A 56,132-nucleotide genomic window follows, 5' to 3' on the forward strand; every position below is an offset into this window, starting at 1 on the left:
GGAGAAACCAAGGTCGAAACTTTCACCGTGAGCACGCTGGACGGTACGCAGCACACGATTACCGTGACCATCCACGGTGTGAACGATGCTGCGGTATTCGCACCTGGCGGCAGGCAGGGCTATGTTCAGGAGGACGCTCGCTTCAGTTCGGAGGGCCGTGTCAGCGTGGCGGACGGGGATCAGGGAGAAGCCATTATCGTGGCGCAGACTGCCATGCCCGGCTTGTATGGGCAGTTCAGCATCGATGCCGCCGGTTTCTGGCGCTACGAGCTGAACAATGCCGATCCGGTCGTGCAGGCGCTCGGCACGGGCGATACCCGGCTCGAGACCTTCACTGTCACGACCCTTGACGGGAGTTCGACCACGGTGACGGTTGTGGTGCAGGGGTTGGACGAACCCGTGGTCCCGGCCGCCCGGCCACCGGTGGAGCCGCCGCCGGTGCTGGTGACCCCGCCGCAGCCTGCGCCAGCCCCGATACCGGCTCCGGCCATTCCCGATCCGGTTGCGCCGCCAGCGCCGCCGACCCCGTTCAACGCCACAGTGCTGCCGGCGAACAACCTGTCCGCGCCTTCGCCCGTTGCGCCGCCGCTGGTCGCCGCCGTGCAGAGCCGCGAGCTGGATCTGTTGCTGCAGGCACGTGGCGATTATTACGAACTCTATACCCAGCGTGGCGGTTTCCAGATGCTGGTGATCGAGGCGCCCCAGCCGCGCCTGAGCCTGTATCACGGCATTGCGGATCAATACGCCGAAACGGAGACCCAGACCAGCTTCTCGGTGCCCTACGATGCGTTCGCCCACACCGATCCGAACGAGCGCATCCTGCTCAGCGCCACGTTGGCCAATGGTCAACGGCTCCCCGCTTGGGTGCGCTTCGACCCACGCAGCGGCAAGTTCGAACTGGTCGCCCCGGCCGGTTACCGGGGCGAGCTGAACATCAAGGTGGTGGCCCGCGATAGCCAGGGACGTGAGGCCAGTGCTCTGTTCCGCTTCAATGTGGGCGATCACCGGGCAGCCGCAGCGGGTAGCCGCGGCGGACTCTCGGATCAACTGCGCCAGGCCGCTGCCCTGCGTTCAGCGGAGGCTCAGGTACGGGCAATGTCCACAGGCCAGGTGCCCTCCGACGTCCGGGCCGGGGCCAAGGTGGACTAGCGATGGAGCGGTCTCCGCTTGCTGCCCTGCTCGAGCTGGGCCGTCAGGCCCGCCAGGCCGAGTCGCTCAGCGAGCTGCAGTTCCTGCTGGTCAACGACAGTCACGCCCTGGCGCCTTACCGGCAGGCGGCGTTCTGGACCGCCGACAAGGGCGTGCGGGCCCTGTCCGGCGTGGTGCAGGTCGAGGCCAACGTGCCTTACGCCCTCTGGCTCGACGCGCTCGGTCGACAGCTGATCCAGGAGCCCGAGGCCCGCGTTGTCGAGCGGGCGGCGCTGCCGGATGCGCTGGCCCGCGAGTGGGATGAATGGTTGCCGTCCGAAGCGCTCTGGCTGCCGTTGGGCGGGGACGCCGGCGTGCTGCTGGCGCGTGATCTGCCCTGGCGCGACCCTGAGCTGGCTCTGCTCACCGAGTGGGCCGGTATCTGGCACCACGCCTGGCAAGCCCGCCAGATGTCCCGGCGGGGCTGGGCCTTCTGGCGGCGCGATGCGCAGAAGACCCCCCGTGGCTGGCGCCCGTGGCGCTGGGCAATCGCCCTCGGCGTGCTTGCGCTCGTTCCTGTCCGCCTGACGGTGCTGGCCCCCGGTGAGCTGGTGCCGGCCAACCCGGCGGTCATCCGGGCGCCGCTCGAGGGCGTGATCGATACCTTTCACGTGCAGCCCAACGAGGCGGTCCACCAGGGCCAGCCGCTGTTCGGCTTCGATGAGGCGCTGATCCAGAACCGTCTTGATGTGGCGCAACAGGCGTTGGCCACGGCCGAGACCGAATACCGCCAGGCGGCGCAGCAGGCGCTTTCCGACCCACGTGCGAAGGCGCAACTGGCAGTGCTCACCGGAAAGATCGAGGAGAAGCGTGCCGAGGTCGCCTACGGAACCGAGCAGTTGCAGCGGGCCCGCGTGCTCGCCCCCCGCGATGGCATCGCCTTGTTCGACGACCCATCCGAGTGGATCGGTCGGCCAGTCACCGTCGGCGAGCGCATCATGCGCATTGCCGCGCCGCAGGATGTGGAGGTCGAAGCCTGGGTCTCGCTGGCCGATGCCATCCCGCTGGCCGACGGCAGCCGGGTCGCCTTGCACCTTAACGCCAGCCCGCTGGCGCCGGTCGATGCGACGTTGCGTTATTTCGCCCACGATGCGGTGGAGCGGCCCGACGGAACCTACGCCTACCGCGTCCGCGCCCGGCTGGCTTCGCCCACCGAGCACAGGGTAGGACTCAAGGGCACCGCCAAGTTCAGCGGGCGCTGGGTGCCGCTTGGCTATTGGGCGCTGCGCAGGCCGCTGGCCAGCCTGCGCGCGGCGACCGGATGGTGAGCATGAATTGGCCCCTGCTGCGCGAGGAGCTGGCCCTGATGCCCGGCCCGGCCTTGGCCGACGGCCAGCCAAGCTGGACGTTGCACGACCCGGCCCGCAACCGTTTCTTCAACATCGACTGGCCCACCTTCGAGGTCCTGCGTCGCTGGTCGTTCGCCGATGCCCAGGCGATCGTCGAGAGCGTGCGCCAGGAATCGACCCTCGCGCTCGAGCCCGAGGACGTCGAGCGGGTGACGCGCTTCCTTGGCGAGAACCAGCTGCTCCAGGCTCGTCCCGGCAATGCCCGGAAACTGGCAGAGCGCCTGGGGCAGATGCAGGGCAGCCGTTTCAAGTGGCTGCTGCACCATTACCTGTTCTTCCGCGTGCCCCTGGTGCGTCCCGATGCCTGGCTGGGGCGCTGGCAGGGGGTGGCCGGGCGCTTCTACAGCCGTGGCTTTGCCCTGCTGACGCTGGGTGCGCTGCTGCTGGGCCTGGGCCAGGTGGCACGGCAGTGGGACAGTTTCACCGCGTCGTTGGTCGACACCTTCACTTGGCAAGGACTGGCCGCCTACGGGGTGGCCGTATTCCTGGTCAAGCTGCTGCACGAGCTCGGCCATGCCTTCACCGCGAAGCGCCTGGGCTGCCGGGTGCCGACCATGGGCGTGGCTTTCCTGGTCCTCTGGCCGATGGCCTACACCGACACCAACGACACCTGGCGTCTGACCAGCCGCTGGCAGCGTTTGCGAGTGGCCGCCGCCGGCATCGTTACCGAGCTGGGTGTGGCCGCCTGGGCGACCCTGGCCTGGGGCCTGCTGCCGGACGGGGAGCTGCGCTCGGCGGCCTTCGTGCTGGCCACCACCAGTTGGGTCGCCACCCTGGCGATCAACGCCAGCCCCTTCATGCGCTTCGATGGCTATTTCATCCTCGCCGACTGGCTGGACATGCCCAACCTGCACGAGCGCAGTTTCGCCCTGGCGCGCTGGAAGTTGCGGGAATGGTTGTTCGATCTGGGCGAAGAGCGCCCCGAGCACTTCGTGCCGGCCAAGGAGCGGGCGCTGGTCGCCTTCGCCTGGGTGACCTGGGCGTATCGCCTGGTGGTCTTCCTCGGCATCGCGGTGCTGGTCTATCACTTCGCGGTCAAGGCTATCGGCATCCTGCTGTTCATGGTTGAAATCGGCTGGTTCATCCTGATGCCGATCCGTCACGAACTGCGCGCCTGGAAGGAGCGCTGGCCCGCCATTCGCGGCCGGCGGCGCAGCCGTATCAGTCTGGTCGTGGCCCTGCTGCTGGTGGCGCTGGTGCTGTTGCCCTGGCCCGGCCGGGTTACCGTCAGCGGCCTGTTGCGGCCGATAGCGGTCTGGCCGGTGCATGCGCCGGGGCCAGCCTATCTCGATGCGCTGCCTCATGCCGAGGGGGATGTCATCGAAGCGGGCGAAGTCCTTGTCCGCTTGGCAGCGCCGGACGTCCAGGTGCGTCGTGATGCGGCTGCGGCCCAGGTGGAGCGCCTGCGCTGGCTGGCGGCGTCCGCGGGTTTCGATAGCGAATCCCGCGCCCGCCTGCAAAGCGCCCAGGAAGAGCTCGCTACCGCCGAAACCGCGCTCGCTGGCCTGGACCAAGAACTGGCGCGCTACCAGCCCAAGGCCCCGTTCGCCGGATACCTGTATGACCTCGACCCCGATCTGCAGGCCGGGCAATGGCTCGGTTCGAAAGAGCGCATCGCGCTCCTGGTCGGCCGGGAGGGGTATATGGTGGAAACCTTCCTCGACGAAGAAGCGGTCAAGCGCGTCGCCCTGGGCGATACGGCGGCCTTCGTCAGCGACGGCGGAGAGGGCGGGCGCCTCGATCTGGTGGTTCGCCACATCGACGCGGATGCTACGCGGGTACTCGCCAACGGCATGCTCTCGGCACAGGCCGGCGGCCACATCCTCGTGCGGGAACGCCGGGGCCAACGGGTTCCCGAGCGAGGCGTCTACCGCGTCGTGCTGGCGGTAGCGCCACCCCTGGAGAGACTGGCCGGCCGCTCCTGGCGGGGAACCGTCGTCATCCACGGCGGCTGGGAAGCACCGGCCTGGCGATACCTGCGCAATGCCTTTGCGGTGTTGTTGCGCGAGGCGAGTCTTTGAAGTGTGGTGCTGCCGGAAAACGGGCAAGAAAAAACCCCAACCGGAGACGGTTGGGGTTTCGTTTTTGGTGGTGGGGTGGAACCCTGCGCCAAACCTATGTAACTCAGCGCCTTAGAACCGCTGCTAACTCCTGCGGAAAGGTGCGGAATCCAGCCCCTACTGCCGACAATCCTACCAGTTCTGCCTCGGCCTGGTCACCAACCGTGCGCATCAGACAGAACGCCAGTTCGATTCCCGTTTGCGGAATTGAACCCGCGTCCGCATCGACTCACCCGACCTTCGATCAGGCGGTAACGAACCGCTCCCGAAATGCTCGCCGGCCCTGGTCGTAAGGCACAGGGTTGGTGGCGTGCGGGATCGGCGCGCTTCTGTCGCCGATGAGGTAGTTGATCCGGTAGGTGCAGTTGCCGGATGGGTGCAGCATGCCGCCAATCACCCGTTCGGGATTCAGCACCCGCTCCTGGATCAGACGATCCAGCACCTTCTGGACCTGCGGCCCGAGACCGACGAACACGGCGTCCTTCAGCTCCTCGACCTCCGCAGCGAAGTTCTCCAGCAGGTACTTCCTCAGCAAGGGGTGCTTGGTCATGTCCGGTGAGCCACGGTAGTCGTCGTCCTTGACGAACACCGGATAGCGCAGCAGCGAGGTTGTCTGCACCAAGTGGCGCGAGGTGGAGAACAGGTCGGCCGAATCGGTCAGGCCAAGCCACTTGTGGAAGCCCCAATGGTTGAGCTGGTTGATGAGGTTGCTTCGCAACGGCTCGCCACTGAACGCGCCGACGCTCTTGGCAGCCTGAATCGCCTCCATGCTGGACTTGCCGGCCTGAAGCGCGCGCCGCGCCTCGTTGTTGGCATTGACCATCTGGGTGGGGCCCGGAGTGATCCCGACCAGAACGATCCGCGCACTCGGATTGATGTACTCGAACGGTGCGTAATAGATCTTCACGTCGCCACTTGCATCCATTAGGAGGCGCGGATCGCGCACCACCGGAGGCGTCGCCCCACAGAGAATCGGCGCGTACTTTTCGATGAAGTCTGTTTTCATTGTTTGATGTGTCCTGGTCTACGGCTGGTCCGACAGCCTGCTGAAATTAGTCCGAAGCCCACAGCCGATCGTCATCCTGAGTCGCGGCCCAGAAGTCATCGAACAGCGCCAGCTTGGCTTCGTCCTTGGTCGCGTAGGTCTTGGTGCTGAACCGGCTGCCGATCCGGTAGCCCCACCGCTTGAACTTGTTCATGTGGACGCCGAGGTTGTGCCCATCGACGTTCAGGAAGCTGTTCCCCTTGGCGGACACCCGCCACTTGCGCTGCAGCCATCGGGTTCGACGTGCTGCTCGGTTGCGCAACTTGGCCTCACGCCGTTTCGGCCCCTCGTAGTCGCCGCTCATCTTCTCGGCGCAGACGCACCCGACGTCGAAGTTCTCGTCCAGATCCGGGTGCTCCATGATGTGGACGTAGCGGATCTTCTCGTTGCCGCACATCTGGCAGGTCGCGTAATCGGTTTCGTCCGCCGACTCGCCGTCGGCCCGCAGGTCGACCACGTCCACGCAGTGCCATCCTTTGTGGGGCACCCCCGACTGGTCCCATTGATTTCCGTTCATGCCAGTTCACTCCATCTCAGAATCCCGGGTACTTCCGCCAGATCCGCTGATTCAGCTCTTCGTTGTCGCTGTATTCGCCGATCGCCCAATCCTTGAAGGCGTAGAGGTCTTCAGCCAATTCGGTGATGACGTCGCGCAGTTCCAGCGGCTCCAGCCACTCGGCAGGGATCGCCTTCACGCCGTGCATCGCGCCCAGCAGGTTGCCGACGATGGCTCCGGTCGAGTCGGAGTCACCATCGTGGTTCACGGCCAGGATCACGCCATGTTTGAAATTGCGGGCGACCAGCGCGCAATAGATGGAGATCGCCAGGGCCTCCTCGGCGATCCAGCCCTGGCCCAGCCGGGCAATGGCTTCTTCATGTGGCAAACCCGAATCGGCTAACTCCTCAGCCATCTCGATCGCACGCAACGTCTCTTCGTGGCGGGGCTCGGCTCGCAGGAGGCGTTTGGCGGCGGCCAATGCCTCGCGCAGTGACGCGCCATCGGTCAGTGCCAGGACCAGCACCGCCAGCACACCACCGGTCAGGGCTCCGGTCGGGTGCCCATGGGTCAGCGCAGCCAACTCGGTACCCAGCCGGAAGGCGTCTTGGGGAGATTCGTACTGCCGCAGGCGCCAGGCGAACAGACCGACCGGCGCAACCCGCATGACGCCGCCGCAGCCCTTGCTGTCGTTGCGGGCCAGCTCCCCGAGCGAGTTCATCGCCCGCAGGGCCGATAGGCAGGTGTTGCCCGGTGCGCGACGGCTGTGCAGCTGACGCTGCTGAAACAGCCAGCCAGGCTCATCGGTGCCGAAGTCGATGTCGCATATCGGGCGTTCGCCTTGGCTTTGCAGCCAGCGCAAATAGGCGTGCGCCGTTACCCCGGAATAGGTCGTGATGCCTTTGAAGCAGCCGCGCACCCAGCCTCGGATTAACCCCTCGGCGGTGAACAAGGTCATCTGCGTGTCGTCGGTGATCGTCCCCATGCCGCCATAAGCTGGTGCGTACTCGGTGATTCCCTTCGGGCCGAAGCGACGCAGAATCTCGGTCCGCTTCATGAACTCAACCGGTGCGCCCAGCGCATCGCCGACTGCACCACCGAGTAGGCAGCCCAGAAACCGCCCCTGGACCGTGCGCTTTTGCTGGCGCTTGCTGCGCCAGGCCGGAGGTGCCGGTGTCTCGAATTCTTCCGCCGCGCCCGTATCGGCAACAGGCTCCTCGTCCTCGTTGCTGGACAAGGTGTAGTAGACGCCCAGCTCTGCGACGACGCGAGCGGCGGGCCGGGCGAGGAGGTCCAGCTGCTTACGCCACTCGGGCATATCGGAGCCATCCCAACGGATACCCAGGCCTTTCTCCCAGTAGGACAGGTAGGCCTCGCCCCGGTCGGCAGCGTAGTAGTTGCCGTTGCCCGCAGAGCAGTCGAGCGCGTACTCCCAGTTGTTCTCGCGCATGCAGACACCGTGCTCAGGGTGAGGCACTTGCCCGAGCCCGATCAGGTACTCCGCGCTCTTGGCGTCCAACGGGCGAAACGCGGCCACCCGCAAGCGTCCATCGTCCCGGGCGGTGATGGCAGCGATCAGAGCATCGCCACGTTGGATGGTGACCAGTTTGCCGCCGAGTTCCACGGGCCCGACCTCGAGCCACCAGTGGTCACCGGCAGCGGAGATGACGTCGCGGGCATCGTCGGGCGCCAGTAGCTCGGCAAGCCGATCCATCGCGGGTTCGAGCTGCTGCCATTCGGCCTGCCCATCCCGGCTACGCTGTTGCAGGCCGTGCAGCATCGCGGCCAACGGCAGGTCTCCGTTGTCGAGCAAGGCCGACTTCAGATCGGCCGCTGGGATGGGGTACGGGATGTCCGGCAACCCGTACCGCGCCAGCGTCTCTGGCTTGAGGTGAAGCTCTGCGAAATTCTGCATGGCGCCCGTACCGATCCTTTTATCGCTGCGCCGCTTGTGGTTATCACAATACGACGCACACACAAATCAAAATAGAGTCATGGACAGATTCTAGGACAGACCATATACTTTCCGCAATAACCCGTACAAGCATTCGCTAACCCGAACGAGCCAGCCAGGATGTCGAACGAACAGCTTGCAGATCTAACCCAGCCACAACGCGACCGGCTCGCGTTCGTGGAGTTGCGCGTGCGCTTCATCGGGGAGATACGCCGCCAGGACTTGGTCACGCGGTTTGGCATCCAGTCCGCCGCCGCATCCAGGGACTTGGCGCTGTACAAGGAGTTGGCACCGGGCAACATCGACTACGACCCTAAGGGCAAGTCTTACGTCCTTGGGGCGAACTTCCGGCCCATCTTCGACTTTCCCCCAGAGCGGGTGCTGTCGTGGCTGACCCAGGGCTTTGGCGATGGCGAGCCCATGCAGCTCAAGGCCCCATTCACGAATGCTGTGCTGGCCAGCGAGAGCCCGTCACGGCTCACGCATCCGGATCTGGATGTGCTGGCGAGCGTGACCCGGGCGATCCATCAGGAATGTCCGCTTGGCATCGAGTACCACTCCATCTCCAGTGGTCGCACCGAACGGGACATCGTCCCGTTCGCGCTGATCGACAACGGCCTGCGCTGGCACGTCCGCGCCTTCGACCGGAAGTCCCAGGAGTTCCGGGACTTCGTCATCACCCGGATCAAGCGCCCGGTCCTTATGAAAGATGCAGATGTGCAGCCCCATGAGCGCAGTGATCAGGACATCCAATGGACCCGGATTGTTGAGTTGGAGATCGTTCCGCACCCGGATCAACCCCGGCCGGAGATCACCGAGATGGATTACGGCATGCGAGATGGCGTGCTGCGGATGAAGCTGCGTGCCGCCACGGCTGGATACATCTTGCGGCAGTGGAGTGTGGACTGCTCTCCGGACCACAGTCTGCGCGGTTATGAATTCAGGCTCTGGCTGAAAGATCACCTGGCGCTGTACGGCGTCAAGAACGCTGTGTTGGCGCCGGGGTACCGCTCGCCCGACCAAAACAAGGGAGAGCAATAACGTGGCCTACGACCCAAAACGCGCGCTGGAACTTCTCCGCATCGGCTCCGGACGCGCCGATGCCACTTTCCGCGACGGCCAAGAAGATGCCATTCGTCACATCGTCGAAGGCAAAGGCCGCTTGCTGGTCGTGCAGAAGACCGGGTGGGGCAAGAGCTTTGTCTACTTCATCGCGACCAAGTTGCTGCGGGAAGCTGGAGCCGGCCCGGCGTTATTGATCTCGCCGCTGCTGGCGCTGATGCGAAACCAGATCGCAGCGGCAGAGCGGATGGGGGTTCGCGCCGCCACGATCAACTCCGATAACCAGGATGAGTGGAAAGCGGTTGAAGCCAAGCTCCGCCGGAATGAAGTCGACATTCTGCTGATAGCGCCAGAAAAGCTGGGGAATGACTGGTTTAACACTGAGGTACTCGCGGGAATTGCTGGGCAGATTTCGCTGATGGTTATCGATGAGGCCCATTGCATCTCCGATTGGGGGCACGACTTCCGTCCTCACTACCGATTGCTGGAGCGTATAGCCAGAACACTGCCGGCCAATCTGCGCCTGCTGGCAACAACGGCAACTGCAAACAACCGGGTTATGGAAGACCTTGTGGCTGTGCTAGGCCCGAATATGAAAGTACTGCGCGGTGACTTGAATCGGGGTTCCCTCACGTTGCAAACGATGCGCTTACCCAGTCAAGCTGTCCGCATGGCATGGATCGCGCAGCAGCTCAACTCGCTCCCAGGTCACGGCATCATTTACACCCTGACTATCCGCGACGCCAATCAACTGGCGGATTGGCTCAAGGCCAAGGGCTTTGCCGTAGAAGCCTACACAGGCAAGACGGGGGATCGACGTGAGGAGCTGGAGCAAGCGCTGCAAGAAAATCAGGTTAAGGCCCTTGTGGCGACAACCGCTCTGGGCATGGGCTACGACAAACCGGACCTCGCGTTCGTCATCCATTTTCAGATGCCTGGTTCAGTTGTCGCCTATTACCAGCAAGTTGGGCGAGCAGGCAGGGCTTTGAGATCTGCATATGGCGTGCTCTTGAGCGGCGATGAAGAAGAGGGAATTACGGATTGGTTTATCCGTAGTGCCTTCCCAACGCGCCAAGAGGTTGACGATGTCCTGGGGGCACTAAATGAAGCACCGGAAGGACTCTCGATACCTGAACTCATGACCTGCGTAAACATGAGCAAAGGGCGTATCGAAAAGACAATTACAGCACTCTCCCTCGAGTCGCCAGCACCGATTGCCAAGCAAAACACAAAATGGCAGCTCACTGCAGCCGAGCTTGGAGAAGGTTTTTGGGCAAGAGCAGACCGGCTCACCAAATTGAGACGTGCTGAACTCCAGCAAATGCAGGAGTACGTCGCTCGGCCTTTCGGGCAGCACATGGGCTTTCTGATTGATGCGCTTGATGGTGATTCCAGCACTGTGAGCCCACCTTCTTTGCCTGCGCTGTCAGAAGCAGTAGATGAATTGTTGATTCGGGAAGCCGAGGAATTCCTGTGTCGCACAAGCCTGCCTATCGAACCTCGCAAGAAATGGCCTGCGGGAGGGATGCCGCAGTACGGTATTCACACCGCGTCCACCATCCCGTATCAAGCACAACCCGGCAAAGCCCTCTGCGTCTGGGGCGATGCCGGTTGGGGTGGCTTGGTTCGACAGGGCAAATACCACGACGGCCACTTTTCCGATGACCTCGTTGCTGCGTGCGTGAAGATGATTCAAGAGTGGAATCCGCAGCCGAGCCCGACCTGGGTGACCTGCGTTCCTTCGCTTCGGCATCCCGAATTGGTACCGAATTTCGCGCAACGCTTGGCTGCTGCGCTGGGTCTGCCGTTTCATATGGTCATCGCAAAAACAGACGCAAGGCCCGAACAGAAAACGATGGCAAACAGTACACAGCAGGCGCGAAACATTGATGGTTCGCTCGCACTCAACGGCCAGCCCATTCCTCCCGGCCCGGTCCTCCTGGTTGATGACATGGTCGACTCGCGCTGGACGCTGACGGTGTCTGCATGGCTGCTGCGCAAAAGCGGTAGCGGTGCGGTTTGGCCGATGGCCCTTTCACATACGGGGCACGACGAATGACGCCAGTCCTTTCACCCAACACCCAGGCGATCCTGCTGCTGACTGCGCCGCTCATTGCCGGACGAGGCACTGGGTCATCGGATCTGCTCTCGCCTGGTGAATACAAACGTCTCGCGCGTCATTTGCGCGAGATCCAGCGTCAGCCTGCGGATCTCCTATCGCCGGATGCAGCTGAGATCCTGCGTGCGTGCCAACCGGTGATTGACGAGAGCCGCCTGCAGAAATTGCTGGGGCGCGGATTCCTGCTGAGCCAAGTGATCGAGCGCTGGCAGGCACGTGCCATCTGGGTAGTTAGCCGTGCCGATGCAGAGTACCCGCGCCGTCTGAAGGCCCGCCTGCGCGAAGACGCCCCGGCAGTGCTCTACGGCTGTGGCGACATGGCTTTGCTCGAAACCGGCGGGCTTGCCGTCGTTGGATCGCGCCATGTGGATGACGCCCTCATCGACTACACCATGGCAGTTGGCCGGCTTGCTGCTCGGGCAGGTAGAACGCTTGTCTCCGGGGGCGCCAAGGGCATAGATCAGGCCGCCATGCGTGGCGCGCTCGAGGGTGGTGGAAAAGTTTGTGGCGTGCTGGCGGACAGTCTGGAAAAGACCACCATGAATCGCGAGCACCGCAACCTGCTGCTCGATGGGCAACTGGTGCTGATTTCGCCCTACGACCCGAGTGCCGGGTTCAATGTGGGCAACGCCATGCAGCGGAACAAGCTTATTTATGCATTGGCGGACACCTCACTGGTGGTCAGTTCCGACCTCAACAAAGGTGGCACTTGGGCGGGCGCAGTCGAACAGCTCGACAAACTCAAGTTCGTCCCTGTCTTCATTCGATCGACGGGCGAGTCTTCCGCCGGATTGGATGGATTACGAAAGAAAGGCGCACTTGCCTGGCCGAACCCGCAAGATGTGGATTCCTTCGAGGACGTATTCAACGTGGCGATACCCACGCCGACGGCATCCCCACAGGTTGGTTTTGCGCTGTTTTCGAACGAAGAGCCATCGTCTGCTGATGCCAAGCCGACGGCGCCGCTGCCACCCGACGCCGCGCCATTGCCTCAGGCCGCGAGCGAGCCATCGGCGCCGGTCGACGTTGTTTCCGATGCACAGCCACCCGCTGCGGCATTGGAAGAACCGCCGCCAGTCACACCAGAGGCTGTGGCGCCGAAAGAAGAGGCCAAGGAATCGCCGCAGCAGGAATCGACCCCTGCCGAGGTGCTCTTCGCTGCCGTACGCGAAGCGATTCAGCAACTCCTGAGTACGCCGAAGAAGGACGCCGAAGTAGCGGCTGCGCTGGACGTTTCCAACGCGCAGGCCAAGGCATGGTTGCAGCGTCTGGTCGACGAAGGCGTATTGGAAAAACAGAAGAAGCCTGCGGGCTACATCGTCAAGCAAAAGCGGCTGTTCGAGTAACTGATGAAGACCAAACAAGAACACAAGCCGCAGTGCGACGGCATCGATATAGAAGGGCCATGCGTTTGAGCGACCGACAAATCACACTCAGCCAGCTTGAAAGCCACCTCTGGGAATCCGCCAACATCCTGCGCGGCCCTGTGGATGCGGCTGACTTTAAGACCTACATCTTCCCGCTGCTGTTCTTCAAGCGCATCTGCGACGTCTGGGACGAGGAGTACCAGGAGATTGTTGATGAGACCGGCGACGAGCAACTGGCCTGGTTTCCGGAGTCGCACCGCTTCCAGATCCCGGAAGACTGCCACTGGAACGACGTTCGCACCAAGGCCAGCAATGTCGGGACAGCCCTTCAGCGCGCGATGCGCGAGATTGAGAAAGCCAACCCCGACACCCTGTACGGCGTGTTCGGCGATGCCCAGTGGTCGAACAAGGACCGGCTGTCTGATGCCTTGCTCAAGGACCTGATCGAGCACTTCTCCAAGCTGCCGTTCGGCAACAAGAACGTCAATTCGGATCTGCTTGGCGACGCCTACGAATACCTGATCAAGAAGTTCGCCGACGCCACCAACAAGAAGGCCGGCGAGTTCTACACCCCGCGCAGCGTCGTGCGGCTGATGATCGATATGCTCGATCCAAAAGAAGCCGAGACCATCTACGACCCGGCCTGCGGTACCGGCGGCATGTTGCTGGCCGCCGTGCAGCACGTGAAGGAACAGCATGGCGACGTGAAGCGGCTGTGGGGCAAGCTGTACGGACAAGAGAAGAACCTCACCACCTCGTCCATCGCGCGGATGAACCTGTTCCTCCACGGCATCGAGGACTTCCAGGTGGTGCGCGGCGACACGCTGCGCAACCCGGCCTTCTTCGAGGTCGACCGACTGGCCACCTTCGACTGCGTCATCGCCAATCCGCCGTTCTCGCTGGAAAAGTGGGGCGAGGACCTGTGGCTGAACGATCCCTTCGGCCGCAACTTTGCTGGCCTACCGCCCTCATCCAGCGGTGACTTCGCGTGGGTGCAACACATGGTCAAGTCGATGGCCGACGTCAGCGGCCGGATGGCCGTGGTGCTGCCCCAGGGCGCCCTGTTTCGCAAAGGTGTGGAAGGCAACATCCGCCAGAAGCTACTGGAAATGGATCTGGTCGAGGCCGTGATCGGGTTGGCGCCCAACCTTTTCTACGGCACCGGCCTGGCCGCGTGCATCCTGGTCTTGCGCAAGCGCAAGCCGGCCAAGCACAAGAAGAAGGTGCTGATCGCCGATGCGTCGCGCCTGTTCCGTCGTGGGCGGGCGCAGAACTATCTGGAACCCGAGCACGCCGCCGAGATCCTCGGCTGGTATCGCGGCTTTGCTGACGTGCAGGACGCAGTCCGCGTGGTTAGTCTCGACGAGATCAAGGCCGAAGACTGGACGCTGAACATTTCGCGCTATGTCCTGCCGCCATTGCAAGAAGACATCCCACTGCTGCCCGATGCAATCGCGGCATTCAAGGACGCGCTCACCCGCTGCCGTGAAGCCGAAGAGCGGCTTGCGCAGGTCATGACTGAAGGGGGATGGCTGCAATGAGTCACCCAAGCAAACGCATCAGCCAACAAGAACTCGAAAGCTATCTCTGGGGCGCAGCCGTGCTGCTTCGCGGCCTCATCGACGCCGGCGACTACAAGCAGTTCATCTTCCCGCTGCTGTTCTACAAGCGGGTCTCGGATGTCTGGGACGAGGAATACCAGGCAGCGCTGGCCAACTCAGGCGGTGACCTCTCTTACGCGCAGTTCGCGGAGAACCACCGCTTCCAGATTCCCGAGGGCGCGCACTGGAACGATATACGCCAGACCCCGAAGAACGTCGGTGCCGCCATCCAGAAGGCCATGCGCGCAATCGAAACCGCCAACCCGGATCTGCTCGACGGCATCTTCGGCGATGCACCGTGGACCAACCGCGAGCGTCTGCCCGACGAAACGCTGAAAAACCTGATCGAGCACTTCTCGACGCAGACGCTCTCGGTGGCCAACGTCCCCGAGGACGAGCTGGGCAACGCCTACGAGTACCTGATCAAGAAGTTCGCGGACGACTCAGGCCACACGGCGGCCGAGTTCTACACCAACCGCACCGTCGTCCACCTGATGACGCAACTGCTCAGCCCGCAGGCGGGCGAGTCGATCTACGACCCCACTTGCGGTACCGGCGGCATGCTGATCTCGGCGCTGGACGAAGTGAAGCGCTCGGGTGGCGAATACCGCACGCTCAAGCTTTACGGGCAAGAGCGCAACCTCATCACCTCATCCATCGCCCGCATGAACCTGTTCCTGCACGGCGTGGAGGACTTCGAAATCATCCGGGGCGACACCCTGGCCGAACCCAAGCACATCGAAGGCGACCGCTTGCGTCAGTTCGATGTGATCCTGGCCAACCCGCCGTACTCCATCAAGCAGTGGAATCGCGAGGCCTGGAGCAGTGACAAGTGGGGCCGCAACTCCCTGGGTACACCGCCGCAGGGCCGCGCCGACTACGCCTTCCAGCAGCACATCCTGACCAGCCTCACCGCCAAGGGGCGTAGTGCCGTGCTCTGGCCCCACGGTGTGCTGTTCCGTAATGAAGAACAGGCCATGCGCGCCAAGATGGTCGAGCAGGACTGGGTCGAGGCCGTCATCGGCTTGGGCCCCAACCTGTTCTACAACTCCCCGATGGAGTCGTGCATCGTCATCTGCAACCGCAAGAAAGCCGCCGCTCGCAAGGGCAAGGTGATCTTCATCGACGCGGTGAACGAGGTCACCCGGGAACGGGCGCAGAGCTTTCTCAAGCCCGAGCACCAGCAGCGCATCCTGACCGCCTACAAGACCTTTGCGGACGTGCCCGGTTTCGCCAAGGTCGCCACTCTGGCCGAAATCGGCGCCAATGCCGGCAACCTGTCGATCCCGCTGTACGTGAAGCGCATTGCCGCCGCCATCGCCACCGACAGCAATGGTGAGGCGGTATCGCTGCGCTCTGCCTGGGAGCAATGGCAAACCGATGGCCGCGCGTTCTGGCAACAGATGGACGCGCTGGTGGAAACGCTGGATGGACTGATTACGGAGGACATCGAGCGTGTCTGACAAGAACAATAAAGCCCTGAAGCCCGGCTGGCGTCGGGTGAAATTCGGCGAGGTGGTGCGCCTCTCGAAAGCGCGCAGCCAAGATCCGCTGGCCGACGGCATTGAACGCTACGTCGGCCTGGAGCATCTCGAACCCGGTGACTTGCGCATCCGCAATTGGGGCAACGTCGCTGACGGCGTGACCTTCACCAGCGTGTTTCAACCTGGGCAGGTGCTGTTCGGCAAGCGCCGCGCATACCAGCGCAAGGTGGCTGTGGCGGATTTCTCTGGGGTGTGCTCCGGTGACATCTATGTGCTGGAGACCAAGGATGCGCAGGTCTTGCTGCCGGAGTTGCTGCCATTCATTTGCCAGACCGACGCCTTCTTCGATCACGCCGTGGGCACGTCGGCAGGCTCCTTGAGTCCCCGCACAAACTGGACAAGTTTGGCAGACTTTGAGTTTCCCCTTGCGCCTATAAACGAACAGAAACGGCTTGTTGATCTGCTTCGAGCAGTCGAGCGAACCAGTGAGTTACATCAGGAGGTTGGCGGATGTTCCGACCAGCTTGTTCGCGCATTACTTGCTGACGTACTGAGTCGGGAATGGCCAGTTGTCGACCTTGGCTCAGTCGTTCAGTGGACCCAGTACGGCCTCTCAATCAACGCCGGATCGGACGGTCAGTATCCGATGCTTCGAATGATGAATATTGAAGATGGGCTCTGCGTCGAAAATGACATCAAGTATGTAGACCTCAGCGAGAAAGACTTCGAAGCCTATCGGCTGGTCGACGGCGATGTGCTTTTCAACCGGACAAACAGCTATGAGCTGGTTGGCCGAACAGGGGTCTACGAGCTCGAGGGCGACCACGTCTTTGCCTCGTACCTTGTGCGGATCAAGACTGTCCCTGAAAAGCTGGAACCGAAGTTCCTCACGCTTTACCTGAACTCTGATTTCGGGCGTCGACAAGTTCTTGCATATGCGACGAAAGCGGTAAGCCAGGCGAACGTGAACGCCAGTAACTTACTCCGTGTTCGTCTGCCTTTACCGCCCTTGGAGGTGCAGAAGCAGCTGCTGGAGGAGATTGCGTGCGCGAAGTCCGCGGAAAGAGCAGCGATGGTGCGCCGCTCTTCCGCAGAGGAGATGAAGAAGCAGCTGCTGGCAGAAATTACGGGGGACGCAGAGTGAGCTCTTTCAACGAATCAAATACCGTCGAAGCCTACGTCCGCGATCTGCTCGCAGGTCCTATCAAGGCGGTCCCGGCCAACACCGTCCAGGAACCGCTCGCCAGCTATGGTCCTAGCCCAAAAGGCGTCGGCTGGCGTTACGCCGCCCCGGCTGAGGTGCCGCGCCAGATCCAGGAAGTGCTGGTCGAGCCCTGGCTGCGCGATGCGCTGATTCGCTTGAACCCCGAGATTGCAGCTCAGTCCGACCGCGCTGATGAAGTGCTCTACAAGCTGCGCGCCATTGTGCTGTCGGTCCGCTCGGATGGTCTGATCCGCGCCAACGAGGAAATGACCGCGTGGATGCGCGGTGAGCGCTCGATGCCCTTCGGCCCCAACAACGAGCATGTGCCGGTGCGGCTGATCGACCTGGATGATCTGGCGCAGAACCAGTACATCGTCACCCAGCAGTACACCTACCGTGCTGGCCCCACCGAACGCCGGGCTGATCTGGTGCTGCTGGTGAATGGCCTGCCGCTGGTACTGATCGAGGCCAAGACCCCGGTCAAAAAATGCATCAGCTGGGTCGACGCGGCGGTGCAGGTGCACGACGACTACGAGAAGTTCGTACCCGAGCTGTTCGTCTGCAACGTGTTCTCGGTGGCCACCGAGGGCAAGGCCTACCACTACGGGTCCATCGGGCTGCCGGTCAAGGACTGGGGGCCGTGGCATCTGGATGGTGATGGCGACGATGGCCAGCACCACCCGCTGAAGTCGCTCAAGCTGTCCGCTGAGAGCATGCTGCGCCCGCATGTGGTGCTGGACATCCTCGGCAGCTTCACCCTGTTCGCCACCAACAAGAAAAAGCAGCGCATCAAGATCATTTGCCGCTACCAGCAGTACGAGGCGGCCAACAAGATCGTTGAGCGTGTGCTGGCGGGCTACCCCAGGAAGGGCTTGATCTGGCATTTCCAGGGCTCGGGCAAGTCGCTGCTGATGGTGTTTGCCGCGCAGAAGCTGCGCATGCACGCCGGCCTGAAGAATCCCACGGTGCTGATCGTGGTGGACCGGATCGATCTGGATACCCAGATCACCGGCACCTTCACCGGGGCGGACATCCCCAATCTGGAAAAGGCGGACAGCCGCGAGAAGCTGCAGCAGCTGCTGGCGCAAGACGTGCGCAAGATCATCATCACCACGATCTTCAAGTTCGGCGAGGCCACCGGCAGCCTGAACGACCGCAGCAACATCATTGCCCTGGTGGACGAAGCCCACCGCACCCAAGAAGGCGACCTGGGCCGCAAGATGCGCGAGGCCTTGCCTAACGCGTTTCTGTTCGGCCTGACCGGTACGCCGATCAACCGTGCCGACCGCAACACCTTCTACGCCTTTGGTGCAGACGAGGACGAGAAAGGCTACATGAGCCGCTACGGCTTCGAGGAGTCGATCCGCGACGGTGCCACACTGAAACTGCACTTCGAACCGCGCTTGATCGATCTGCACATCGACAAGGCGGCTCTGGATGCCGCGTACAAAGACCTGACCGGCGGCCTCTCGGATCTCGACAAAGACAACCTCGCGAAGACCGCCGCCAAAATGGCCGTGCTGGTCAAGACGCCTGAGCGCATCCGGAAGGTGTGCGAGGACATCGTCGAGCATTTCCAGACCAAGGTGGAGCCCAATGGCTTCAAGGGCCAAATCGTCACCTTCGACCGGGAGTCCTGCCTGCTATTCAAGGCAGAGCTGGACAAGCTGCTGCCGCCCGAGGCCACTGACATCGTCATGTCGGTGCAGGCGGCGGACAAGAAGGAGCACCCAGAGTACGCAGCCTATGACCGTTCACGCGACGAGGAAGAACGGCTGCTCGATCGCTTCCGCGACCCGGCCGACCCTCTGAAGCTGATCATCGTCACGGCCAAGCTGCTGACCGGCTTCGACGCGCCCATCCTGCAGGCCATGTACCTGGACAAGCCGCTGCGTGACCACACGCTGCTCCAGGCCATCTGCCGGGTGAACCGCACTTACTCCGAGCAGAAGACCCACGGCCTGATCGTGGACTACCTCGGCATCTTCGATGACGTGGCAGCGGCGCTGGAATTCGACGACCAGAGCGTCAAGCAGGTGGTCAGCAACATCCAGGAGTTGAAGGACAAGCTGCCTGAGGCGATGCAGAAATGCCTGGCCTTCTTTGCTGGCTGCGACCGCAGCTTGCAAGGCTACGAGGGCCTGATCGCTGCGCAGCAGTGTCTGCCCAATAACGAGGTGCGAGACAACTTTGCCGCCGAGTACAGCGTGCTCAACAAGATCTGGGAGGCGCTGTCACCGGACACTGTTCTGGGCCCCTTCGAGAAGGACTACAAGTGGTTGTCCCAGGTGTACCAGTCGGTGCAGCCGTCCAGTGGCCACGGCAAGCTTATCTGGCATTCGCTGGGCGCTAAGACCATTGAGCTTATTCACCAGAACGTGCATGTCGACGCGGTGCGGGATGACCTCGACACCTTGGTGCTGGACGCTGATCTGCTGGAAGCGGTGCTGTCGAACCCAGACCCGAAGAAGGCCAAGGAGATCGAGATCAAGCTCAAGCGCCGGCTGCGCGGGCATGGCGGCAACCCCAAGTTCAAGAAACTGTCGGAACGACTCGATGCGCTGAAGGACCGCTTCGAATCCGGACAGATCAACAGCGTCGAGTTTCTGAAGCAGTTGCTGGAGATCGCCAAGGAGACGCTGCAAGCCGAGAAGGAGGTCCCGCCCGAAGAGGACGAGGATCGCGGAAAGGCGGCGCTGACCGAGCTGTTCAACGAGGTGAAAACCGCCGAGACGCCCATCATGGTCGAACGCGTTGTGGCGGACATCGACGAGATCGTGCGCCTCGTCCGGTTCCCGGGCTGGCAAGGCACGCAGGCCGGCGAGCGTGAGGTCAAGAAGGCCCTGCGCAAAGCCCTCTTCAAATACAAGCTGCATGCGGATGAAGAGCTGTTCGAGAAGGCCTACAGCTACATCCGGCAGTATTACTAAAGGGGGCGGGGGATGACCACTCAGACGATAGATAGTGCACCGCATGCCACCTGGTTCGTTGGCGCGAGCTATGGCGGTACAGATGATCAGATGCCGCGATTTCTTGCAGAAGGAATTTGGGAGAACGGATACGACGACAAGCTCCTCGATGTGGTGCGTTCCATGCGCCCGGGAGAGCGGATCGCGATCAAATCGTCTTACACGCGAAAGCACGGTCTGCCCTTCGATAGCCGAGGCCGAGCGGTTTCGGTTATGGGCATCAAGGCGGTCGGCACGATCACCGAAAACCTGAACGATGGGAAGCGGGTGAAGGTGGACTGGACCAAGGTCGAGCCGGTCCGGGAGTGGTACTTCTACACTCACCGAGCAACGATCTGGCGTGTGCTGCCCGGCGAATGGATGAACGATGCGCTGATTGCATTTGCGTTTGACGGCAAGCCGCAGGATATCGATCGCTTTCGCAACGAGCCATTTTGGCGGGAGCGTTACGGCACGACTTCGCCAGAAAAGCAGCGCTTCGAGTGGACGGACTTCTACGAGGCAGTGGCCGAAAAGCTGCTGGCCCACGCAGACGACCGAACTCCGCTGATTGAGGGCATCCACGAGATCGCGTCCCGCGTGCCAGGGCTGACCTATCTGCAGGATAAATTTCCCGATGGAACCAGTGGTCCGCTGCGCGACATTTGCCCGTTCACCACGATGGGCACCTTTAACCGGTCCATGACCGATTCCAACCGCAAGACCATCGCGGGTGAACTTGCCAAGCTGCTGGGTGTGACGGTGCCGGTCCCACCTTCATTCGAAGGCATCCCCGTTCTCAATAACCAACGCTCCTGGTTTTTCGCCTATGCCGACAAGCGTGGTGCGGGTGACATCGACGCACTATGGAAGGTATTCGTTGCCGCGAGCAAGATGGTCAATGGCGATCAGTTGAACACTCGCGATGCCTTCATCCGTGCTTATGACGAGGCAACCCAAGTGTGGGGTGTCGCATGGAACCTTTCGACAGGTCTCTATTGGGCGCATCCGTGGGAGTTCTTGACCCTTGATAGCCAGTCGCGCCACTACATCAACAAGCGGCTCGGCCTGAATGTCGCCATCAGTGGCCAGCAAGGTCCCTGTGATGGACGCGAGTATTTGAAACTGCTGGACGATTTGCGGTCGCGCTTTGGCGAAGACGGCTATCCGGTCCACAGTTTCCCAGACCTGTCGCTTGCGTCCTGGATGTACAAAGACCCGGTTGACGAGCCTGTGCCGGCTGGCGATATCGGTACCAATGCCGGAGCAGAACAGGAAACTGAAGGTGAAGTTCGCGAAGCCTTTCAGGTGGCAGCGCCAATCGTTCCCTACTCGGTGGAGGACATCCTCAAGGACGGCTGTTTCCTGGAGCGGGCCGAGATTGACCGCTTGCTCGATCGTCTGCGCACGAAAAAGAACCTCATCCTTCAGGGGCCTCCGGGCACGGGCAAGACCTGGCTAGCCAAACGGCTCGCGTTCGCGCTAATGGGGCAGAAGGACGACAGCAAGGTCCGTGCAGTGCAGTTCCACCCCAACCTGTCCTACGAGGACTTTGTTCGAGGGTGGCGCCCCACTGGCGAAGGCAAGTTGTCGCTGGCGGACGGTGTCTTCATGGAAGCTATCAAGGCCGCATCGAAGGACCCTTCGTCGAAGTTTGTCGTGGTGATCGAGGAGATCAACCGTGGAAACCCGGCGCAGATCTTCGGCGAGTTGCTGACGCTGCTTGAGGCCGGCAAGCGGACACCCAACGAAGCGCTGGAACTCTGCTATCCGGATGCGGACGGCAAACGACGTCCCGTCCATATTCCCGAGAATCTCTATGTGGTCGGCACCATGAATATCGCCGACCGATCACTTGCACTGGTCGATCTGGCATTGCGTCGCCGCTTTGCTTTCGTTGGGCTGGAGCCAAGATTGGGACAGGTTTGGCGGGATTGGGTGGTCAAGGAGTGTGCTGTCGATCCGGGCTTGGTCGCGGATATCGAACGCCGTATCGCCGAGCTGAACGACCAGATCGCAGCGGATGCGCGCCTTGGCAAGCAATTTCGAATTGGTCACAGCTATGTGACCCCTGCACATCGACTGGAAGCCGGAGACACGAAGAAGTGGTTCCAGCAGGTCGTGGAGACGGAGATCGGCCCGTTGCTCGATGAATACTGGTTCGACGCGCCCGACGAAGCACAAAAGGCGATTGCACGGCTGACGCAGGGCTGGTGATGACCGCCGTCGCAGAACAGGTGAAAAGTGCATCCATGAGCGCTGAGGGGTTCATCGGACGCATTCCGGTGCGCAACCTCTGGCTGCTGATGCTCTACGCCTCAGACCTGTTCCGCACTCGCGGCATCGGCAAGATCGGCTTGGAAGACAGCCTGGACGATCTACCGGATCTGGTCGCGGAGATCCTTGCCCACGCGGTTGAGGTGCGACAGCGTCGCCGCTTGAGTCTTGGATATCGATCTCGTGACGCAGTAATCAATCGCGTGCGTGGCCGGATCGACGTCTTGACCACCGAACGCCATCAATTGATGGATAGAGGCCTGGTGGCGTGCCGGTTCGACGAGCTCACCATCGACACCCCACGCAATCGTTTCGTCCGAGCAGCCTTGGAGTCCATCTCCAGGATCGTTCAGAGGAAGGACGTTGCCCATCGGTGCCGCGCACTTGCGGGTGGCATGAAGGCAATGGGTGTATCAGGGGACGCACCGACCCGCGCCCAAATGAGCACCGATCGTTTCGGCCGTAACGATGCGGACGACCGGTTCATGGTGGCAGCCGCAAAGCTGGCGTTCGACCTAGTGCTACCTACGGAGGCGTCGGGGGCGAATGTGCTCTCTCTGCCGGACCGAGAAGCGACTTGGGTACGCCGTTTGTTCGAGCGAGCGGTGGGCGGCTTCTACGAAGTCGTATTGAGTCCGAAGGGCTGGCGGGTGCTATGCGGCGGGACGATGGGCTGGCAGATCGAGCAGAAGTCGGCGGGCATCGACAAGATCCTGCCGACGATGCGAACTGATGTCGTGCTCGACCACCCGTCAACCGGGCAGAGGATCGTCATCGATACCAAGTTCACCTCGATTGTCACGAGCGGTTGGTACCGTGAGGAAACCCTCCGCAGCGGATACGTGTACCAGATCTACGCCTATCTGCGCTCCCAGGTTGGGTGCGGCGATGCGCTTGCAGATCACGCGAGTGGATTGTTGTTGCATCCCGCGATCGGCCAGATGGTCGACGAGACGGCTGTCATCCAAGGGCATCGCATTCGTTTTGCCACCGTGGATTTGACTGCGTCGACGGCGGATATTCGATCGCAACTGCTGCGATTCTTTGACCCGACCCAGTCAGTGACAGGCCAGTGAAGAGCATGGATCGAATCGACATCGACGCATGGGAAGACATCAGCGCTGAAGGTTGGAGCTCCCTCCTTCTGGGCAACGGCGCCAGTATCGCCATCCACAAGGAGTTCGCATACCCAACACTCCATGGCATCGCTGATGCAAAAGGACTGCTCGCCACCACTGCCCCAATATTCGCCAAGCTCGGGACAACCGATTTCGAGCATGTTCTGCTCGCGTGCTGGTATGCCGAGCACGTCAACGGGGCATTGGGTACGCCGTCGGCCGCCATCTCCGCAGCCTATGAGGAGGTCCGTACAGCGCTGATCGAAGCTGTGCACAGCGTGCATCCGGTGCATGCCGATGTTGCCGCCGACCTACAACGGGTCGGTGCGTTTGCGAGCGCGTTTCCCACGGTCGTCAGCCTGAACTACGACCTTACCTTGTACTGGGCCATGCTGCTGTTCAACGCGGCGAATGGTAGTTGGTTCAAGGACGCATTCCACGACGGGGAGTTCCAGACGGATTGGGAATATCTGCGGCGACCCTATGGGCACGCTGCAGGAGCAACATTGGTTTTCTACCCTCACGGCAGTCTTGCTGTTGCTCGTGACTACCTTGGTGATGAGACGAAGCTCGCTGTAGGCGCGGGAGCCGCAGGTGACTTGCTTGGCACCATAACCCGGAGGTGGGCGTCCGGGCACTATGTGCCCGTGTTTGTTAGCGAGGGAACCAGCAAGCAGAAAGTCGCAGCGATTCGTCGGAGCCACTACCTGACGAACGTTTATGAAGAGGTTCTGCCCAGCCTCGGAGAGAGTCTGGTCGTGTATGGCTGGAGCTTTGACGAAAGGGATCAGCACATCCTCGATGCCATCTCGGCGAATCCGCCGAAGCGAATGGCTGCCTCGGTGTTCACGGGGCAACCAGATGGAGATCAGCAAGCGTTCTGCCACCAGGTCCTCAAGGCCGTTGGCCGGTCTTTGCCGACAACCGCTGTAACGTTCTTCGATTCACAGAGCCCAGGGTGCTGGAACAATCCATAACGAAGTAGATTCGTTGTGGTCGGCCTCTGGAACTCGACGCTGATCTACGCGTCGGCGATCAGTAGGGTGAGCTCAGCCTCGCGTCGCGTAACGAGGCCCGGCAGTACCCTGCCTCCACCGTACACCCAGCGTCGCAGCTCTTGTCCTGCCGTAAGCCAGTCTCGCTGGTTGATTCGTCGACGCAGCGTAGATGTCTGCAGCCGACCGGCACCAAGGTTGAAGGTGAAGTCGACGATAGCCGCGAGCCGGCCCTCGGGCTCGGTGGCCAGCACCGGGCAGTAGCGCAGCGTGGCGGCGAGAGCCGTGCGCAGATCCTGACGCAAGTAGGTCTCGCCCTCTTCCTCGTCGATCGGTGGATGGTCCGGTTTGCATAGACGCCCGTAGCCGATCGTCCAGTAGCCGGCCGGGCAGATATAGGGATGGGCCCGGCGCAGAGGATCTGACCGCGGAATACGATGGAATCCCTCGAAGCGCTTCGCCAGGGCGATGGCTGCTTGGGGAATCTGGCTCATGGCCTCACCCGATCAAACACGCGCCCGAGGAACCAGAAGTTCAGCACGCCGGCCCATAACGCCTGGTCGGCATCGGTCCAGGTGTGGACGATAGCGACGCCCCAGTCGGCACCGCCCTCAATAGCAGCAACAAAGGCGGCCGTCTTGGCAGCGCAGTACAGCGCCATGAACCAGTAGGTGATCACCGGACGCACGCTGCTCGACAGAGCATCGGCCCAGCGAACGCCGGTTTTCTCGCCCTGCGTGCGGACGGCTTCGCGTAGCGTTTCGATTGCGCCAACGTTCCACGCTGCATCGGCACCGGCACCGATTTCGTCCATGCGTTGAGCGCCGCGCAGTTTCTCGAACTCGAGCGCCTTGTCTTGCATCGCCAGTTCGTGGCCGCGTTCGCCCTTGCGGTCGAGCCACTTGAGGAGTTCGGGTGCCAGGCGGAAAGCGCCGCCGAGCAAACCACCAAGTAGTGTCTCGATCATTGGGCACCTCCGAACACCTTGAGCTTGATGAGCGCGCCTGCCACCAGTGCCAGCAGGAATCCGGTGGTGACCATCTTGATGACGGTCTGCCATGCGGTGTGTTTGGCGGTGTTGAAGGCATCGAGCAGTCCGCGCAGTTCGCGGATGTCGTGAGCAGCATCGTCGCCATCCAGGCCAACATCGGCCAGGGCGCGCTTGGCACCGCGTTCAGCGGCGCGTTCCAGCAGGTCGTCGAAGTCCTCCTTGCGCAGGAGGAGCATGTTGTCGACCAGGACAGGTTGTTGTGGGTCGGTCATGGGCAGGCTCCAAAAATGCGAAACCCGCCACGAGGGCGGGTTTCTGGGATTTGATGGAAAGGGTTCAGATGGCGATGCCAGGGCTCCAGCCAGTGGCCTTGTAGGCCGCGAGCACGGCCTCGTCCTCGATGAAGCACAGCCAGCCGATCTTGGGGACGTGGTACTCCCAGGCGCCGGCAATCCTCGCGGCGATCTGGTCGGTTTTGCCGCTCCAGACGCCGGTGGCACCAGCGGGAATCAGGTAACGGTCGCCGTTGACTGGGCTGGCGGGCGGTGTGGCCAGATCGCGGTCTTTGACCGACAGGCTGACGACGGCGCCCAGCCGCTTCAGGTTGGCGTCCATGCCGGCACCCCAGCCGCTTTCGCCGAGCGTCCAGCCGTAGTTGAGTCCCAGGTTCGGGTCAGTGATTGCGGGCATCAGATGCCTCCGTAGTATTTGTCGTAGGAAAGTCCATAGCCGGCGCGTTCGAAGGCGATCGAGTGCTTCTGCAGGCTGATCACGCCGGAGCGGTTGGATTCGAGTTCGATGCGCAGCGCAGCATTGGGTCGGCCAAGACCGGAATCAGCGGTGTCGTCGGCCAGGGTGTAGGTCTGGCTGGTGCCGGTCAGACCGCTGTAGGTGCGCCGCAGGCTGCCCGCTTCCCCGTAGATGCGCAGCGTGTAGGTCACGCCAGCCTCCGGGCCGATGTTGCCGTTGGTCTGGGACACCAGGCTCACCGTCTGGCTCAGCCGGTCCCTGTGCGCCCAGGAGATGACCAGGTCACCCTTGGCGACCGCAGGGTAGGCCACGTTGTTGATCTTGACGTTGCCCGGCGGGTACGGGCGATTCTGGCGGCGGTTCATCGCGAGGGAGTCGGTGGGAGCCGATGCCAGCGCCAGTGTGCCTTTGCCGGTCACGGTGAGCAGGCGCGCATTGACCGTTTCGCCAGTAGCGTATTCGGTCGGGTCGACGCCTTGCGCGCCATCGGCAAACCAGATCCGGCTGCCGGCAGTGTGACTGACCGGCACGGTATCCATGACGCCACGGGTCAGCGTCAGGCTTTGAGTGGTCGTGTTGATCGCGGTGACCAGGACGACTTCGTCGTTGATGTAGGCATAGGTCCCGGTGGCGACCAGATCGATGTCGAGTTCGCCGCTGTAGGTGGCCGTGCTGGTGACCTGTTGCGCGAGGCTGGAAGCCAACACCGCCGTGGGGCAGAACTCGCCTTGGCCGCGCTGGTTGTAAGTCGATGCCGAACTCGTCTTGCTATACAGGTCGTAGTTCATGGCGCCCGGCACTGGGCGCCCGCCCAAGGTCTGCAGGAAGCAGTCGGTGGCATCGAGGTAGGCCAGATCCGCTGCCGACAATGCGCGGGCGATGTCCCAGTACGGGGCCTCGACCAGACGCCGAGGCGTGGTCGCTGTCGGCGCGGGAACCGGATCGGTCCATCCCGTGGGCTGCGAGGCGGTGTAGGCTGCCGAGGGCAGTCCGAACACATCCTCGACCGCGTCGATGCTGATGGCGCCGTTGATGAGTGAGCCACCATCGACGCCTGCAATCCGCATCACCAGACCGGCGATCCCGAGCGCTGGCCACTCCAGCTTGAACACATCACCCGGATAGAGATTCCAGGCTGCACGGTTCACCTTCAAGCGGACCTTGGCAAGCGGCGTGGAGACGACGGCCAGATCGCGCATGGCGACCCGGGCAGCGAGATTGTCCGAGGTAATGCCGGGGTAGCGCCGTGTCTGCGATACCACGGCGCCCTGCGCCTGGATATTGGCCAGGTCCTGGACCGCGACGCTGGTCTCCTTGAAGGTGTCGGGCTTGGTGTAGATGAGCACGATCTCGTTGGTCGTCTCACCCCAGGCCGCCCGCTGAAAGCTCTCCAGTTCGATGATGTTGTCCGGGTTCAGGATGGGGAGCGTCGCGACGGCGTAGTCTGCGCGCACCAGCTTCAGGACGAAGCGCCCGGTCGACGGCGAGGTCGTGAGCACGCCGCCGATGTGATCCATGATCTCCTTGATGAACTGCTCGATCTTGCTCTGCTGCAGCCAGATCATGTTCAGGCCGAACCCTTCGGTGTAGAGCACATCAGCCGTCGCACGAAACGAGGCGTCGTCGATGCTGGCCGTCGGATAACCCATTCCCCAGGCGGCATTCGTCAGGCACTCGTAGACGATGTGCGCAGGGTTGGCGGCTCCGCTGATTTCCGCCTTTGCCGAATACCAGTCGCGGAAGCAGCGCTTCACGCGCACTGCCCAGGGCTTCATGTAGGGGTTGTTCGCGGCGATGTACACCTGCCGCAGAATCAAGCTCAAAATCCCGCGATAGGCAGGCTGTGGCGAGCCGATCTTCGAGACGAGGTAGTCATTCGGTGTCTGCGCCGTCTGACCGAAGGCGGCATCGATGGCCCCGGAGACACCGCCTTCGCGCTTCTCGCCACCGAACAGCTCCGGCATGTTGACCGTGATCCGTCCACTGGCCGTGAGATTGCCGCTCCAGGCCTGGCGCTCGCCGACCTGGATCTCGGTGATGGCATCGACCGGCCCGTGGCAGATGGCGAGGTGCATCCCCAGGTAGTAGCGGTAGCCGACCGTCTGCGATTTGCTGCTACCGCCCATCGTTCACCTCGGAGGCGATGCGTTCTCGGGCGGCGGCGACTACGTCTTCGGCCATGCTGTCCCCGGTTGCCAGCAACATGGGCGCTGGCAGCCCCTGGTCGATGAACAGACCCCAGTCGAGCTGGTGGCGCGCGAACCACTCCCGCGCGCCACGATTGCAATAGCCCAGGCGACGCATGTCGCCATGGGTCACCAGAATGTCGGTCATTTCTTTCCACCCTTGGATCTGATCGGTGTGGTGCGCAGATCGCCGTACCACACCACGTTGGCGCTCTTCACCAGCACACTGCCGAACACGACAGGCACGGGACGGCCTTCATCGGCGGTCGGCGCATCGAAGTCTTTGAGTTCTGCGGCCTGGGGCTGGGGTGTCTTGGGTTGCAACGCGTACTGAATCAGTACGCTCACGATCAGAACGGCAATGGCAGCCCACATGGGAGTCCCTCGGAGAAGTGCTTTTAGTAAATCGGGCTGCCGCCGAAGGGGTTCTTCGTCGGGATGAATGGGAACCCACCGAAATTGACGCTGTTGCTGAACTTGCCATCGCAAGTGTTCAGCGTGTGATCGCAGCCCGGGTAGAGAACGACAAGCGCGCCAACATTGAGTCCTGGCGGGGCTGTCGAGAGCGTGATGCTGTCTGATGTATGGGCAGTGATCATTCGCTTTTCGGTAATGCCGTTCGCAGACCAGGTAGCAAAGCCACCAGCGAAATGGCCGGCTGGGAAAGCCGCTGCGGCTGCAATGCTGATGGCCGATCCGCTCAGCGCACCCACGGAACCCTGTACCCGATGAACGATCGGACTTGCCTGACAGGAACCGCTATAGAGCACATGAGGGCAGTTCCTTTGGTAAAGCCGACGCAGCCCAGTGCGCTGTAAGCTCGTGTAGACCGGCTCGCAGTTGAGTTCGACTTCCGATTCACGCCATTCCACATTCAGCACACGCCCCATCCAAACCACGGCCGTTTCGCTGTCCGTGCGGTGCTGGCGGTACACCGTCAGCAAAGTCACTTCCGATGGCGGGGCTGCAATGAAATGACCGACCACCTCCACATCGCGGGCCAGTGTGATTCGCAGCCCCGATCGACCGATCTCGCTGGTCTGCTCGATACTTCCCCGTTTGAGCAGCACGGCACTATAGGAAAAGGAGTTGTAGACAAGGTCCCGAGGCCCGCTGGTATAGCGCCACGCACTGGAGCCACGTCGGAACTCATAGAGCTCTACCGGGCTGGCGGCATCCGTCGACATCTCTCGATCTGCGTAGGTCATAAGTCATCTCTAAGGCTGCGAAGCGGTAGCACCACCTCGGCCAATTCGTCGGTGACGTGAGCGATTTCCACGTTGTCCGTATCCAGACGTACCAGCTGCATGAACGAGATCTGCTGGAACTGCTCGGGTAGCAAGGTTGCTCCGATGGGGTTGTCGATAGCGATTAGCTCACTCGATTCATTGAGCTCGGATGCAGCGGTAATGCGGCGATAAAACCGACCACCGGAAGTCGTGACGATCATCAAGTCACGTCGTCCGATCGCTGCTACCGGACCTTCGGCGTAGCTCCGGTTTTCGACAGTGAGAAATGCGTCGGTGCCACCTGTCGGTGCAATGACCTTGAGGTCGCACTGGAAGCTGGGAAGCCAGAACGGTTTGAGCTTGCCGGCCCTTGTTGCCAGCCATGACCGGAAATCCGCGATGGCCGTCCGGCCGACAAGTAACCAGCGGTGGGACCGCCGTGTACGAGCATGGCCTGTCAGGTCATCCACCGCTCGGCGACCGGTGAGATAGTCGAGGTCGCGCCACTTGCGTCCGAACTCGCCCTGTAGATCTTCCCTCCAGTTCGGCGGTGTGAGCAGAACCGGATAGCCGAGGTAGTCCGGAGACTCCGACGATGCGGTGATCGGCCACTCATCCTCCAACTGAAACTGAGGGCGAGTGATGGCAATGGCATCCGTTACATAGGTCAAACCAAGATCGTTTTGCACGCGTGCGGATCGAACGGGGACGATCTTCGTTCCAGCCGGCCAATCGCCAGAAATAGGATCATTGAGCATGATCGAGCTGGTGCCCACGGCAGTAATCTCTGCAAACTCGGACTGAAGACCATTGACCAAGCCGACGATCCCACCCACCACGAAATCTCTGTTCGTCGTCGGAACGACAAGGCTTGTCGCGCCAGGTGCGATGTCATCGGTGGCAATCCACGCATCAGTCCAGACAGGCAGGCCGTAGACTCGCGCTTGCCAGGAAACCAGTCGATTCTCCATGTGAGCGCGCGCCCGGTCCGAACCCACCAATACGCGGTATTCGAAGTGGCGCCGGGGCGCTTCACGCAGGCGAACCCGCTGCTCAGCGCCCGCGTGCGATTCCATCACATCGGTCAACCACTCCAGTCTCTCAACGACAGGCTCTGTCCAATCTGGCCCAAGTACCCAACCGACGATTCGACGCCCAAGCGCGCGCAGCGTTGGATCGTCGCGTTCGAAGTCAAACTGGAATGCCGCATTGACGACAGGCGGACCGTTTGGCGTAACGGACAGGATGTAAATGCGTGATTCCAGAGGGCCGAACGAGGTCGGAGGAGATGCCGGCCCGGACAACGTCATGCCCTCGGCGTTGGTGGCATGAATCGCGGCGAGCGCATTGGGCTCGAACCAGGCATTCCACACTTCTACTTCTCGCGTCTGCACCGACATCGTGTTGCCGAGATCGATCCGGCTCGGCCGCACATGGACTCGGTAGTAGTAGTCCTCAGTAAAGCTGCGTGCGATCCGCCCCGTAAGCGACCGTGGATAGCTTTCCACCGGTGCGAGATTGGTTAGTGGGCCATATAGTCCGACACTGATTTCTGAGGCGCGCCGATGCTCGTAGAGCGCATCGCCCAACTGGTCCAATGCAACGACATTGAGGTGATCCCTCGTCCATTGCAGGAATGCCGAGGGAGTGAATCCAACCAGTGCGGGCATGGCTATGGTCCGTCATAGAGCACAGCAACACCGAGCAGGCCGGTGCTGTAGTTCCCGTCGCTGTATGCGGCCTGCTTGCCGTCGGGATACGCAGCGTTCTTGACGTGCCAAGGGAACAGCTTCCAACGGTCAGCGCCTAGCTCGATCACATCACCCGGGTTGTAATTGGTCAGCCGGACGAAGCGCAGATGACCGACATGCCCGATGCTCATGTAGTGACCATCCGTGTTTTGCAGGAACAGCTGGAACGGCGTCAGGACCGTCTGGCCATTGAACACGTTCGGGTTGTACTTCTGGATAGGTGAGAGGATGGTTGGGCAATGTACGCCGATCGTCGCGGTGCCAGTGGGTGGTTCCCAAACATATCCACGCAATTCACAGTGCAGATTGCTGGCGGCGTTCTCCTGGTAATACCCGTTCCACGAGTCACGCATGTTCGGACTCCAGAACAGTGCGCACTCCCTGGGGCTGCTCGGGTAATACGGCTGCTGCGAGCCATCGATCACCGAGCACACAGAGCCATCGGCTGATGCCGGTGTGTGCTGGGCGTGAAACCAGCCACCACCGGCCCAGTTGCCGTATTTCTCGATCGTGCCGAAGCCGATGTGCTGATGGGTGGTGACGGCGAAGTTGATCGTGCACCAGACCGTATCGGGGTTATCGAAGGCGCAAAGGTGATACGTTGCCGACGTTGGCCATGAAGTGTTGTAGATCCTGGAGTGGCGGACACACAGGTCGGGCGCGACAAAGTTGCCATTCCTCGCACTGTCGATGCGTACCTCGGAGCTGCTCGAAGCAGTGAGGCGAATGTAGGTATCGCCCTTGCTCAGCACATTCCCGTTCGAAGTCCACCCATTGGCCACCGCAAAGTCAGTGATGACCACTACCAGGTCGGCAGCGGATGTGATGACGCCGGTCTGATAGGCCATCAGGCAATCCTCATGGTGAAGAAGTCGCTCAGTCCATTGCGGATCACATCCTGGAGGACAACGTGGGAATCGGCACCAATTGCCACTGTGTTCTCGACCGCGTTGCCGAATCCAGTGATGAAATGGATGCCATCGAGCACGCCATACGTGTTCGATGTGTCGTACAAGGTGACCGGCAGCAAGGGGTATGCACCGTTGGTGTCACGGAATGTCGTGGTCTTCGAGTACGGCCAGGCCAGCGGCTGAATCCACGATCCATCGTTCTTGCGCAATTTCAGCGTCGATCGATTGCCCTTGTAGGGCAGGTTCACAGCGCTGTCCGAATAGCGTGTTCCCGACGCGGAAGGTAGCGGCGCACCGATTAGCAGCGGATAGGGGTATTGCTGTGGTGTGCCGAAGGGCAGCATCTTGCCCGCGTAGCAAGATAGGTAGGCTGTATCGACTTTCGCCGAGACGATGACGCGCTGGCCGTTGGCGCTGAACCAGTAAGGGATGGGCTGATTCCAGAGCGGGATTGCCAGCGCGGTCAGCGCCCCAGGCTGATCATCGAACTGGGCCGCGCCGACGAAGCCCGTGCAGCCGGTGACGGCGATGTTGTAGTAATCGTTGGTCGGGCGATCGTACAGCTGGAGGTTGATGTAGCAGGGATCGAAACCGGTCATACCCGGCGCCTTGAACCACACCGCCGGCCGGCGCGCGTGGTTGAAGTCCTGATAAATCTGCCATTCGGGCAGCAGCACCTGCCTGATGACGGTGCTGCTCGTATTGCCACCGTTCGCTGAAACGAAGATTCGCCAATAGGACTTCGCCCCCGGCGAAACTCCATCGATGGCGAACTCCTTCGTCTCGTTGTTGGCCCAGGTAATGCCGGTGAAATCCTTCCGGTTGGTCCAAGTGATCCCGTCATCCGACCACTGCAGCGTGAAGTCCCTGGGAGACTGGTTCGCGGTAGCGCTGCCGAGTAGGGTCAGCCGCGCGATATCGAACGGTTGAACCATCTTCCAGCTCAACCAGCAGTTTGCGTATTGCCCAACGGCCGTTGCCCAGCCGTTCGCGTGGGCGTGGTACGGGCCCTTGAATGCTGTCCACGGTTCCCAGTTGACCACGAAGGAGCTGGCGTCGATCTCGGAGACGCCTGTGTGACGTAGGATTTCCCAGTTCTCCGCAGCGCCGAGCCCGCTACTCAAGAAATTCACGAGTCTGCTGAACAGATCCACGTGGTTGGTGGCTGTTCCGATTTCAAATGCCATGTCGGTTCTCTTATCGCAGCACCTGCCGCACCGCGCCCGCGTTGCGCTGCAGGATGTTGAGGATGGTTTTTTCGCCCGAGGACGAGTTGAGGTAATCGGCGGCCATCGCCGGGTCGATGACGTTGACGATGCGCACCGCTTGTCCTTGTGCCTGCTGGGGCGGTGCTTCCGGCACCAGACCACCGGCGGCAAAGGCCAGGGTGTGGCCGGAAACACGCGGCCCGGACGACAGGCCGTTGATGGAGTGCAGGAAATCCACGCCGACCCGTTTCACCGTAGCGGCATTCATGACGAATTCACCGGCGGACAGGCGCGCCGGGATCGAATCCGAGGTCGAAGTGCCAGGGCCAGTCACCAACCCACCCGAGGCGAACTTCTTCGTATTGCCGAGCAGCCCCATCACCGCCGCGACCATGGCAACCATCGCCGCTATCGCAAGCGCTGGCCCCACATAGGGGATGGAGGCTTGTGATGCCGCCGCACCGGCGCCCGCCTTGGCGGCGTCCATCGAAACCAAGGCGGTGGTTTCCGCCGATTTCTGTGCGACGGTCGTGGCGCTGGCCGCCGCGTCTACAGCCTGTTCCTGCTGCACGAAGCCCAGCTTGATCGCCAGCATCCGCGCCTGCATGGCGATCCACTGCTGGAAAGGCTGAATGACGATCTGCTGCAAGAAGGCATCCGCCACTTGCTGGAAGATAGTGGCGAGAGCGCTGCGCCAAGCCTGCGCACCGGTGATCATCCCGTTGAGCGCACCGCCGAAACTTTCACCAATGCGGTTCCACAGCGGCGCCATTTCGTCGACGACCAGCTTGGTGCGTTCCAGTTCGTTGCGCCACGCCTGCACCCGGACGATCGCATCCGGCCCGATGGCTTGTGCCGCCTGCTGCATGGTCGGTAGAAGCCGTTCCATCTCGGCTGCCGATTGCTGCTGTAGGGCGACGATCTGCTGACGGGCCTGGGCCTCGGTCAGCAATCCCGCCTGCTGCTGGGTCTGAATGGCTTCTTGCGCATTGCGCAGTCGCTCGGTCACCAGCCGCCACTCGACTTCCAGCGCCGCCAGGTTGGCTTGCGCCGCTTTCACATCGATCAGCCGATCGATCAGTGACACGCCGTCGGCATCGCTCTCGGCCAACAGCCGGGCCTTCAGATCGCGGTAACCGCGCTCGATTGCGGCTCGACGGTCGGCGGCACTGGATTGCCCGGTGATTTGCGCCAGTTCCTCGCGGGCCTGGGTCAGCGCATCGGCCAATTCGCGCTCGGCATCGGCGGCCTTGCGTGCGTTCGCGACTTCAACATCGGCTCGTTTGTTGTTGAGCACGATGAGATCAGCCTCGATCTTCGCTACCTCGGCTTTGGCCTTGAGTCGCGCGCCCTCGTCAGATCCCGATGTAGCGATACGCTGTTGCTCCGCCAGCAAGGATCGCGTGCGGGCGATCTCGGCATCGATCTCGCGGGTTTCCAATGCGCTCTTGGCGGCGTAGTAGTCCGCCAACGAGATCAAGCGCCCATCGAGCGCCTCGTCGAGGTCGCGTGATTGCCGATCCAGCGCATCTTTGAGCAGCTTCAGTTCGGCATCGGCCAGTGCCTTGGCTAGCGCCAACCGGGCAGCCCCATTGTCTCCGGAGGCCCTTCCTGGAGTGCGCAGACGATCGATCAGAGTGGGATCGGCAACGATTGCCGGCGCACGCACTTCGATCGGCTTCGGGTCGAACAGGCTGTCGCGGAAGCTCGCCAATTCGTCCAGGCGCTGAACCAGGCTGCCCTTGAGTTCCGTGATGATGGCTTTCGCGCCGGACACGTTGCCAGACAGCGCCTCGACGGCGGCCGCCATGCCTGCCCCAATGGCTTCGCCCAGCGCCACGAAGGCCTTGCCGACGGTGGCGGCACCCAGCGCCAGGGTCTTCAGGACCAGGACCACGCCGTCCAGGATGGCGCGCAGCGAACCGCCCTGTTTGGCCGACTCCACCATCCCATTGGCCATCTCGTTCATGGCCGGCAGGAAGGCTTCGATGACCCGGTTACCGATGCTGGAGATCGCCAGTCGCACCTTGGCGAGCGAGTCGTTGAACACCTCGGCCTGCGCGGCGGTGTCGCCGCCAATCTGCACGCCCAGCGCCTGCAGTTCGGCAGTCAACGCTTCGACGCCATCCCGCCCCTGATTGAGGAAGGGAATGAGGTCGGCGCCCGACTTGCCGAAGAGATCCACCGCAAGCGCCGTCTTTTCGGCACCGTCGGGCATCACCTTGAAGCGGTCGGTCAGATCGAGCAGGACCTGATCCGTCGCGCGCAGCGTCCCATCCTGGTTCTGGATGGCGACGCCAATCGCAGCGAAACTACGTGCCGCCTCGTCCGATCCGGTCGCGGCATCCAGCATGCGGGTGGCGAGCTTGCGCAGGCCACCTTCGAACTTCTCTCCCGAGACGCCGGCGAGATCCGCGACCGGGATCAGGGTCGACAGCGATTCGACGGTGATCCCCGCCCGCTGCGACAGCTTGGACAGGGAGTCCGCCGAGTCCAGCGAGGCCTTGACCATCGCACCGAGTCCGGCCGCTGAGACAGCCAGACCCAGGGTTCCCAGCAGTCCGTTGATGGATCGCGCTGCGTTGCCCAGGTCACCCAGGTTGCGCTTGATGGAATCGAAGGCGCCACGGGTCTGGTCGACGGCAGTGATCAGGAGTTGGGCGCGATTGTTGGCCATCAGGATTTCGTCAATTCTTTTTGGATTGCGCTTGCCAAACGCGGCAGGGAGCGCTGCACGGCACCGGTCAGGTCCAGTCGCCGATTGAGCTTGACGGACTTGACCAGCACGGCGATCGGGATCTCCTGGCCGCGTTTGATCTGTTTGGCTCCGGTGCGCCCACGCTCGGCCCGCTTGAAGCGGTTGAGTTGGGACGCGTTTTCACGGATGTTCTCGGCCATCAAGATGACCTTGCCGTTCTTCTCGACGAAAAAGGCGTTGCCTGATCGCAGCAGACCATCGATGACGGCTTTGAAACGCTTCGGTCCAATTCGCCCCGGAAGCAGTGGAATCAGCAGATTGCCGGAGACCGTCCCGCCTTTTTCGTGCAGCCCGAGCCAAGGGATCTTGCTGCCGATCAGTAAGGCCGGCAGACGATCGGTCTTCTTGTCCAGCACCTTGGCCTGCATCGAGGAGACGAAGCTGTTGCGCTTGACGTTGAAGGCGCCGCGCATCTGTGTGCGCGCGGCGTCGCGGACTTCCCGCCCACCCGATTGCATGCCGCGCTTCAGCGCCGCGCGAATCGCATCACGGCGCTCGGTGGACCAGGCATTGAATTGCCGGGCATCGAACAGCCCGGCAGTCGTCAGATCAATCCGCACGGTCCAACTCCCGCTGTAATCGTTCGATGGATCGCTTGTCTCCCTGGCAGGCCACAGCAGTCAGGCCAAGAAGCAGGCTCGCGTGCTCGCGATCCCGTTGTGTTTCGGCATCGAGAAACGCTGTCAGCTGGGCCAGCGTGTAGTCCAGGACATCCGGCAGTCGGTGTCCGGCATGGATCAAACGGTGGATGGCGTGAGCCCAGCCAAGGGGCCGCTCATTTGCGCGTTGATCCGGGCGGCGGCGTGCTGGATCGCCGGCACCACCCGCTGCACGAAAAAATCCGCATTCACCTCGAACAAGGTGGTGGCCAGACGTATGGCATCGTCCATCGCCAATGCCGCGACCCAGTCCTGGGGCTGGCGCGAGGCCACGGCGATTGCCGTAATCAGCGCTTCGCCGTGGTCGGCCAGCAGCTCGAGCCAGTCCGGCTCGCCGTCGACCAGTCGGTGAGCGAAGGGTCGAACCGCAGCGAGCAGCGCCGGGATTTCGCCGACGCGGATCGGTGTGATCGCCAATTCGACGCCCGCTATCTGCATGGATTGCGGGGTGGGAGGAAATGCATCGAAGTCGCTCATCACTCACCTCACAGCAGCACGATGCGGCCGAACTGGCCCAGGTCCCCGGTCGCGGGTTTCAGCGTGTCGGCCAGTACCTGGCCCGACAGCTCGAACTTGAGCAGCTCGTCGGTGATGACCGAGAGCTCCTTGGCCGGATTGATCGCCACGCGGTAGAGATCGATCACGACTTCGCGGTTGCCATCCGCCGTGTTCAGACCCTCGAAGCGAACCCAGCGCTCGGGCAGCGGCTGGGTGAACATCGCCGTGCTCTGTGCTGCGCCGTAGGCGTAGTCCACCTTGAACGGCTCCACGTAGGGGCCGCCGGTGGTCTTGTCGTTGATCGCCAGCGAACCGTGCTTGGCATTGAGGGTGTACTGAGCTGCCGGCAGTGTCTTGGGCGTGGCCGTGGAATCCTTGACCACGACCGTCGACACATTCTGCTTGGCCAGCAGGTAGAGGCTGCCCAGGGTGACGGGATTGGGCAGCGCTTCGGCGGTGACCGTGCCGCTGACCTGGTCGGTGGTCGTGCCGTACAACGCCAAACCCAGGTTGACCGCGATCAGCTCTTCCAGCGTGCAGGCGAACTCGCCCTTCTTGGTCTTGATCAGCTGCAGGTCGGTCAGACGCTGGCCGCTGGTCGACTCCTGGTGCTCCAGGGTCTCTACCGACAGGGAGACCTTGAGTTCGGGCACATTGCCCACGTAGTTCAAGCCCTGGGGCTTGCCGGTGATGTCGCGGGCGCCGATGTAGACGCGCCCTTGTCCAGAAAAGTAAGGCATGGTCAGTCTCCCTTGCGTGTGATGGGTTGCGATTTGCCGGTCGACTCTTGGAGTCCATCAGCGGCTTTGGCGACGCCAGCTCCGATCAGCCAACGTCCCGTGGCTTCGTCGATGTCCAGCACATCACCAGGCGCCAAGCTGGTGCCGGCATGGGTATGGGGTTTCAGTAGTTCGATGTTCATCGTTGGGTTATCCAGTTCGGGTCAGGTCAAGTGCGTGGGTGCGGTAGCGGATCTCGTAGCGGGATGGCAACGCCACGGCTCCGGCGTCAGCGTCCTCCGGGTCCCACTCGCAATCGACTTCGCGGACGGCCAAAGCAAGGCCACCGAGATTGGTGTCGCTCATCAGCGCTGTGTGGGCAGCGACCACCGCCAGATCGGCTTGGTCGAAGGCATCGTCCCCACGGGCCACGGCTACCAAACGGACCATCAGCAATCGGTCGACGAGGTTGTTGGCATGCGCCGTGATGCTGTCGCCTTCGGCAAATACCAGCAGTGCGGGGCTGGCCTCTCGCGTCACCGGCACGGTCGGAAACCGTAGAACCGGGACAGGCGCCACCGCAGAAATCAGGCGTGCGACGACCTCCCGCAAGATGCGCTCGCGGATGGAGTTCATGAACGGGAGTCCTCAGAGTCGAGAAAGTGAAGCGCGCTTTTCGCTGCCGTCGCCGATGCTGCGGATATCGCGGACGCGGTAATCGCTGCCACCGATGGCGACGGTGTCGCCTGCTGCCAGGCTCGGCAACGCCGAGGCTGGAAAACGCATGGTGTAGTCGGTGGACAGGGCCAGCCCATCGAGTACGGTTTCGTCTGGCGAGCGGAAGTCGACAGCGACGGTTTGACCATCGACTTCCGCATCCACCAGCAAGCCAGATCGTGCAGCGGCGTCGTAGAAATCCTCGATGCGCAGCATCACACCGTCAGCTTCACGAGCACACCGGGGCGGTGGCACATGGGTAGCGGGTTGGACTGGGTATGCAGATCGGTACCCCGATCGAACTTGCGCGGCTCCTGCTTGGCATAGAGCGTCTGCCCGATGGTGTTGACCGTCTCGTTGAAGTCGGCCGGCGCGAAGTAAGTGCCAAAGGTATCCACCGTGCCCAGAGGGAAGGCATGCGCCTCGCCAGCCGCGATGAAGCGACGGGTGGTGCCAGACGGATCGGTCGCCTGTCCGCGATACTCCTCGAAGGTGATGCCGGCGTAGGTGAAGCCACGGCGCACGTCGTTGATCAGGATCGCGCCCTGCTGCCAGTTTTCGAAGGCCTTCTCGACCTTGGCATGACCGGTCAGCGCGGTGAAGAACTCGGGCGAGCACAGGCAGTGCACGCCGCTCATGAACTCGCCCTTGAGGTTGTCCTCGATCGCGGCCAGGGTCGCGAGGCATTTCGACTTCACATTGGTGCCGGCGTTGCCGAGGTCAAAGGCGATGGTCTGCGGCGTGATGTCGAACTCGTCGAACAGGTCGTACAGCACAGAGCCGTCGGCATCGAGAATGACACCCTTGAGCGCACCCATGCGCAGGTGTTCCAGCGTGATCGCATGCTTGTTGCGCATGGTCTCCAGGTGGCGTGCGATGACGCCTGCGACGGCTTCCGTTTCGGTCTCCGAGCCAAAGGCGCGGATGCCCTGAACTTCCTCGGGCAGGACGACATCGTCGTGCGGGATATGCGGGATCACGAACGAGCGCAGGGTGCGCTTTCCTCTTACACCGACCGTGCCCGGCGCGCCCGGCGGCAGCGTGGGTAGCAGGTTCAACACGCCGTTCATCTCCTCGACGATGACCTGCCGCTGGCGCACCGGCTTGGCCGGCATCAGGCCCAGGTCCTCGATGCGGCCGTAGCGGTTGGGAAGAATGTTGATGGCCGCCGTGAGCGCTGCCATCGAGAACGCGGGATTGGAAAAGGGGTTCTGCATGGTGTGTCTCCTAGATCAGGCAGCGATTCGGACGAGGACACCACGCGCTTCGAGCTGAGCGATCGCGGTGGTCTTCTCGGTGGGGGTGATGGCGACCGGCCACACCAAGGCATGGCTGGCGACGATGGCGTGGCGGGTGATCAGCAGCGCGTCCTCGCGGTCGATCAGGGTCGCGTCCACATCGGCGGCGAGCACGCCAACCGCGTTCTCGGTGCCGTCGGTAGCAGCTGGGTCGAGCGCTTTCAGCTTGCCGGTCGTGCTGTCGCGGCCGACGACGGCACCGAGCAGCAGGTTCTGACCGGCAGCGACCGTGGCAAGGTCGCGTGAATAGAGGTTCGGTGCCTCGTACTTGAGGAGATCACCGAGGTTGTTGGTTTCCGAAATGGCAGGCATGGCTTACTCCTTCGTGGCGAGTTTTTTGACGGCGGCAACAACCAGGCTGCTCTCCGGTCGCATGGTGGTTCCCGCATCGGCGGTGATGCGCGAGGCAATCTCAGGTTGTTCGGCGCGAGCCTCGAGCAGTGCGCGGCGGACCTGAGCCTCGGTCATCCCGGAGGCAAGGAACTCCGCCGTGCGCTGCGGTGTACCGGCGATCAGACAGATCTCGGCAATGGCTTGTGCCTCGATACGGCCGTTGGTGGTCGCACCGGTGATCGATGCGGCCAAGGGCGGTGCTGCGGGCTCTTGCGCTGGTGTATCTGCCGGGTCCGGCGTGATCTCCGTATCGGGGTCGTCCAGAGGGCGCTGCTGTTCTTGGTTGGTCATGGTTTGCTCCAAATGAGAGTGTTGATGGCTGAAAACTTGATGGCTGGCGTTCCGTGCCACGGGCGAGGCGCGGGCTTGTGGGCGGCGCTTCGCGGTATTGGCACTGGGTGTCGCCAGTCGGCGTTGGGCATCCAACGCGTTGGAGAACTCGACCAAGACCTGGTCGAAACTCATCACGGCGTCGGCCAGTCCTGTGGCGACCGCCGCATCCCCGAAGATCAAGCCTGCTTCCGTCGCCTGCACGGCATCGCTGTCCAGACCGCGCATCCGCGCGACTTGGTCGACGAAGATCCCGTACAGCCGATCGACCTCCGACTGCAGGGTGCTGGCCGCTTGTGGCGACAGCGGTGCATGGGGAGAAAAATCGTTCTTGTGGTGACCGGCATAGATCGCCGTGTAGGCAACCCCGTCCTTGGCATCCTTGACGGACTGGTCAACGTGGAGGGCAATGACACCGATGGAGCCCACCCCAGCGGTTTGGGACAGGGTCAGCCGCGATGCAGCGGCCGCGATGGCGTAAGCCGCCGAGTACGCCGAGTCGTTGGCGTGCGCCCAGACCGGCTTGATGTCGTTGGCGGCGCGAATCCGTTCGGCCAGCTCGAACACGCCACCGGCCTCACCGCCGGGGGAGTCGAGATCGAGCAGGATGCCGTTGACCTGTGGGTCCGCGAGCGCCGCGTCGAGCCGTGCAGCGATCTCGCCATAGGAGGTCAGGCCAGAGGCCGCCTCCAGCCCCATTGCCCGCCGCACCAGCGTGCCGTGTACCGGGATGATCGCGATACCGAGCTGCCCAGCCGAGGCGCTGGCCTTTGGGGCGGGAAGCGGGATGGCGGTATCGATGTCCGGCAGCCCGATGCGCGGACCGAGGACGGACAGAATCACGTCCAATTTCGAACGCGCAATGAGGAGCGGCGTCCCGTAGAGACGGGACGCCAGGTGTACGAGCTGCATGTCAGTTGTCCTGGAGTTCTTGCGCCGGAGCCGGGGTGGCCGTCGCGATGGGCGCTTTGTCGTGGCGCGGGTCGGAATCGAAAACCAAGCCGAGCTCGTCGGCTCGTTGGTTGTCGGTGGCGATCTCGCGGTCGATGTCTTCGGCGTCGTAGCCGAAGGCCGAAATGGCTTCGGAGCGTGAAAGCAGTCCGGCGCGAATCGCGGTGAGCATCGCGTCGAACTCCTTCTTCGGATCGACCCACTGCCAGCCCTGCGGAATCCACTTCACGGCCAGGTAGTCACGCTTGCGATCGCTGAAGCCGGGCAGATCGAGTGTGCCTTCGAGCGCGGCTTGTTCCATCCATGCCCGCCAGATTGGTCGGCAGAGCTGGTGAACGATCACGCCATGCTGGATCGCCTCACAGCGGCGACGAAACTCCAGCAGGCCTGCACGAATCGAGGAGTAATTCACCTGCGTGAGATCCCCGGTGAGCATCTCGTAAGTGATGCCCATCGCGGCCGCCACTGCCCGGAACTGCATGCGCAAGAACTCGGCGTAGCTGGCCCCGACGTCTGCCGGCTGGCTGAACTTGACGTCCTCTCCAGGCTCCAGGAGCTGCATGGTCCCGGGTTCCAGTCCGGCGAGGGACACGCCGTTGGCATCCGCCAGCCCTTCGCCCATGAGGTTGTCCTCGGGCGCCAGGCGGGTGATGAAGCCAGCGAACATTGCTGCCGTCTTCTTGCGGACCAGTTCGGCGTCGTCGTACTGGTCCAGCTCATTGAGCTTGACCAGTGCCCGCGCCAACCAGGGCTCGCCCCGGATCTGGCCAGGGCGAAGCGGGCGGAACAGGTGGATGATCTCGGAAGCTGGCACGCGCACGGTATCCATGCCACCGGTGCCCGACATCTGCGTTAGCGTCCCGTCGCCGGGATGCGAGCGATACAGGTGGTAGGCCGTGCGCCGCCCGAGACGATCGAACTCGATGCCGGCCCGCACCACATTGCCGGACGGCAGCTCAAGATTCATCGTCGTGGGCAGATGCTCGGGTTCCAGCACCTGAAGTTGCAGGCCGACTGCCAGACCATCTTCGGGTCGGCGATAGCGCAGCCGCACCAGGACTTCTCCGCCTTCCAGCATGGCCCGGCAAGCGAGTGCCTGCAGCCCATAGAAGTCGGTCAAGCCAGCCGCGTCCGCATCGCTGCACCAGTCCCACCAAAGGGCGTGAATGGATTCCCGCAGTGCGTTGTCCGCGAGCATCGACTGCGGCTTGATGCCGGTGCCGATCGCGTTGGCGACGAAGGCTTCCACACCGGCGGCAGCCCAGGCATTGCGTCGGACCAGATCACGGCTCTTTGCGCGCAGTTCATTCTGAGTGAAGGCCAGCGCGGCGATCGCGCCAGGGTTGCCGACCTGCCACGCGATCGCACGTCGACCGCCGCCGATACCGTCGTAAGTCGGCGACGGGCCGCCAAACAGGCCGCGTCGAAGTTTTCCGAACCAGCTCATCAGGTGGCCTTCCGGGTGGTGACGCGGATCTGGCGCGGAGCTCCCGGCCAGAGACCGGTGGCGACGGCGTCATCGAACAGACCGCGCTTGATCTCGCGAATGGCGGCAGCCAGCTCCTCGACGGTTCGGTATTCGATGGTCTTGTCGCCGAAGCTGACGCGGCGCTCGCCCTTGGCCAGCGCGGATTCGAGCGCATCGAGTTGGGATTGCGTGTAGGCCATCAGCGATACACCACCAGGTTGATCTCGGTGGAGTCGGCAAACGACGTCGCCAACGTGGCGCAGGAGACATCGACGTACTCGGCGGTCTTCTCATCAGCGCTGGCGCGCACGATCGCAATCCGCTGTGTGCCGTTGTCGGTGCTGCTTCGTGCGAGCGCGCTCCAGCAATAGCTGGCATCCGGCATGGGCTGCGAGAATCGAACCCTGTAACGACCAGTGGCCAAACGCTCGACGCTCACCACGTTGAAGGCGCTGACCATCACCATGTGGTCGTTGATGTACCCAAAGCTCACCCAAGCGCGTGCGATTCCCGGGTGGTCACGGTTCGCCTTGATGCCCACTTCGAGACCCACACGGGCTGCCAGCGCAGCAATGCGTTCGGACAGAGACATTACGCAAGCGCCCCTTCAAACACGGCCACGAAGTCAGTGTCCGCGTCCCCGATGGCGCTGAGCGCAATCGCCCCGATGTTCTCGCGCGCCTGCTGCTGCTCGATCACTGTCAGCGTCTGCGCAGCATCGAAGCGCACGCGGTTGTTGACGGCGGCAAGCAGCGCGTCGAGGCCGCTGGTCCCGTCCTGCAATAACTGCTGGATCTCGATCAGCGTGTCATAGGCAGCATCGGCGCCGCCCAGGATCTCAGTCTTGAGCGTGTCCAGCAGCGTGACGATCTTGGTTGACGAGTAGGTGGTGGTCAGCGCCACGTTGGCGTCGTCGATGCCGGTGCCGCTCAGTACGGCTGACTGGAGCTCGTTGATGGCCGCCACCAGACTCGACTTGTCGGTGGTGGTCAGGCTCGCCAGCGTGCCGGTCTTGCTGTTGAGCGTGTTGAACTCCTGGGCGATGCGAATTACCAGGCTCTCGATACGGGTTTGCAAACTCATGGGATGTCCTTCTTTGTTCAGGAGAGCCAGCGGCTGCGCACCAACTGGCGTGCGCGGCGACTTGGCCCAGAAACAGCGAGGCCACCGCGTTGGGTGGCCTCGTCAGTCGTCGTGGTGGTCACAGGATCAGGCGGGTCTGCCATCCCCAGTTGTCGCTCCAGCTCACGCCAATGGCGTTCGTCGAAGCGATCCAGTCCTGCCGCTGACGCGGCGGCGCGTGCGTAGACGTAGCAGTCCAGTGCCTCGTTGCGTTCGCGCATCTTTTGCCACTCCCGGATGGGAAAACCATTCCGGTCGCGGCGGGTGATGAGTTGTTCCGCGCAGAGCTGCTGGATGAACTCCGCGTCCACATGCGGCAGATGGATGAATCCGGCCGGATAGATCGCGGTGATACCGTCCTCGGCCACATCCGCCGATTTGCGCAGGTTGTTGTAGAGCTCGAGCTTGGCAATGCCGACCGCGACCGAGAACACCTTGATGCCTCGGCGCAGTTTCTTGCCGCCCTTCGAGATATCCACGGCAGTGGGCGTCCCGATCAGAGCTGCACCGCGCGCGACGCCTTTGACCGCCATGACACGCGGGTCCCGACTGGCCCGCACGAAGGAATAGGCCTCTTGGGTGGCAAACCCGGTGTCCACGGCAAACCGTGCCAGCGGCAGTGCCGCGCCGGATGCATGCGTCCAGTTCTCCGCGAGCAGATCCGCCAGTTGTTTCCAAACCGCGTCGCGGGCCGTATCGCCCATCAACACGCGATGCTCGACCAGCCAGGATTCCTTGCCGCGCCCGAAGGCCCAAATCGAAGCCTCGATGCGGTCCTTCTGTACATCGGCGCCACCCACCAGGAGCAGCCCACCGGGAGGGATCGATCCGACCGGGTAGTCCTCGCGACGTTCGACCAGCCGCTGCCAATCCGGCGCTTCGCCTTCCTCAACCCAGGTCTCACCCAGTTCCGTGTTCTTGAACGTCTTGATGGCTGCCGCCGACCCTGACTCCTTGCTCACGGCCAGCTCCCAGGCAACAGCGATCTCGCGCCAACTGCGCCAGCCCACCGGACTGTAAAGCGACGACAAATGGAAGCCTGCGGTCTTGGCTCCGTTCTCTGGGGCCAGTGCGCGCCACTCGCCGTGTTCCAACATCCAGGTCTTGTGATGCTCCGAAATCGGTGCGTCGCAGGACTCGCAGACATAGGCGGCGCTCTCCGGCTGTCCTTTCTCCCATCGCAATTGTTCGAAGCGCAGCCACTGGCGATGCGAGCAATGCGGGCATGGCACAAAGTAGCGGCGCTGATCGGATGACTCATATTCGCGTTCGATGGCGCTCGCCCCAGAGATTGTCGGCGTCGAGACGATGAAGATCTTGCGCCGGGCGAAGGTTCGGGTGCGCGCCTCAGCCAGTGAAATCGCATCGCCTTCGCCCTCGACGTCCAGCGGATAGCCATCCACCTCATCGAGGAACAGGTATCGGACAGGCATCGACCGCAGTCCGACCGCGCTGTTGGCTCCGGTCATGACCAGAACGCCACCCCGGAACTCCTTCGCGAGAATGGTGTTGCCGGAGTCCCGGCTCCTGGCCGGGGCAATCAACTCGGCCAGAACACCCGACTCCTCGATCAGGGGGTCGATCCGCTGCTTGGAGTTGCGCTTGGCCATCTCCACTGTCGGCCAGACCGCCATCATTGGACCTGGCGCGTGGTGGATCACGTAGCCGATCCAGTTCGAGCCCATCTCGGTCGCGCCAAGCTGAGCGGCCTTCATGAACACCACGCGCTCGACCGGCGAGGTCGGAGACAGGCAGTCCATGATCGCCTTCAGGTACGGCGTGCGACTGGTGCGCCAGCGTCCCGGCTCGGCGGACGCCTTGCTGGAAAGCATCCGGTGCCGATCCGACCATTCGGACACGGTCAGCAATGGGTCCGGCGTCAGTCCTTCGCGCCAGGCGCGCTCGATTTCCGCCGCGCCTTCGTAGTCCACGTCTAGCATCAGTCCACTCGAGGGTGCAGTTCGCCCAGCTCTTGCAGGTGCTCGCGCACTGCGGCCTCCAGTGCCACGTGCATGGCGTGCGGATCGACATCGAGCCTGGCAGCCATCTGCGCTGAAATGCGCGCGGGCCAGTTGAGCCACGCATCGCGCTCGGAGCGCGCCAGCTTGAACACATGCGCAATGGCCTGTGGCCGATCGACCAGCTCTCCTTTTAGGCGGGCCAGGCGCACCTTGTTGGTTTGCGCCTTGACCACTTCGTTGACCGTGCGTGCCTGCAGCAACGACGTGCCACCAGTAGGCAAGGCAGCAGGTCCGTCGTTCGACGGTGTGCCGGTCTCCGGTACGACCACTTTGGCCGCCTTGGCACGGGTGCCTGCCTTGGGCACATCCGAGTTGCGCGCCCACTCGCGATCCGCCCGGTCGGCATCGATGGTTCCGTCAGGTTCTGGCGTGATGCGCCCGGCTCGAATCGCCTTGTGAACAGCGGTGTCGGTCACCCCTCGGTGCCGGGCGTATGCGCGTATCGAAATGCCCATGGTGAGAACCGGCGGCTCCTTCAATCATTTGATCGCTATTCCTCTGGATTGAGCTTGGCTTCCATCTGGAACAGCGCGTTCATGGCATCACCATCAACGACGCCGTCAGGAGACGCACACGACCAAGCAAACCGACAAAGCCCTGGAAAACCTGCTGCAGCAAATCGCGCTGGATCACCTGTTCATCGACAACCTGGAGACCCGCAACAGTGATCGCCTGGACTTCCACGAGGTCAGCGTCTGGGGCGTCAAGAGCGCCCTGATCGCCGCTTACGAGGCGGGCCGGCAAGCCGCCAAACAGGACTGAGAAAGAAGTAGAAGACGCTTGGCTTCACTCGCGAACAGCGCGTTCATCAGGTCACGCCATCAACCACTCCAAAGGAGCAGCACATGAACACCACCCAACTGACCCCGGCCCAGCACGCGATCCTGGCCTACGCCCTCGAACACACCGGCGGCAAGATCGACTGGTTCCCCGACAACATCAAAGGCGGCGCACGCAAGAAGGTGCTCGACGGCTTGTTCAACCGCGCCCTGATTACCACCGACGGCACCGACTGGTTCGTAGCTGCCGAGGGCTACGACGCGATGGGGCGGGCTCGTCCCGCACAGGCACCACTGGATGCCGATCCCGAAATCGAGGCCGCCGTAACCGCAGCCGAGGCCGCGTGGGCCAGGGACGCGAGCACTGAGCAGGCCAAGCCGAGCACCCGCGAGAACAGCAAGCAGGCAGAAGTCATCCGGATGCTGCAACGCCCCGAGGGCGCCACGATTGCCCAGATCTGCAACGCCACCGGCTGGCAGGCGCATACGGTGCGCGGCACCTTTGCCGGGGCCTTCAAGAAAAAACTCGGCCTGACCATCGTTTCGGACAAGGCACAGGGCGGCGAGCGGGTGTACCGGATCGCCTGATCAGAAAGATCGAGAAAGAGGCCAAGCCCCGCTTGGCTTCTCAATCGAACAGCGCGTTACTACGGGTGTCGCAACGATCAGATCCCAAGGAGCCAACGATGAACGCCACCAACCAAATCCCTGCCACCCAGAACGAAGAATGGGGTTTCTGGGGCACGATGAACGAGCACGCCAGCGCCGCGTGGCCCCTGGCGATGACCGCCATCTCGGACGCCACCAGCCAGCCCCTCGAATCAGTCCAGGTCTTCCTCGACAGCCGCCACGGACGCCACTTTGCGGACGATGTGCAAAACGGGTTGTACCGGGGCCAGCCCCTGGCGGACGCGATCAACGCCGCCACCCAACAGTGGATGGGCTGGACGATTGGCCGCCAGACCAGCAAGCAGTACGGCATCCCGCGCGGCCTGCCTTACCTGACAGGCTTTGTGATTCACTGCGAGATCGTTGAAGAATCTCAGATTGTTTCCTGACCGGTTTACTTCTTGAGGTAAACGGGGTGCACCCCCATAATTCGCGCATGGTTGTAATTCCGGCAACCCGGAGGCGTTCTGGACAGGGGTTCGACTCCCCTCATCTCCACCTAAGCGCATGCGATTGCGTGCTTTTCGGTGGGGATGTACCGGTTTCGACAGGGCGGGCAAAGGTGCGCAGGCAACCCGACAGGCGACGGACGTAATCCGCGCAAAACCACAAACGCCAACGATGAGCGTTTCGCAGTAGCTGCATAAGCTAACTGCCGGGGCCGCTGAAGCCTTGTAACCCAAGACAGCCGGTGGGGGCCTCGGTCCCCACCGTCACGTTTTATTCCCATCTTCGACCAGGTCAAACAACGCACCATCCGACTCTCGGGTGGCCTGCTTGCCTGTCCAGTCCTGCCAGCGGCGAACGATCACATCCACGTACTTCGGGTCGAGTTCGATCAGCCGCGCCATCCGCCCTGACTTCTCGGCGGCGATCAGCGTCGTGCCGGAACCGCCGAAGGGGTCGAGCACCACGTTGCCGGGTCGGCTCGAATTGCGGATCGCGCGCTCCACCAGCTCCACCGGCTTCATGGTCGGGTGCAGGTCGTTCTTCTGCGGCTTCTTGATGTGCCAGACGTCGCCCTGGTCGCGGTCGCCACACCAGTGGCGTTGTGCCCCCTCGGGCCATCCGTACAGGATCGGCTCGTACTGGCGCTGGTAGTCGGCGCGACCCAGCGTGAAGGTGTTCTTGGCCCAGATGATGAACGTCGACCACTTGCCACCGGCAGCGCGGAAAGCCGCCTGCAGCACATCCAGTTCACTGGAGGACATCGCCACGTAGATCCCGCCCCGGCAATGCGCGATGGTCGGCGTCAGCGCCGCCAGCAGGAAGTCGTAGAAGCCGTCGCCCAGGTTGTCGTTCAGGATCGCGCGATCCTTGCCGCGCATCTTGTCCTTGGCGCTGTTGGCGTAGTTCACGTTGTACGGCGGGTCGGTGAAGACCATGTCCACCGGCTCACCGTCGAGAACCCGGTCGTAGCTTTCAGCCACGGTGGAGTCCCCGCAAAGCAGCCGGTGTCCACCAAGCAGCCAGATGTCACCCGGGCGCGAGACCGGCGTCTCGGACATTTCGGGCACGGCGTCGTCATCGGCTTCGCCTTCGCCATCGGGTTCGTCGCCCGCCATCAACTCGGCCAGTGCGTCGGGATCGAAGCCGGTGAGCGACAGGTCAAAGTCGTCGTCCTGCAGGGCAGCGATCTCGATGCGCAGCATCGCGTCGTCCCAGCCTGCGTTCTCGGCGATGCGGTTGTCGGCGATGACCAGTGCCCGGCGCTGGGTCGGCGTCAGGTGATCGAGCACGACCACCGGCACTAGCTCCAGCCCGAGCTTCTGGGCAGCGGCCAGCCGTCCGTGTCCGGCGACGATCACGCCATCGCTACCTGCCAGGATCGGGTTGGTGAATCCGAATTCGGCAATCGACGCAGCGATCTGCGCCACCTGATCGTCTGAGTGGGTGCGCGCGTTGCGGGCATAGGGCAGCAGCTTGGCTGTCGGCCATTGCTCGATCTTGTCGGCAAACCAGGAGGCGGTCATTGCGCGGCCCCCATGGTGGCCAGACGTTCACTGGCAACGTCGTCAAAGGACTGGCCAGTGGCCAACAGCATGACGGGCACACCGGGGTGGTTCTGCTGGAAGCGCTTGATGGCGACATCCACGTACTCCGGCGCGATCTCGACACTGCGACACACACGACCGGTGCGCTGTGCGGCCAGCATCGTGGTCCCGCTGCCACCGAAGGGTTCGAACACGATGTCACCGGCGTCGGTGTAGGACTCGATCACGAACTCCGGCAGCGCCACCGGGAATACGGCTGGGTGATCGATGTCCTGCCCGATCTTGCCCTTGTGGCGCATCACCCGGATCACCGAGTCAGGAATCCGGGTGTCCTGTGTCGGTTGGCCCTTGTGCGTCCAACCGCCGACTTCGCCATCCTTGCCGCGCATGGCCGTGGACGAGCCGTCGGCACGCAGATGTGATTCCTGGCCGGCATGTTTGCAGGGCACGATCTTGTTCGGCTTGCGGCTCTGGCGGTTGAAGTGAAAGACGAACTCGAAGCTCGGCGCCAAGCGGCCCGCCCAGTCGCCGGGCATCCCCGGGCCCTGATCCCAGACGTACCACGCGAAGCGCCGCCAGCCTTGTGTACGCATCCAGCCGAGCCACGCGTCCCAGTACGGGATGACTTCGTTGTCACGGTGGATCAGCCCGAGGTTGACCAGCACCTGTCCGTCGTCCGCCATTGGCACCGTGGCGCACACGCCGCGCATCAGGCCATCCCAGTCGGCGATGCCGTCGGAGGTGTAGTCGCGCTGATTGCCGTAGGGCGGCGAGGTGAAGCACAGCCGTGCCAAGTCACTCTGCATCAGAGCGGCGACCACGGTTGGATCAGTAGCGTCACCGCAGATCAATTGGTGCGGGCCGATGGCCCAGACATCGCCGGTGCGGGACACTGGCACCATGGGTGCTTCCGGCACGTCGTCGGCCGCGTCCGGTGCATCGGCGTCATCGTCTTGGTCGGCATCACCGGTGACGCCGTCGTCTGCGAGCAATGCCTCGATCTCAGTGTCATCGAAGCCGGTCAGTGCAAGGTCGTACCCAGCGTCGGACAGCTCGGCCAATTCCAGCGCCAGCAGTTCCTCGTTCCAGCCCGCGTCGAGCGCCAGCCGATTGTCGGAGATGACGTAGGCGCGTTTCTGTGACGGTGTCAGATGAGCAAGTTCGATCACCGGGACTTCATCGAGACCCAGCTTGCGCGCGGCGGCCATGCGGCCGTGGCCGGCGATGATGCCGTTGTCACCATCCACTAGGACCGGGTTCGTCCAGCCGTACTCCACGATGCTGGCGGCGATCTTGGCCACCTGCTCATCGGTGTGCGTGCGCGGATTGCGGGCATAGGGGATCAGCGCCTCGACCTTGCGGTACTCGACGTTGAGCGTGTTCAGAATCAGTTCCTCGAAAAAAGGAAACCCGCCGACGGGAAACCGTGGGCGGGCTCGTGATACGTGCTGGATGGGCGGGTGCAAACTGCAAACCCTGCAAACCTAGGTTTGCAGTCTGACGCTAAAAAAGCGCCGCGCTCGCGCCCCCCGCATTGCTTGGTGGCCAGGAAGGACCCGTGGCGACAGGTCGTGGCCATCGCGGGCTGGAAACGACGAAGGCCACAGACTGTGCTGTGGCCTTCAGACGTACTTCGCTCGCGAGATTAGCCGTAATACTAGCGAAATACCCTCCAGATGTTGCACGCCGAAAAGGCGTCAAAACCCGCAGCGTTCCGCAAGATTCCGAGTGGCTTTGCAACGGCTCGCAACTACACGCAACGTCAGCGCGAATTGGCGACCGTGTCATGCCTCTTCGCCGCTTGCAGCTGCTCGACGACGATCGCCAGTGCCGCCTGCCAACGACGCCAGGCAGTGGTTCGATCACAGGCGAAGCGGCAACAGACTTCTTTCCACGGGTACCGCTGCGCCCGCATCCAGACCAGGTGTCGCTGTTCCTCCTCAAGCCACTGGACCCACCGCATGGTCTCCAGCATCCGGTCGATGGCCGCAGGGTCGGGAGGAAAGCGGTAGACCGGCGGCTCTGCGCCGAGGTTTTCCCATGGCATGCGTTTGATCGCCGGCCAGCAGTTGAAGTAGCCCTGCACGCGAACCGGAGGTAGGCGGTGGGCGGTTCGTGCGGCCTCGATGAACCGGTCGGCCACGGTCTCGATCGTCCACTCAGCCATGTCGATGCTCCTTCGCCCCGTACAGCCGATCGCCGATCCGGCGCAGCAGTTCGCGTTCGACCCAGTCGAGCCGCGCGTCGTCGGGGGAGATCACTAGGATCTGCTGATCGCGCCAGCCCTCACGCTTGATCTGCTCCGGATCGGGGCGCGGATCGGGCTGCAGTCGAGCCAGGGCACAGCGGTAGGCGGGAGTCGGAACCTTCATCTCACACCTCCTGTGTCTCGATGGCCCAGAGCAGGAGTGCAATGGCATCGGCTTCGTTGTCGTCAGCCGGTGCGTGGCCACGCAACCGGGCGGCGCTGATCATCTGATCCTTATTCGCGTTGCCCTTGCCGGTGGCGTGCTTCTTGATCGTGCCCACCGGAACGCCTTGGTACGGGATCTGGTGGTGCTCGCACCATGCGGTGAGGTGGGCCATGAAGCCGCCGTAGGCGTGTGCCGCATCGACCCCGGCGTGGCGGCGCACCTCCTCGAAGTACACGGCGTCGATGCCGTCGCAGGACTGCTTGATCTCTGTGAGCCAGCGTTTGAATCGCAGGTAGCGCATGCCGCCACCCTCGAAGCGTTGCGGCTTGAAGGATTCCGATCCGCTGGTCACTGCGCCATCGCGGTCGCGCAGCGCCCAGCCTGTCTGGGTGCCGAGATCCAGTGCGAGGATCGAGGGCATGGATGGCCGCCGATGACCTGATCCGGGGTGGCCGGCAAGCCCCCTACGTAAGGTGGAGGGACCCTCTGGTCCCTCTCCTACGTAGTAGGAGGGGGAGTTTTCGCCAACTGGAGAATGGGAGAAAGTCCAGCAACCACGCGGGTTTGCGCCAGTTGGCAAGTTGGCAGCGTTGCCAACTGCCAACTGTGGGTCATTTCCCGCAATACCCTGATTTACCTGGACTTCCAGTTGGCAGTGGTTTGCCAACTGCGGGAAGTTGGCAAGGAAATGGGTGTAGTTGGCAACGGCGCTGCCAACTGCCGATTGGGCAATATTCATGAGTCCTCCGGGTCGTTCAGTTCGTCGTGGTAGACCCACACGTCGGGGTTCTCGACGGGCATCGAGGCGCCGGAATGTGGGCACTTGTAGTGGGTCGGGAGCACCGTGTGCTCGCGCATCGGCAACTCGCCGGTGGCCGTGTCGACATCGCCCGCAGGCATGCGCAGCACCATGCCTTCGACGCAGAGATAGCCGAACTTGGTGCGGCCGCTGGAGGGCAGACCGTAGTCAGCCGCGTTGCGGAAATACTTGATGTAGCCCTGCGTCGAGAGCGCGGAGACGCGTTCGCGGATGGTGCGCTCGCCGCCGAGACCGGCCTTGCCCTCGAAGGACTCCGCGAACTGGTTGGCGGTGTAGCAGCGCCCGTTGCCAGCCTCCTCGAACAAGATCTGGAGGATCGCGTCGCGCTTGCGGCGGCGCTCGGCATCCAAGCGCTCGCCGTAGTCCTTCATCACCAGCCGCTCGTTGGCATCGACCTCGCGCCACTCGCCGTTGATCTTGTCGACATGCCGTTGCGGGATACCCGCGCCGTTGCGCAGCTCAAAGATCAGCTGGCGGGTCGTTCTGGTCTCGTCGGGCCTGAACAACAACATCCCGGTCGAGTAGTAGCCGCGCAGACTTCCCGCGCCGGCCAGTGCCTGGAACGGGTCCTCCTCGAACTGCTTCTTGCCGAGCTTCTTGGTGTGGTGGGCGAGGATGACGCCGGCGTCCGGATTCACTGCCTGGCGAATGCGCTCCACCCGCTGGGACAGGAAGAACAGCATCGCGCCGTTGTCGTTCTCGCCACCGGCGTCACCGCCGTCGAAAACGTTGCGGATCGGATCGATGGCGATGATGTCGGGAGGCTCGCCGCCGAAAGCCTGCGCGATTGCCGGGATCACCTGCGCCAGCCCTGCGTCATCGAGCACCAGCCGCAACTGCGGTGTGGCGACGAAGTTGGCGCGGGCATCCAAAAGCCGGTGTGATGGCAGGCGCACATCCTTCACGCGCTCGCGAAGGTAGTGGTACTGGACCTCGGCCTGCAGGTAGAACACGCGCAGCGGACGGGGTGGCTGCATGCCGAGGAATACAGCGCCTGCAGCCATGTGCGCCAGCCAAGACAGCAGGAAGTCGCTCTTGCCGACTTTCGGTGCGCCACCGAACACCAACATGCCAGCCGGTGTCAGCACGCGCGGAGCGATCAGATCGGGCGGCAGCGGCGAGTTGTCATCGAGCAGTTCGCCGAGCGTGAAGGTGGGCAGAGAGGGAGCCGCTGCCTTTACGATCCGTCGGTCACCCTGGGCGATGAATGCCGCGCAGTCGAAGCCCTCGTCGACAGCGTCTGCTGCATCCCACTTGGCCGGCTTGTCGGTCGGCGGCACCAAAATGGCCACGGATGCGCTGCCCGCCATCACGCAAGCGCGCGCTGCGCTCTCGGCGTAGTCCCAGCCGGGGGCATCCCGGTCCGGCCAGATGACCACGGATTTCCCGGCTAGTGGACGCCAGTCGGTCTTGTCGACTGGTGCCTTGGCGCCGTTCATCGCCGTGGTGGCCGCAATGCCGCAAGCAACCAATGCAGCCGCACATTTCTCGCCTTCGACCAGGACGACCTCTCGCGCTTTCGCGATGGCCGGTTGGTTGTAGAGCGGCCTGGGATCGGGTGCGCGCCACATGCGGGCACGCACATCCCAGGGGCGGTACTCTTTGCCTGTCGGCGGGTCATACCGGTAGACGCAGGCGATCAGCTCGCCATCGGGAGTCAGGTAATCCCATTTGCCGGTGTAGGCGCCGAGGTCGTCCATCGGCATGCTGCGAACATCACGGCGCATCGGCGTGCCGACCGGGACAGCAATGCCGAGCCATTGCCGGATCTCTCCAGCGATGCGTGGGAAGTCGCTGCGGGCGGAGCGGCCCTGCGAGCGCGCCCACAGATCAATGATGTCGCCGCCCTCGTCGGTGGAGAAGTCTTTCCACAGGCCTCGCCGTGGTCCGTCCAGCTCAACCACCAGACTCTTTCCCGGGTTGCCATCGACATCACCGACGTAGAACTTGCCACCCCGAATGCGCCCCTGCGGAAACAGGTAGTGGAGGACGGCCTCAAGTCGATCCAGCAAGCCAGCGCGCAAGGCATCGGTGTCGGAGGTCAGTTCGTCGCGCTGCTCGGGCGCGTCATTGAAGTCGAGCCAGATGATGTTGTCGGCCATCATGTCGAACTCCAACAGCGGTCCTGCCAGGGGCAGAACTTGCACTCGACATGCGTTGGCGTGGTTGCATGGCGCGGCAGCAGTTCCTGGATGTCCGTTGCCGTGATGACCCGAACCGCGCGATCGGACATACGCTGCGCTAGGCCGCCGTCGAACGGCACCAGCTCGAACCAGATCTCCTCGGAGTCCTTGTTGATGGCAGTGAACAACGCCGGGTTCGCAGAGATGCCCGGAATGCTGGTCTCCATGTAGGCCTGATAGATGGCCATTTGTGCGGCATAGACCGGTTTGGATTTGCTGACGCCGTGCTTGACCGTGTCCCGCCAGGACTTGTCGTTCATGGTCTTGCACTCCCACAGGGCCGGATAGCTCATTCCTAGCTCTGCGGGGCCACCGTTCAGCACGCCATCGACGTGCCCTTGGATGCGACCGCCCGCGACAGAAAAGCCGAACTGACCGCCGCTGGCCTTTTGCGTGTACAGATCGAATCCGGCCATGCGCAGCCAGCGGATGGCCAACTCTTCGAGGACATGGCCCACTTCGAAGACACGCAGAACGCGACCTGGCATGTCCCGGCCAGGATCGACCGGTGTCTGCAGATACTCGTATTGCAGTGCACGTTCGCAGGCAACGCCCAAGCGAGACGCACCGAGATAGTTGCGCCGGGGTTGGTTGTCGCGTTCGGCGCTCAGTGCGGCGTCGATGAGCGCGCCGATCTGCTCATGGATCTTGGGGCGGTGATTGAAGTCCAGCATCAGAACGGCACCCCCGTCGAAGCAGGCTTACCCTGGCGGGCGAGTCGCTCCTCAAGAAAAGCGCGGTCCTTCTCCGCCATCCGCTCGTGCTCGACGAGCATGTGTTCCTGGTAGGCGGTCACCACCACGTCGATCAGCATCAGCACTTCGTCTTTGCTGTAGTCCGCCAACGGTCGCTGCATGCCGATGGCGCCGACATACTCACCCAGCGGGGCCAGGCAGGACGCCATGGCGGCCAGTTCCATATCACTCGGGTCGATCATGTGACCTCCCGTCTTTTCCATGAGCCGTGAAAACGCGTTCTGGCAGCGCATGGAGCAGAACACCCAGCGATTCGAGTAACGGCGTGGGTCGCTGCGCGGCAGGCGTGGA

At 62.7% G+C, this 56,132-nt stretch carries 55 protein-coding genes (1 of these 55 running past the window's edge); 16 read left to right on the forward strand and 39 right to left on the reverse strand.

The window, feature by feature from the left end:
• The 3 genes from PIN01S_RS27345 to PIN01S_RS16750 all read left to right on the forward strand — a co-directional run.
• Positions 1 to 1,149 (forward strand): VCBS domain-containing protein (locus tag PIN01S_RS27345; RefSeq protein WP_218024718.1); only part of this gene is annotated, 1,149 nt, incomplete at its 5' end.
• A gap of 2 nt (positions 1,150 to 1,151) precedes the next feature.
• A complete protein-coding gene (locus PIN01S_RS16745) occupies positions 1,152 to 2,456 on the forward strand; it encodes an efflux RND transporter periplasmic adaptor subunit (RefSeq protein WP_084337059.1) in 1,305 nt (434 codons plus the stop codon).
• 2 nt (positions 2,457 to 2,458) lie between these two features.
• Positions 2,459 to 4,558, forward strand: coding sequence for a site-2 protease family protein (locus PIN01S_RS16750; protein ID WP_084337061.1), 2,100 nt, complete (start codon positions 2,459 to 2,461; stop codon positions 4,556 to 4,558).
• Between the two features lie 283 nt (positions 4,559 to 4,841).
• On the opposite strand, the gene PIN01S_RS16755 is transcribed toward PIN01S_RS16750, so the two are convergent.
• From PIN01S_RS16755 to PIN01S_RS16765, 3 genes are read right to left on the reverse strand one after another with little or no spacing between them, the layout of a single operon-like run.
• Positions 4,842 to 5,603 (reverse strand): hypothetical protein, encoded by a 762-nt coding sequence (locus tag PIN01S_RS16755; RefSeq protein WP_212633076.1) that lies wholly within the window; start codon positions 5,601 to 5,603, stop codon positions 4,842 to 4,844.
• Positions 5,604 to 5,649: 46 nt separating this feature from the next.
• The gene (locus tag PIN01S_RS16760; protein WP_084337063.1) at positions 5,650 to 6,159 is read right to left on the reverse strand and encodes a hypothetical protein; all 510 of its coding nucleotides are present in this window, start codon (positions 6,157 to 6,159) and stop codon (positions 5,650 to 5,652) included.
• A gap of 16 nt (positions 6,160 to 6,175) precedes the next feature.
• Positions 6,176 to 8,053 carry an ADP-ribosylglycohydrolase family protein gene (locus PIN01S_RS16765; RefSeq protein WP_244505984.1) on the reverse strand — a complete coding sequence of 626 codons (1,878 nt, stop codon included), beginning with the start codon at positions 8,051 to 8,053 and terminating at the stop codon, positions 6,176 to 6,178.
• A 159-nt stretch (positions 8,054 to 8,212) separates the two neighbouring features.
• Between PIN01S_RS16765 and PIN01S_RS16770 the strand changes: the two genes are divergently transcribed.
• The 10 genes from PIN01S_RS16770 to PIN01S_RS16815 are packed head-to-tail and all read left to right on the forward strand — an operon-like array spanning position 8,213 to position 24,249.
• On the forward strand, positions 8,213 to 9,133 hold the full coding sequence (locus tag PIN01S_RS16770; RefSeq protein ID WP_084337065.1) for a helix-turn-helix transcriptional regulator: 921 nt from the start codon (positions 8,213 to 8,215) through the stop codon (positions 9,131 to 9,133).
• A gap of 1 nt (position 9,134) precedes the next feature.
• Positions 9,135 to 11,213, forward strand: a complete 2,079-nt coding sequence (locus tag PIN01S_RS16775) for a RecQ family ATP-dependent DNA helicase (RefSeq protein ID WP_084337067.1) — start codon at positions 9,135 to 9,137, stop codon at positions 11,211 to 11,213.
• A complete protein-coding gene (locus PIN01S_RS16780; protein WP_084337069.1) occupies positions 11,210 to 12,619 on the forward strand; it encodes a DNA-processing protein DprA in 1,410 nt (469 codons plus the stop codon). The genes PIN01S_RS16775 and PIN01S_RS16780 overlap by 4 nt, the downstream gene beginning before the upstream one ends.
• A 59-nt stretch (positions 12,620 to 12,678) precedes the next feature.
• The gene (locus tag PIN01S_RS16785; RefSeq protein WP_084337071.1) at positions 12,679 to 14,181 is read left to right on the forward strand and encodes a type I restriction-modification system subunit M; all 1,503 of its coding nucleotides are present in this window, start codon (positions 12,679 to 12,681) and stop codon (positions 14,179 to 14,181) included.
• On the forward strand, positions 14,178 to 15,704 hold the full coding sequence (locus PIN01S_RS16790) for a type I restriction-modification system subunit M (protein WP_084337073.1): 1,527 nt from the start codon (positions 14,178 to 14,180) through the stop codon (positions 15,702 to 15,704). Before PIN01S_RS16785 ends, PIN01S_RS16790 begins: the two co-directional genes overlap by 4 nt.
• Positions 15,697 to 16,869, forward strand: coding sequence for a restriction endonuclease subunit S (locus tag PIN01S_RS16795; RefSeq protein WP_084337075.1), 1,173 nt, complete (start codon positions 15,697 to 15,699; stop codon positions 16,867 to 16,869). Before PIN01S_RS16790 ends, PIN01S_RS16795 begins: the two co-directional genes overlap by 8 nt.
• Complete coding sequence (locus PIN01S_RS16800) at positions 16,866 to 19,859, forward strand: type I restriction endonuclease subunit R (protein WP_084337077.1); 2,994 nt, start codon at positions 16,866 to 16,868, stop codon at positions 19,857 to 19,859. Before PIN01S_RS16795 ends, PIN01S_RS16800 begins: the two co-directional genes overlap by 4 nt.
• A 12-nt stretch (positions 19,860 to 19,871) precedes the next feature.
• Positions 19,872 to 22,094: an McrB family protein gene (locus tag PIN01S_RS16805; RefSeq protein WP_084337079.1), complete on the forward strand. Its 2,223-nt coding sequence runs from the start codon at positions 19,872 to 19,874 to the stop codon at positions 22,092 to 22,094.
• Positions 22,094 to 23,230, forward strand: coding sequence for a 5-methylcytosine-specific restriction endonuclease system specificity protein McrC (mcrC, locus tag PIN01S_RS16810; RefSeq protein WP_084337081.1), 1,137 nt, complete (start codon positions 22,094 to 22,096; stop codon positions 23,228 to 23,230). Before PIN01S_RS16805 ends, mcrC begins: the two co-directional genes overlap by 1 nt.
• A 5-nt stretch (positions 23,231 to 23,235) precedes the next feature.
• Positions 23,236 to 24,249 carry a DUF4917 family protein gene (locus PIN01S_RS16815; protein WP_084337083.1) on the forward strand — a complete coding sequence of 338 codons (1,014 nt, stop codon included), beginning with the start codon at positions 23,236 to 23,238 and terminating at the stop codon, positions 24,247 to 24,249.
• Positions 24,250 to 24,293: 44 nt separating this feature from the next.
• Here the strand turns inward: PIN01S_RS16815 and PIN01S_RS16820 are convergent, their stop codons facing one another.
• From PIN01S_RS16820 to PIN01S_RS26785, 28 genes are all read right to left on the reverse strand, one after another.
• Complete coding sequence (locus tag PIN01S_RS16820; RefSeq protein WP_084337085.1) at positions 24,294 to 24,761, reverse strand: lysozyme; 468 nt, start codon at positions 24,759 to 24,761, stop codon at positions 24,294 to 24,296.
• Positions 24,758 to 25,234 (reverse strand): hypothetical protein, encoded by a 477-nt coding sequence (locus tag PIN01S_RS16825; RefSeq protein ID WP_084337087.1) that lies wholly within the window; start codon positions 25,232 to 25,234, stop codon positions 24,758 to 24,760. Before PIN01S_RS16825 ends, PIN01S_RS16820 begins: the two co-directional genes overlap by 4 nt.
• Positions 25,231 to 25,530 carry a DUF6127 family protein gene (locus PIN01S_RS16830; protein WP_084337089.1) on the reverse strand — a complete coding sequence of 100 codons (300 nt, stop codon included), beginning with the start codon at positions 25,528 to 25,530 and terminating at the stop codon, positions 25,231 to 25,233. The genes PIN01S_RS16825 and PIN01S_RS16830 overlap by 4 nt, the downstream gene beginning before the upstream one ends.
• A gap of 64 nt (positions 25,531 to 25,594) precedes the next feature.
• A complete protein-coding gene (locus tag PIN01S_RS16835) occupies positions 25,595 to 25,948 on the reverse strand; it encodes a DUF2793 domain-containing protein (protein WP_084337091.1) in 354 nt (117 codons plus the stop codon).
• Positions 25,948 to 28,134: a phage tail protein gene (locus PIN01S_RS16840; protein ID WP_084337093.1), complete on the reverse strand. Its 2,187-nt coding sequence runs from the start codon at positions 28,132 to 28,134 to the stop codon at positions 25,948 to 25,950. The genes PIN01S_RS16835 and PIN01S_RS16840 overlap by 1 nt, the downstream gene beginning before the upstream one ends.
• The gene (locus PIN01S_RS16845) at positions 28,124 to 28,342 is read right to left on the reverse strand and encodes a hypothetical protein (protein WP_084337095.1); all 219 of its coding nucleotides are present in this window, start codon (positions 28,340 to 28,342) and stop codon (positions 28,124 to 28,126) included. The genes PIN01S_RS16840 and PIN01S_RS16845 overlap by 11 nt, the downstream gene beginning before the upstream one ends.
• Entirely contained in the window at positions 28,339 to 28,569 is a 231-nt protein-coding gene (locus PIN01S_RS16850) for a hypothetical protein (protein WP_077144337.1), read from the reverse strand. Before PIN01S_RS16850 ends, PIN01S_RS16845 begins: the two co-directional genes overlap by 4 nt.
• 23 nt (positions 28,570 to 28,592) lie before the next feature.
• Complete coding sequence (locus PIN01S_RS16855) at positions 28,593 to 29,402, reverse strand: phage/gene transfer agent baseplate hub protein (RefSeq protein WP_084337097.1); 810 nt, start codon at positions 29,400 to 29,402, stop codon at positions 28,593 to 28,595.
• On the reverse strand, positions 29,399 to 31,093 hold the full coding sequence (locus PIN01S_RS16860; protein ID WP_084337099.1) for a hypothetical protein: 1,695 nt from the start codon (positions 31,091 to 31,093) through the stop codon (positions 29,399 to 29,401). The genes PIN01S_RS16855 and PIN01S_RS16860 overlap by 4 nt, the downstream gene beginning before the upstream one ends.
• A gap of 2 nt (positions 31,094 to 31,095) precedes the next feature.
• Positions 31,096 to 32,022, reverse strand: coding sequence for a hypothetical protein (locus tag PIN01S_RS16865; protein WP_084337101.1), 927 nt, complete (start codon positions 32,020 to 32,022; stop codon positions 31,096 to 31,098).
• Positions 32,022 to 33,272, reverse strand: coding sequence for a hypothetical protein (locus tag PIN01S_RS16870; protein WP_084337103.1), 1,251 nt, complete (start codon positions 33,270 to 33,272; stop codon positions 32,022 to 32,024). The genes PIN01S_RS16865 and PIN01S_RS16870 overlap by 1 nt, the downstream gene beginning before the upstream one ends.
• Before the next feature lie 10 nt (positions 33,273 to 33,282).
• Entirely contained in the window at positions 33,283 to 35,805 is a 2,523-nt protein-coding gene (locus PIN01S_RS16875) for a hypothetical protein (protein ID WP_212633075.1), read from the reverse strand.
• Between the two features lie 164 nt (positions 35,806 to 35,969).
• Positions 35,970 to 36,611, reverse strand: a complete 642-nt coding sequence (locus PIN01S_RS16880) for a DUF6441 family protein (protein ID WP_084337107.1) — start codon at positions 36,609 to 36,611, stop codon at positions 35,970 to 35,972.
• 177 nt (positions 36,612 to 36,788) lie between these two features.
• A complete protein-coding gene (locus PIN01S_RS16890; protein WP_084337109.1) occupies positions 36,789 to 37,187 on the reverse strand; it encodes a DUF6631 family protein in 399 nt (132 codons plus the stop codon).
• 8 nt (positions 37,188 to 37,195) lie between these two features.
• Positions 37,196 to 37,948 carry a phage tail tube protein gene (locus tag PIN01S_RS16895; protein ID WP_084337111.1) on the reverse strand — a complete coding sequence of 251 codons (753 nt, stop codon included), beginning with the start codon at positions 37,946 to 37,948 and terminating at the stop codon, positions 37,196 to 37,198.
• A gap of 2 nt (positions 37,949 to 37,950) precedes the next feature.
• The gene (locus tag PIN01S_RS16900; RefSeq protein WP_077144347.1) at positions 37,951 to 38,130 is read right to left on the reverse strand and encodes a DUF7210 family protein; all 180 of its coding nucleotides are present in this window, start codon (positions 38,128 to 38,130) and stop codon (positions 37,951 to 37,953) included.
• 7 nt (positions 38,131 to 38,137) lie between these two features.
• Positions 38,138 to 38,563, reverse strand: a complete 426-nt coding sequence (locus PIN01S_RS16905) for a hypothetical protein (protein WP_084337113.1) — start codon at positions 38,561 to 38,563, stop codon at positions 38,138 to 38,140.
• Between the two features lie 12 nt (positions 38,564 to 38,575).
• Positions 38,576 to 38,860: a head-tail joining protein gene (locus PIN01S_RS16910; RefSeq protein ID WP_084337115.1), complete on the reverse strand. Its 285-nt coding sequence runs from the start codon at positions 38,858 to 38,860 to the stop codon at positions 38,576 to 38,578.
• Entirely contained in the window at positions 38,860 to 39,861 is a 1,002-nt protein-coding gene (locus tag PIN01S_RS16915; protein ID WP_084337117.1) for a major capsid protein, read from the reverse strand. The genes PIN01S_RS16910 and PIN01S_RS16915 overlap by 1 nt, the downstream gene beginning before the upstream one ends.
• Before the next feature lie 15 nt (positions 39,862 to 39,876).
• Positions 39,877 to 40,254 carry a head decoration protein gene (locus tag PIN01S_RS16920; RefSeq protein WP_084337119.1) on the reverse strand — a complete coding sequence of 126 codons (378 nt, stop codon included), beginning with the start codon at positions 40,252 to 40,254 and terminating at the stop codon, positions 39,877 to 39,879.
• A gap of 3 nt (positions 40,255 to 40,257) precedes the next feature.
• Complete coding sequence (locus PIN01S_RS16925; RefSeq protein WP_084337121.1) at positions 40,258 to 41,577, reverse strand: S49 family peptidase; 1,320 nt, start codon at positions 41,575 to 41,577, stop codon at positions 40,258 to 40,260.
• Between the two features lies 1 nt (position 41,578).
• Positions 41,579 to 43,063, reverse strand: coding sequence for a phage portal protein (locus tag PIN01S_RS16930; protein ID WP_084337122.1), 1,485 nt, complete (start codon positions 43,061 to 43,063; stop codon positions 41,579 to 41,581).
• A complete protein-coding gene (locus tag PIN01S_RS16935; RefSeq protein ID WP_084337123.1) occupies positions 43,063 to 43,284 on the reverse strand; it encodes a phage head-tail joining protein in 222 nt (73 codons plus the stop codon). The genes PIN01S_RS16930 and PIN01S_RS16935 overlap by 1 nt, the downstream gene beginning before the upstream one ends.
• The gene (locus PIN01S_RS16940) at positions 43,284 to 43,676 is read right to left on the reverse strand and encodes a hypothetical protein (RefSeq protein WP_084337124.1); all 393 of its coding nucleotides are present in this window, start codon (positions 43,674 to 43,676) and stop codon (positions 43,284 to 43,286) included. The genes PIN01S_RS16935 and PIN01S_RS16940 overlap by 1 nt, the downstream gene beginning before the upstream one ends.
• A complete protein-coding gene (locus PIN01S_RS16945) occupies positions 43,676 to 44,167 on the reverse strand; it encodes a hypothetical protein (RefSeq protein WP_084337125.1) in 492 nt (163 codons plus the stop codon). The genes PIN01S_RS16940 and PIN01S_RS16945 overlap by 1 nt, the downstream gene beginning before the upstream one ends.
• A gap of 17 nt (positions 44,168 to 44,184) precedes the next feature.
• Complete coding sequence (locus tag PIN01S_RS16950; RefSeq protein ID WP_084337126.1) at positions 44,185 to 46,146, reverse strand: phage terminase large subunit family protein; 1,962 nt, start codon at positions 46,144 to 46,146, stop codon at positions 44,185 to 44,187.
• Positions 46,146 to 46,643, reverse strand: a complete 498-nt coding sequence (locus tag PIN01S_RS16955; RefSeq protein ID WP_244505982.1) for an elements of external origin — start codon at positions 46,641 to 46,643, stop codon at positions 46,146 to 46,148. The genes PIN01S_RS16950 and PIN01S_RS16955 overlap by 1 nt, the downstream gene beginning before the upstream one ends.
• 118 nt (positions 46,644 to 46,761) lie before the next feature.
• Positions 46,762 to 46,911, reverse strand: a complete 150-nt coding sequence (locus PIN01S_RS26785; protein ID WP_169715842.1) for a hypothetical protein — start codon at positions 46,909 to 46,911, stop codon at positions 46,762 to 46,764.
• On the opposite strand from PIN01S_RS26785, the gene PIN01S_RS27630 reads away from it, so the two are divergent.
• The 3 genes from PIN01S_RS27630 to PIN01S_RS16970 all read left to right on the forward strand — a co-directional run bounded on the left by PIN01S_RS27630 (position 46,876) and on the right by PIN01S_RS16970 (position 48,064).
• Positions 46,876 to 46,989 (forward strand): DUF6900 domain-containing protein, encoded by a 114-nt coding sequence (locus tag PIN01S_RS27630; protein WP_439958247.1) that lies wholly within the window; start codon positions 46,876 to 46,878, stop codon positions 46,987 to 46,989. The genes PIN01S_RS26785 and PIN01S_RS27630 overlap by 36 nt on opposite strands.
• Positions 46,990 to 47,072: 83 nt before the next feature.
• Entirely contained in the window at positions 47,073 to 47,594 is a 522-nt protein-coding gene (locus PIN01S_RS16965) for a DUF3489 domain-containing protein (protein ID WP_084337130.1), read from the forward strand.
• Between the two features lie 98 nt (positions 47,595 to 47,692).
• The gene (locus PIN01S_RS16970) at positions 47,693 to 48,064 is read left to right on the forward strand and encodes a hypothetical protein (protein WP_084337132.1); all 372 of its coding nucleotides are present in this window, start codon (positions 47,693 to 47,695) and stop codon (positions 48,062 to 48,064) included.
• Positions 48,065 to 48,388: 324 nt separating this feature from the next.
• On the opposite strand, the gene PIN01S_RS16975 is transcribed toward PIN01S_RS16970, so the two are convergent.
• The 8 genes from PIN01S_RS16975 to PIN01S_RS17010 all read right to left on the reverse strand — a co-directional run.
• Positions 48,389 to 49,648 carry a site-specific DNA-methyltransferase gene (locus tag PIN01S_RS16975; protein WP_084337134.1) on the reverse strand — a complete coding sequence of 420 codons (1,260 nt, stop codon included), beginning with the start codon at positions 49,646 to 49,648 and terminating at the stop codon, positions 48,389 to 48,391.
• Positions 49,645 to 51,135 (reverse strand): site-specific DNA-methyltransferase, encoded by a 1,491-nt coding sequence (locus tag PIN01S_RS16980; protein ID WP_212633074.1) that lies wholly within the window; start codon positions 51,133 to 51,135, stop codon positions 49,645 to 49,647. The genes PIN01S_RS16975 and PIN01S_RS16980 overlap by 4 nt, the downstream gene beginning before the upstream one ends.
• Positions 51,136 to 51,431: 296 nt before the next feature.
• Positions 51,432 to 51,836 carry a DUF6362 family protein gene (locus PIN01S_RS16985; RefSeq protein ID WP_084337136.1) on the reverse strand — a complete coding sequence of 135 codons (405 nt, stop codon included), beginning with the start codon at positions 51,834 to 51,836 and terminating at the stop codon, positions 51,432 to 51,434.
• Positions 51,829 to 52,041, reverse strand: a complete 213-nt coding sequence (locus PIN01S_RS16990; RefSeq protein ID WP_084337138.1) for a hypothetical protein — start codon at positions 52,039 to 52,041, stop codon at positions 51,829 to 51,831. Before PIN01S_RS16990 ends, PIN01S_RS16985 begins: the two co-directional genes overlap by 8 nt.
• Before the next feature lies 1 nt (position 52,042).
• The gene (locus PIN01S_RS16995) at positions 52,043 to 52,504 is read right to left on the reverse strand and encodes a crossover junction endodeoxyribonuclease RuvC (RefSeq protein WP_084337140.1); all 462 of its coding nucleotides are present in this window, start codon (positions 52,502 to 52,504) and stop codon (positions 52,043 to 52,045) included.
• 314 nt (positions 52,505 to 52,818) lie between these two features.
• Positions 52,819 to 55,008, reverse strand: a complete 2,190-nt coding sequence (locus PIN01S_RS17000) for an AAA family ATPase (RefSeq protein WP_212633073.1) — start codon at positions 55,006 to 55,008, stop codon at positions 52,819 to 52,821.
• Entirely contained in the window at positions 55,005 to 55,760 is a 756-nt protein-coding gene (locus tag PIN01S_RS17005) for a PD-(D/E)XK nuclease family protein (RefSeq protein WP_084337142.1), read from the reverse strand. Before PIN01S_RS17005 ends, PIN01S_RS17000 begins: the two co-directional genes overlap by 4 nt.
• Positions 55,760 to 56,132, reverse strand: partial view of a DUF6511 domain-containing protein gene (locus tag PIN01S_RS17010; protein ID WP_084337144.1) — the 3' portion only. The gene runs 50 nt beyond the window's last position; 373 of the gene's 423 nt are visible here — the last part of the coding sequence; its start codon lies beyond the right edge, outside the window — the gene reads right to left on this strand; its stop codon occupies positions 55,760 to 55,762. Before PIN01S_RS17010 ends, PIN01S_RS17005 begins: the two co-directional genes overlap by 1 nt.

Source organism: Pseudomonas indica NBRC 103045, assembly GCF_002091635.1.
GTDB classification, from domain to species: domain Bacteria; phylum Pseudomonadota; class Gammaproteobacteria; order Pseudomonadales; family Pseudomonadaceae; genus Pseudomonas_M; species Pseudomonas_M indica.

What these genes read in the sequence shown, in the direction of transcription:
- PIN01S_RS16870 (WP_084337103.1), bottom strand. Translation starts at nt 33,272, where the DNA reads ATGGCATTTGAAATCGGAACAGCCACCAACCACGTGGATCTGTTCAGC.
- PIN01S_RS16940 (WP_084337124.1), bottom strand. Translation starts at nt 43,676, where the DNA reads ATGTCTCTGTCCGAACGCATTGCTGCGCTGGCAGCCCGTGTGGGTCTC.
- PIN01S_RS16930 (WP_084337122.1), bottom strand. Translation starts at nt 43,063, where the DNA reads ATGAGCTGGTTCGGAAAACTTCGACGCGGCCTGTTTGGCGGCCCGTCG.
- PIN01S_RS16895 (WP_084337111.1), bottom strand. Translation starts at nt 37,948, where the DNA reads ATGCCTTACTTTTCTGGACAAGGGCGCGTCTACATCGGCGCCCGCGAC.
- PIN01S_RS16825 (WP_084337087.1), bottom strand. Translation starts at nt 25,234, where the DNA reads ATGATCGAGACACTACTTGGTGGTTTGCTCGGCGGCGCTTTCCGCCTG.
- PIN01S_RS16900 (WP_077144347.1), bottom strand. Translation starts at nt 38,130, where the DNA reads ATGAACATCGAACTACTGAAACCCCATACCCATGCCGGCACCAGCTTG.
- PIN01S_RS16760 (WP_084337063.1), bottom strand. Translation starts at nt 6,159, where the DNA reads ATGAACGGAAATCAATGGGACCAGTCGGGGGTGCCCCACAAAGGATGG.
- PIN01S_RS16790 (WP_084337073.1), top strand. Translation starts at nt 14,178, where the DNA reads ATGAGTCACCCAAGCAAACGCATCAGCCAACAAGAACTCGAAAGCTAT.
- PIN01S_RS16830 (WP_084337089.1), bottom strand. Translation starts at nt 25,530, where the DNA reads ATGACCGACCCACAACAACCTGTCCTGGTCGACAACATGCTCCTCCTG.
- PIN01S_RS16845 (WP_084337095.1), bottom strand. Translation starts at nt 28,342, where the DNA reads ATGACCGACATTCTGGTGACCCATGGCGACATGCGTCGCCTGGGCTAT.
- PIN01S_RS16965 (WP_084337130.1), top strand. Translation starts at nt 47,073, where the DNA reads ATGAACACCACCCAACTGACCCCGGCCCAGCACGCGATCCTGGCCTAC.
- PIN01S_RS16745 (WP_084337059.1), top strand. Translation starts at nt 1,152, where the DNA reads ATGGAGCGGTCTCCGCTTGCTGCCCTGCTCGAGCTGGGCCGTCAGGCC.
- PIN01S_RS16765 (WP_244505984.1), bottom strand. Translation starts at nt 8,053, where the DNA reads ATGCAGAATTTCGCAGAGCTTCACCTCAAGCCAGAGACGCTGGCGCGG.
- PIN01S_RS16910 (WP_084337115.1), bottom strand. Translation starts at nt 38,860, where the DNA reads ATGCTGCGCATCGAGGATTTCTACGACGCCGCTGCACGATCTGGCTTG.
- PIN01S_RS17000 (WP_212633073.1), bottom strand. Translation starts at nt 55,008, where the DNA reads ATGATGGCCGACAACATCATCTGGCTCGACTTCAATGACGCGCCCGAG.
- PIN01S_RS16990 (WP_084337138.1), bottom strand. Translation starts at nt 52,041, where the DNA reads ATGAAGGTTCCGACTCCCGCCTACCGCTGTGCCCTGGCTCGACTGCAG.
- PIN01S_RS16935 (WP_084337123.1), bottom strand. Translation starts at nt 43,284, where the DNA reads ATGGCCTACACGCAATCCCAACTCGATGCGCTCGAATCCGCGCTGGCC.
- PIN01S_RS16840 (WP_084337093.1), bottom strand. Translation starts at nt 28,134, where the DNA reads ATGGGCGGTAGCAGCAAATCGCAGACGGTCGGCTACCGCTACTACCTG.
- PIN01S_RS16770 (WP_084337065.1), top strand. Translation starts at nt 8,213, where the DNA reads ATGTCGAACGAACAGCTTGCAGATCTAACCCAGCCACAACGCGACCGG.
- PIN01S_RS16850 (WP_077144337.1), bottom strand. Translation starts at nt 28,569, where the DNA reads ATGTGGGCTGCCATTGCCGTTCTGATCGTGAGCGTACTGATTCAGTAC.
- PIN01S_RS16985 (WP_084337136.1), bottom strand. Translation starts at nt 51,836, where the DNA reads ATGGCTGAGTGGACGATCGAGACCGTGGCCGACCGGTTCATCGAGGCC.
- PIN01S_RS16920 (WP_084337119.1), bottom strand. Translation starts at nt 40,254, where the DNA reads ATGCCTGCCATTTCGGAAACCAACAACCTCGGTGATCTCCTCAAGTAC.
- PIN01S_RS16875 (WP_212633075.1), bottom strand. Translation starts at nt 35,805, where the DNA reads ATGGTCAAGGCCTCGCTGGACTCGGCGGACTCCCTGTCCAAGCTGTCG.
- PIN01S_RS16780 (WP_084337069.1), top strand. Translation starts at nt 11,210, where the DNA reads ATGACGCCAGTCCTTTCACCCAACACCCAGGCGATCCTGCTGCTGACT.
- PIN01S_RS16860 (WP_084337099.1), bottom strand. Translation starts at nt 31,093, where the DNA reads ATGCCCGCACTGGTTGGATTCACTCCCTCGGCATTCCTGCAATGGACG.
- PIN01S_RS16915 (WP_084337117.1), bottom strand. Translation starts at nt 39,861, where the DNA reads ATGCAGAACCCCTTTTCCAATCCCGCGTTCTCGATGGCAGCGCTCACG.
- PIN01S_RS16820 (WP_084337085.1), bottom strand. Translation starts at nt 24,761, where the DNA reads ATGAGCCAGATTCCCCAAGCAGCCATCGCCCTGGCGAAGCGCTTCGAG.
- PIN01S_RS16970 (WP_084337132.1), top strand. Translation starts at nt 47,693, where the DNA reads ATGAACGCCACCAACCAAATCCCTGCCACCCAGAACGAAGAATGGGGT.
- PIN01S_RS16890 (WP_084337109.1), bottom strand. Translation starts at nt 37,187, where the DNA reads ATGAGCGACTTCGATGCATTTCCTCCCACCCCGCAATCCATGCAGATA.
- PIN01S_RS16945 (WP_084337125.1), bottom strand. Translation starts at nt 44,167, where the DNA reads ATGAGTTTGCAAACCCGTATCGAGAGCCTGGTAATTCGCATCGCCCAG.
- PIN01S_RS16975 (WP_084337134.1), bottom strand. Translation starts at nt 49,648, where the DNA reads ATGACCGCCTCCTGGTTTGCCGACAAGATCGAGCAATGGCCGACAGCC.
- PIN01S_RS16805 (WP_084337079.1), top strand. Translation starts at nt 19,872, where the DNA reads ATGACCACTCAGACGATAGATAGTGCACCGCATGCCACCTGGTTCGTT.
- PIN01S_RS16855 (WP_084337097.1), bottom strand. Translation starts at nt 29,402, where the DNA reads ATGACCTACGCAGATCGAGAGATGTCGACGGATGCCGCCAGCCCGGTA.
- PIN01S_RS16905 (WP_084337113.1), bottom strand. Translation starts at nt 38,563, where the DNA reads ATGAACTCCATCCGCGAGCGCATCTTGCGGGAGGTCGTCGCACGCCTG.
- PIN01S_RS16755 (WP_212633076.1), bottom strand. Translation starts at nt 5,603, where the DNA reads ATGAAAACAGACTTCATCGAAAAGTACGCGCCGATTCTCTGTGGGGCG.
- PIN01S_RS16785 (WP_084337071.1), top strand. Translation starts at nt 12,679, where the DNA reads ATGCGTTTGAGCGACCGACAAATCACACTCAGCCAGCTTGAAAGCCAC.
- PIN01S_RS16995 (WP_084337140.1), bottom strand. Translation starts at nt 52,504, where the DNA reads ATGCCCTCGATCCTCGCACTGGATCTCGGCACCCAGACAGGCTGGGCG.
- PIN01S_RS16865 (WP_084337101.1), bottom strand. Translation starts at nt 32,022, where the DNA reads ATGGCCTATCAGACCGGCGTCATCACATCCGCTGCCGACCTGGTAGTG.
- PIN01S_RS17005 (WP_084337142.1), bottom strand. Translation starts at nt 55,760, where the DNA reads ATGCTGGACTTCAATCACCGCCCCAAGATCCATGAGCAGATCGGCGCG.
- PIN01S_RS16835 (WP_084337091.1), bottom strand. Translation starts at nt 25,948, where the DNA reads ATGCCCGCAATCACTGACCCGAACCTGGGACTCAACTACGGCTGGACG.
- PIN01S_RS16925 (WP_084337121.1), bottom strand. Translation starts at nt 41,577, where the DNA reads ATGCAGCTCGTACACCTGGCGTCCCGTCTCTACGGGACGCCGCTCCTC.
- PIN01S_RS16950 (WP_084337126.1), bottom strand. Translation starts at nt 46,146, where the DNA reads ATGCTAGACGTGGACTACGAAGGCGCGGCGGAAATCGAGCGCGCCTGG.
- PIN01S_RS16815 (WP_084337083.1), top strand. Translation starts at nt 23,236, where the DNA reads ATGGATCGAATCGACATCGACGCATGGGAAGACATCAGCGCTGAAGGT.
- PIN01S_RS16750 (WP_084337061.1), top strand. Translation starts at nt 2,459, where the DNA reads ATGAATTGGCCCCTGCTGCGCGAGGAGCTGGCCCTGATGCCCGGCCCG.
- mcrC (WP_084337081.1), top strand. Translation starts at nt 22,094, where the DNA reads ATGACCGCCGTCGCAGAACAGGTGAAAAGTGCATCCATGAGCGCTGAG.